Source organism: Devosia insulae DS-56 (assembly GCF_000970465.2).
GTDB classification, from domain to species: Bacteria; Pseudomonadota; Alphaproteobacteria; order Rhizobiales; family Devosiaceae; genus Devosia_A; species Devosia_A insulae.
Window position 1 is genome coordinate 54,267 of the sequence record NZ_LAJE02000363.1, and the last position, 55,230, is coordinate 109,496.

56 protein-coding genes, 2 pseudogenes and 1 riboswitch (1 of these 59 cut by a window edge) are annotated in these 55,230 nt (G+C 65.4%); of the genes and pseudogenes, 31 read left to right on the plus strand and 27 right to left on the minus strand.

All coding sequences use genetic code 11. The features are described from left to right. The 4 genes in view from VW23_RS24360 to dprA are tightly spaced (at most 3 nt apart) and all read left to right on the plus strand, a layout consistent with a single transcriptional unit that may run on beyond the window. Positions 1 to 176 carry the 3' portion of an aspartate carbamoyltransferase catalytic subunit gene (locus VW23_RS24360; protein WP_069912079.1) on the plus strand. It extends 808 nt beyond the left edge of the window, so 176 of the gene's 984 nt are visible here — the last part of the coding sequence; its start codon lies beyond the left edge, outside the window; the stop codon is at positions 174 to 176. After that, positions 173 to 1,486 carry a dihydroorotase gene (gene pyrC / locus VW23_RS24365; RefSeq protein ID WP_069912080.1) on the plus strand — a complete coding sequence of 438 codons (1,314 nt, stop codon included), beginning with the start codon at positions 173 to 175 and terminating at the stop codon, positions 1,484 to 1,486. The genes VW23_RS24360 and pyrC overlap by 4 nt, the downstream gene beginning before the upstream one ends. Further along, positions 1,483 to 2,112 (plus strand): glycerol-3-phosphate 1-O-acyltransferase PlsY, encoded by a 630-nt coding sequence (plsY, locus tag VW23_RS24370; RefSeq protein ID WP_069912081.1) that lies wholly within the window; start codon positions 1,483 to 1,485, stop codon positions 2,110 to 2,112. Before pyrC ends, plsY begins: the two co-directional genes overlap by 4 nt. Positions 2,113 to 2,115: 3 nt before the next feature. Continuing rightward, positions 2,116 to 3,234 (plus strand): DNA-processing protein DprA, encoded by a 1,119-nt coding sequence (gene dprA, locus VW23_RS24375; RefSeq protein WP_069912082.1) that lies wholly within the window; start codon positions 2,116 to 2,118, stop codon positions 3,232 to 3,234. Here dprA and VW23_RS24380 read toward each other — a convergent pair. Next, positions 3,202 to 4,548, minus strand: coding sequence for a hypothetical protein (locus VW23_RS24380; protein WP_069912083.1), 1,347 nt, complete (start codon positions 4,546 to 4,548; stop codon positions 3,202 to 3,204). The genes dprA and VW23_RS24380 overlap by 33 nt on opposite strands. Before the next feature lie 170 nt (positions 4,549 to 4,718). On the opposite strand from VW23_RS24380, the gene topA reads away from it, so the two are divergent. The 4 genes from topA (at position 4,719) to rpmG (ending at position 10,398) form a co-directional block, all read left to right on the plus strand. Continuing rightward, positions 4,719 to 7,382: a type I DNA topoisomerase gene (gene topA / locus VW23_RS24385; protein WP_069912084.1), complete on the plus strand. Its 2,664-nt coding sequence runs from the start codon at positions 4,719 to 4,721 to the stop codon at positions 7,380 to 7,382. An 11-nt stretch (positions 7,383 to 7,393) separates the two neighbouring features. After that, positions 7,394 to 9,685: a ribonuclease R gene (rnr, locus tag VW23_RS24390; protein ID WP_069912085.1), complete on the plus strand. Its 2,292-nt coding sequence runs from the start codon at positions 7,394 to 7,396 to the stop codon at positions 9,683 to 9,685. 2 nt (positions 9,686 to 9,687) lie between these two features. Then, complete coding sequence (locus VW23_RS24395) at positions 9,688 to 10,104, plus strand: DUF983 domain-containing protein (RefSeq protein ID WP_069912086.1); 417 nt, start codon at positions 9,688 to 9,690, stop codon at positions 10,102 to 10,104. A 126-nt stretch (positions 10,105 to 10,230) separates the two neighbouring features. Next, positions 10,231 to 10,398, plus strand: a complete 168-nt coding sequence (gene rpmG / locus VW23_RS24400) for a 50S ribosomal protein L33 (RefSeq protein WP_055048921.1) — start codon at positions 10,231 to 10,233, stop codon at positions 10,396 to 10,398. 396 nt (positions 10,399 to 10,794) lie between these two features. Here rpmG and VW23_RS24405 read toward each other — a convergent pair whose 3' ends face one another. Together VW23_RS24405 and VW23_RS24410 are read right to left on the minus strand one after the other, a co-directional pair. Then, positions 10,795 to 12,165 (minus strand): PleD family two-component system response regulator, encoded by a 1,371-nt coding sequence (locus VW23_RS24405; protein ID WP_069912087.1) that lies wholly within the window; start codon positions 12,163 to 12,165, stop codon positions 10,795 to 10,797. Between the two features lie 56 nt (positions 12,166 to 12,221). Next, positions 12,222 to 12,596 carry a response regulator gene (locus VW23_RS24410; RefSeq protein ID WP_055878215.1) on the minus strand — a complete coding sequence of 125 codons (375 nt, stop codon included), beginning with the start codon at positions 12,594 to 12,596 and terminating at the stop codon, positions 12,222 to 12,224. 97 nt (positions 12,597 to 12,693) lie between these two features. Between VW23_RS24410 and VW23_RS24415 the strand changes: the two genes are divergently transcribed. The 10 genes from VW23_RS24415 (at position 12,694) to VW23_RS24455 (ending at position 20,247) form a co-directional block, all read left to right on the plus strand. After that, complete coding sequence (locus tag VW23_RS24415; protein WP_084646438.1) at positions 12,694 to 12,966, plus strand: DUF3572 family protein; 273 nt, start codon at positions 12,694 to 12,696, stop codon at positions 12,964 to 12,966. Between the two features lie 4 nt (positions 12,967 to 12,970). Beyond that, positions 12,971 to 14,299, plus strand: a complete 1,329-nt coding sequence (locus VW23_RS24420) for a DNA polymerase IV (RefSeq protein WP_069912088.1) — start codon at positions 12,971 to 12,973, stop codon at positions 14,297 to 14,299. Next, positions 14,280 to 14,744: a RidA family protein gene (locus VW23_RS24425; RefSeq protein WP_069912089.1), complete on the plus strand. Its 465-nt coding sequence runs from the start codon at positions 14,280 to 14,282 to the stop codon at positions 14,742 to 14,744. Before VW23_RS24420 ends, VW23_RS24425 begins: the two co-directional genes overlap by 20 nt. Before the next feature lie 77 nt (positions 14,745 to 14,821). Continuing rightward, positions 14,822 to 15,583, plus strand: a complete 762-nt coding sequence (locus VW23_RS24430; protein WP_069912090.1) for a glycerophosphodiester phosphodiesterase family protein — start codon at positions 14,822 to 14,824, stop codon at positions 15,581 to 15,583. Beyond that, the gene (locus VW23_RS24435; protein WP_084646439.1) at positions 15,576 to 16,742 is read left to right on the plus strand and encodes a GNAT family N-acetyltransferase; all 1,167 of its coding nucleotides are present in this window, start codon (positions 15,576 to 15,578) and stop codon (positions 16,740 to 16,742) included. The genes VW23_RS24430 and VW23_RS24435 overlap by 8 nt, the downstream gene beginning before the upstream one ends. Positions 16,743 to 16,886: 144 nt before the next feature. Continuing rightward, positions 16,887 to 18,215, plus strand: a complete 1,329-nt coding sequence (locus VW23_RS24440; RefSeq protein WP_069912091.1) for a glycosyltransferase — start codon at positions 16,887 to 16,889, stop codon at positions 18,213 to 18,215. Beyond that, positions 18,212 to 18,631: an HIT family protein gene (locus tag VW23_RS24445; protein ID WP_069912092.1), complete on the plus strand. Its 420-nt coding sequence runs from the start codon at positions 18,212 to 18,214 to the stop codon at positions 18,629 to 18,631. Before VW23_RS24440 ends, VW23_RS24445 begins: the two co-directional genes overlap by 4 nt. 9 nt (positions 18,632 to 18,640) lie before the next feature. Further along, on the plus strand, positions 18,641 to 19,057 hold the full coding sequence (locus tag VW23_RS28725; protein ID WP_141728482.1) for a hypothetical protein: 417 nt from the start codon (positions 18,641 to 18,643) through the stop codon (positions 19,055 to 19,057). Continuing rightward, positions 18,978 to 19,619, plus strand: a complete 642-nt coding sequence (locus VW23_RS24450) for a YoaK family protein (RefSeq protein ID WP_069912093.1) — start codon at positions 18,978 to 18,980, stop codon at positions 19,617 to 19,619. Before VW23_RS28725 ends, VW23_RS24450 begins: the two co-directional genes overlap by 80 nt. An 82-nt stretch (positions 19,620 to 19,701) precedes the next feature. Next, positions 19,702 to 20,247, plus strand: a complete 546-nt coding sequence (locus tag VW23_RS24455) for a class I SAM-dependent methyltransferase (protein WP_069912094.1) — start codon at positions 19,702 to 19,704, stop codon at positions 20,245 to 20,247. A gap of 81 nt (positions 20,248 to 20,328) precedes the next feature. On the opposite strand, the gene VW23_RS24460 is transcribed toward VW23_RS24455, so the two are convergent. The 3 genes from VW23_RS24460 to clpS form a co-directional block, all read right to left on the minus strand. Next, complete coding sequence (locus VW23_RS24460) at positions 20,329 to 21,069, minus strand: SDR family oxidoreductase (RefSeq protein WP_069912095.1); 741 nt, start codon at positions 21,067 to 21,069, stop codon at positions 20,329 to 20,331. A 76-nt stretch (positions 21,070 to 21,145) separates the two neighbouring features. Continuing rightward, positions 21,146 to 23,518, minus strand: coding sequence for an ATP-dependent Clp protease ATP-binding subunit ClpA (clpA, locus tag VW23_RS24465; RefSeq protein WP_069912096.1), 2,373 nt, complete (start codon positions 23,516 to 23,518; stop codon positions 21,146 to 21,148). Between the two features lie 10 nt (positions 23,519 to 23,528). Continuing rightward, positions 23,529 to 23,882, minus strand: coding sequence for an ATP-dependent Clp protease adapter ClpS (clpS, locus tag VW23_RS24470; protein WP_055879781.1), 354 nt, complete (start codon positions 23,880 to 23,882; stop codon positions 23,529 to 23,531). Between the two features lie 339 nt (positions 23,883 to 24,221). Here clpS and VW23_RS24475 point away from each other — a divergent pair, with 339 nt between their 5' ends. Both VW23_RS24475 and VW23_RS28730 read left to right on the plus strand, forming a co-directional pair. Further along, the gene (locus VW23_RS24475; RefSeq protein ID WP_084646441.1) at positions 24,222 to 25,880 is read left to right on the plus strand and encodes an SPOR domain-containing protein; all 1,659 of its coding nucleotides are present in this window, start codon (positions 24,222 to 24,224) and stop codon (positions 25,878 to 25,880) included. Between the two features lie 59 nt (positions 25,881 to 25,939). Further along, positions 25,940 to 26,218 (plus strand): hypothetical protein, encoded by a 279-nt coding sequence (locus VW23_RS28730; RefSeq protein WP_141728483.1) that lies wholly within the window; start codon positions 25,940 to 25,942, stop codon positions 26,216 to 26,218. 21 nt (positions 26,219 to 26,239) lie between these two features. Here the strand turns inward: VW23_RS28730 and VW23_RS24485 are convergent, their stop codons facing one another. From VW23_RS24485 to mgtE, 5 genes are all read right to left on the minus strand, one after another. Then, a complete protein-coding gene (locus VW23_RS24485) occupies positions 26,240 to 27,142 on the minus strand; it encodes a division plane positioning ATPase MipZ (protein WP_069912098.1) in 903 nt (300 codons plus the stop codon). 144 nt (positions 27,143 to 27,286) lie between these two features. Further along, positions 27,287 to 27,634 carry a DUF4180 domain-containing protein gene (locus VW23_RS24490; protein ID WP_069912099.1) on the minus strand — a complete coding sequence of 116 codons (348 nt, stop codon included), beginning with the start codon at positions 27,632 to 27,634 and terminating at the stop codon, positions 27,287 to 27,289. Then, on the minus strand, positions 27,634 to 28,065 hold the full coding sequence (locus VW23_RS24495; RefSeq protein WP_244513724.1) for a DUF1489 family protein: 432 nt from the start codon (positions 28,063 to 28,065) through the stop codon (positions 27,634 to 27,636). Before VW23_RS24495 ends, VW23_RS24490 begins: the two co-directional genes overlap by 1 nt. Continuing rightward, complete coding sequence (locus VW23_RS24500) at positions 28,062 to 28,739, minus strand: glutathione S-transferase family protein (protein ID WP_069912101.1); 678 nt, start codon at positions 28,737 to 28,739, stop codon at positions 28,062 to 28,064. The genes VW23_RS24495 and VW23_RS24500 overlap by 4 nt, the downstream gene beginning before the upstream one ends. A 358-nt stretch (positions 28,740 to 29,097) precedes the next feature. Continuing rightward, positions 29,098 to 30,513 (minus strand): magnesium transporter, encoded by a 1,416-nt coding sequence (gene mgtE, locus VW23_RS24505; RefSeq protein WP_069912102.1) that lies wholly within the window; start codon positions 30,511 to 30,513, stop codon positions 29,098 to 29,100. 121 nt (positions 30,514 to 30,634) lie between these two features. On the opposite strand from mgtE, the gene VW23_RS24510 reads away from it, so the two are divergent. Then, positions 30,635 to 30,985, plus strand: coding sequence for an MmcQ/YjbR family DNA-binding protein (locus VW23_RS24510; protein ID WP_069912103.1), 351 nt, complete (start codon positions 30,635 to 30,637; stop codon positions 30,983 to 30,985). On the opposite strand, the gene VW23_RS24515 is transcribed toward VW23_RS24510, so the two are convergent. From VW23_RS24515 to VW23_RS28735, 5 genes are read right to left on the minus strand one after another with little or no spacing between them, the layout of a single operon-like run. Then, positions 30,982 to 31,884, minus strand: coding sequence for a bifunctional methylenetetrahydrofolate dehydrogenase/methenyltetrahydrofolate cyclohydrolase (locus tag VW23_RS24515; protein WP_069912104.1), 903 nt, complete (start codon positions 31,882 to 31,884; stop codon positions 30,982 to 30,984). The genes VW23_RS24510 and VW23_RS24515 overlap by 4 nt on opposite strands. A gap of 55 nt (positions 31,885 to 31,939) precedes the next feature. Beyond that, a complete protein-coding gene (locus tag VW23_RS24520; protein ID WP_201788091.1) occupies positions 31,940 to 32,683 on the minus strand; it encodes a LamB/YcsF family protein in 744 nt (247 codons plus the stop codon). Beyond that, positions 32,680 to 33,570, minus strand: coding sequence for a 5-oxoprolinase subunit C family protein (locus VW23_RS24525; RefSeq protein WP_069912105.1), 891 nt, complete (start codon positions 33,568 to 33,570; stop codon positions 32,680 to 32,682). Before VW23_RS24525 ends, VW23_RS24520 begins: the two co-directional genes overlap by 4 nt. Next, positions 33,567 to 34,214, minus strand: coding sequence for a 5-oxoprolinase subunit B family protein (locus VW23_RS24530; RefSeq protein ID WP_069912106.1), 648 nt, complete (start codon positions 34,212 to 34,214; stop codon positions 33,567 to 33,569). Before VW23_RS24530 ends, VW23_RS24525 begins: the two co-directional genes overlap by 4 nt. A 9-nt stretch (positions 34,215 to 34,223) precedes the next feature. Then, positions 34,224 to 34,628, minus strand: coding sequence for a hypothetical protein (locus VW23_RS28735; RefSeq protein ID WP_141728484.1), 405 nt, complete (start codon positions 34,626 to 34,628; stop codon positions 34,224 to 34,226). A 146-nt stretch (positions 34,629 to 34,774) separates the two neighbouring features. Here VW23_RS28735 and VW23_RS24535 point away from each other — a divergent pair, with 146 nt between their 5' ends. Then, positions 34,775 to 35,323, plus strand: a complete 549-nt coding sequence (locus tag VW23_RS24535) for a dihydrofolate reductase family protein (RefSeq protein WP_069912107.1) — start codon at positions 34,775 to 34,777, stop codon at positions 35,321 to 35,323. On the opposite strand, the gene VW23_RS24540 is transcribed toward VW23_RS24535, so the two are convergent. After that, on the minus strand, positions 35,324 to 35,539 hold the full coding sequence (locus VW23_RS24540) for a dodecin (RefSeq protein WP_069912108.1): 216 nt from the start codon (positions 35,537 to 35,539) through the stop codon (positions 35,324 to 35,326). Between the two features lie 184 nt (positions 35,540 to 35,723). On the opposite strand from VW23_RS24540, the gene VW23_RS24545 reads away from it, so the two are divergent. Further along, on the plus strand, positions 35,724 to 36,191 hold the full coding sequence (locus VW23_RS24545) for a DMT family transporter (RefSeq protein ID WP_069912109.1): 468 nt from the start codon (positions 35,724 to 35,726) through the stop codon (positions 36,189 to 36,191). Then, positions 36,188 to 36,640, plus strand: coding sequence for a DMT family transporter (locus tag VW23_RS24550; protein ID WP_069912110.1), 453 nt, complete (start codon positions 36,188 to 36,190; stop codon positions 36,638 to 36,640). The genes VW23_RS24545 and VW23_RS24550 overlap by 4 nt, the downstream gene beginning before the upstream one ends. Positions 36,641 to 36,764: 124 nt before the next feature. Here VW23_RS24550 and VW23_RS24555 read toward each other — a convergent pair. From VW23_RS24555 to VW23_RS29155, 9 genes and pseudogenes are all read right to left on the minus strand, one after another. Beyond that, positions 36,765 to 37,163: pseudogene (locus VW23_RS24555) on the minus strand (allophanate hydrolase-related protein); the annotation flags it as partial. Between the two features lie 20 nt (positions 37,164 to 37,183). Continuing rightward, positions 37,184 to 40,716 (minus strand): annotated as a pseudogene (gene uca / locus VW23_RS24560) (urea carboxylase). Beyond that, on the minus strand, positions 40,716 to 41,336 hold the full coding sequence (locus VW23_RS24565) for an urea amidolyase associated protein UAAP2 (RefSeq protein WP_069912112.1): 621 nt from the start codon (positions 41,334 to 41,336) through the stop codon (positions 40,716 to 40,718). Before VW23_RS24565 ends, uca begins: the two are co-directional and overlap by 1 nt. Position 41,337: 1 nt before the next feature. Next, positions 41,338 to 42,150 carry an urea amidolyase associated protein UAAP1 gene (locus VW23_RS24570; RefSeq protein ID WP_069912113.1) on the minus strand — a complete coding sequence of 271 codons (813 nt, stop codon included), beginning with the start codon at positions 42,148 to 42,150 and terminating at the stop codon, positions 41,338 to 41,340. Beyond that, complete coding sequence (locus tag VW23_RS24575) at positions 42,147 to 42,971, minus strand: ABC transporter ATP-binding protein (RefSeq protein ID WP_069912114.1); 825 nt, start codon at positions 42,969 to 42,971, stop codon at positions 42,147 to 42,149. The genes VW23_RS24570 and VW23_RS24575 overlap by 4 nt, the downstream gene beginning before the upstream one ends. Then, positions 42,968 to 43,786: an ABC transporter permease gene (locus tag VW23_RS24580; protein WP_069912115.1), complete on the minus strand. Its 819-nt coding sequence runs from the start codon at positions 43,784 to 43,786 to the stop codon at positions 42,968 to 42,970. The genes VW23_RS24575 and VW23_RS24580 overlap by 4 nt, the downstream gene beginning before the upstream one ends. A gap of 108 nt (positions 43,787 to 43,894) precedes the next feature. After that, a complete protein-coding gene (locus tag VW23_RS24585; RefSeq protein WP_069912116.1) occupies positions 43,895 to 44,962 on the minus strand; it encodes a putative urea ABC transporter substrate-binding protein in 1,068 nt (355 codons plus the stop codon). A gap of 75 nt (positions 44,963 to 45,037) precedes the next feature. Further along, positions 45,038 to 45,152: riboswitch (guanidine-I (ykkC/yxkD leader) on the minus strand. A gap of 142 nt (positions 45,153 to 45,294) precedes the next feature. Then, positions 45,295 to 46,218, minus strand: coding sequence for a DUF1989 domain-containing protein (locus VW23_RS24590; protein WP_069912117.1), 924 nt, complete (start codon positions 46,216 to 46,218; stop codon positions 45,295 to 45,297). Further along, positions 46,215 to 46,436, minus strand: a complete 222-nt coding sequence (locus VW23_RS29155) for a hypothetical protein (protein WP_176730480.1) — start codon at positions 46,434 to 46,436, stop codon at positions 46,215 to 46,217. The genes VW23_RS24590 and VW23_RS29155 overlap by 4 nt, the downstream gene beginning before the upstream one ends. A 126-nt stretch (positions 46,437 to 46,562) precedes the next feature. Here VW23_RS29155 and VW23_RS24595 point away from each other — a divergent pair, with 126 nt between their 5' ends. The 3 genes from VW23_RS24595 to VW23_RS24605 all read left to right on the plus strand — a co-directional run bounded on the left by VW23_RS24595 (position 46,563) and on the right by VW23_RS24605 (position 49,184). Next, positions 46,563 to 47,300 carry a GntR family transcriptional regulator gene (locus tag VW23_RS24595; RefSeq protein ID WP_069912118.1) on the plus strand — a complete coding sequence of 246 codons (738 nt, stop codon included), beginning with the start codon at positions 46,563 to 46,565 and terminating at the stop codon, positions 47,298 to 47,300. After that, positions 47,297 to 47,968, plus strand: coding sequence for a flavin reductase family protein (locus VW23_RS24600; RefSeq protein WP_069912119.1), 672 nt, complete (start codon positions 47,297 to 47,299; stop codon positions 47,966 to 47,968). The genes VW23_RS24595 and VW23_RS24600 overlap by 4 nt, the downstream gene beginning before the upstream one ends. 127 nt (positions 47,969 to 48,095) lie before the next feature. Beyond that, positions 48,096 to 49,184, plus strand: a complete 1,089-nt coding sequence (locus tag VW23_RS24605; RefSeq protein WP_425285229.1) for a BMP family ABC transporter substrate-binding protein — start codon at positions 48,096 to 48,098, stop codon at positions 49,182 to 49,184. Between the two features lie 221 nt (positions 49,185 to 49,405). On the opposite strand, the gene VW23_RS24610 is transcribed toward VW23_RS24605, so the two are convergent. After that, positions 49,406 to 49,789, minus strand: a complete 384-nt coding sequence (locus tag VW23_RS24610; RefSeq protein WP_069912121.1) for a hypothetical protein — start codon at positions 49,787 to 49,789, stop codon at positions 49,406 to 49,408. 220 nt (positions 49,790 to 50,009) lie between these two features. Between VW23_RS24610 and VW23_RS29160 the strand changes: the two genes are divergently transcribed. The 4 genes from VW23_RS29160 to VW23_RS24630 all read left to right on the plus strand — a co-directional run bounded on the left by VW23_RS29160 (position 50,010) and on the right by VW23_RS24630 (position 55,154). After that, on the plus strand, positions 50,010 to 50,717 hold the full coding sequence (locus VW23_RS29160) for a hypothetical protein (protein ID WP_069912122.1): 708 nt from the start codon (positions 50,010 to 50,012) through the stop codon (positions 50,715 to 50,717). 17 nt (positions 50,718 to 50,734) lie between these two features. Then, on the plus strand, positions 50,735 to 52,123 hold the full coding sequence (locus tag VW23_RS24620; protein WP_176730481.1) for an O-antigen ligase family protein: 1,389 nt from the start codon (positions 50,735 to 50,737) through the stop codon (positions 52,121 to 52,123). Next, complete coding sequence (locus tag VW23_RS24625; protein ID WP_084646445.1) at positions 52,116 to 52,928, plus strand: metallophosphoesterase family protein; 813 nt, start codon at positions 52,116 to 52,118, stop codon at positions 52,926 to 52,928. The genes VW23_RS24620 and VW23_RS24625 overlap by 8 nt, the downstream gene beginning before the upstream one ends. A 90-nt stretch (positions 52,929 to 53,018) precedes the next feature. Beyond that, the gene (locus tag VW23_RS24630; protein WP_069912124.1) at positions 53,019 to 55,154 is read left to right on the plus strand and encodes a GumC family protein; all 2,136 of its coding nucleotides are present in this window, start codon (positions 53,019 to 53,021) and stop codon (positions 55,152 to 55,154) included. Positions 55,155 to 55,230 lie beyond the last annotated feature (76 nt).

Genomic DNA, 55,230 nt, shown 5'->3' on the forward strand with positions numbered 1-55,230 from the left:
TTGCCAAGCCCGATGCCATCGTCATGCACCCAGGCCCGATGAACCGCGGCGTCGAGATCGACCCGGCGATTGCCGACGGCCCGCGTTCGGTGATCACCGAGCAGGTGGAGATGGGCGTCGCGGTGCGCATGGCCGTGCTCGATACCCTCCTGGCCGACCGGGAGGCTCAGCCATGAGCAAGCCATTCGTCATCGCCAATGCCCGCATCGTCGACCCCGCCAGCAACCATGACGCTCCCGGTGCCGTGCTGGTGGAAGATGGCGTGATCACCGGCATCACCAACGGTGCGCCGCAAGGTATTCCTGACGGCGCCGAGACCTATGATGCCCAAGGCCTCGTCGTCGCGCCGGGCCTCATCGATATGCGCGTGTTCACCGGCGAGCCCGGGCACGAATACCGCGAGACCCTAGCCAGCGCGGCAGCAGCCGCGGCGGCCGGCGGCGTCACCAGCTTCGTCTTGATGCCCGACACCACGCCGGTGATCGACGATGGGGCGCTGGTCGATTTCATCCTGCGTCGCGCCGGGGCGAAGGCATCGGTCAACATCCTGCCGGCCGCCGCCATCACCCGCGGTCTCAGGGGCGAGGAGATCACCGAGTTCGGCCTCCTGAAAGAAGCCGGTGCGGTGGCGCTGACCGATGGGCGCGAGTCGATCCAGTCGGCTGGGCTGCTGCGCGCCGCCTTCACCTATGCCCGCAATTTCGACCTGCCGGTCATCCACCACCTCGCCGAGCGCACGCTGGTCGGCGACGGCGTGATGAACGAAGGTGCACTGGCGACGATCTCCGGCCTCAAGGGCATTCCGGTCGAAGCCGAGACCATCCCGCTGGCTCGCGACCTGCAGCTCGCCGCCCTCACCGGCGTCCGCTATCACGCGGCGCAGGTCTCGACTGGCGCCGCGGTGGAGCAGCTGGCGCTGGCCAAGCGGCGGCTCTCCACGGTCTCCGCCGGTGTCTCGATCAACAACCTGTCGCTCAACGAGAACGACGTCGCGCCGTATCGCTCGTTCTTCAAGCTGTCGCCGCCGCTCCGCTCCGAGGACGATCGTCGGGCGGTCATCGACGGGCTGAACTCCGGCGCCATCGACACCATCCATTCGGGTCATGACCCGCAGGATACCGAGGTGAAGCGCCAACCGTTCGCCGAGGCCTCGGATGGCGCCATCGGGCTCGAGACCCTGCTCGCCGCGGCGCTCCGCCTGCTGCACTCGGGCGACGTGCCACTGTTCACCCTGCTGCGCGCCATGACCAGTCGACCGGCAGAACTGCTCGGCCTTGCGTCCGGCCGCATCGCGGTCGGCGCCCCGGCGGACCTGATCATCTTCGATCCAGAGTTCCCCTGGGTGGTCAAGGATATGGCGCTGCGCTCACGCTCACGCAACTCGGCCTTCGAGGGGGCGCGCATGCAGGGCGCCGTGATGCATACGTTCGTTGCAGGCCGTCCGGTCTTCAGCCATGCTGCGACTGCTGAGGGGGCCGACGCATGAACTTTCTGATCGCGACTGTACTGGGGTATCTCCTCGGCTCGATCCCGTTTGGCCTGTTGCTGACGCGTGCCGTCGGCATCGACATCCGCGCCGTCGGCTCGGGCAATATCGGCGCCACCAATGTGCTGCGCACCGGCAACCGCTGGCTCGCTGCCGCAACCCTGCTGCTCGATGCCGGCAAGGGCGCTGCCGCGGTGCTGCTGGCGCGCTACTTCCTTGTCCCAGGCGCCGAGCCGTTGCAGGCCGAGTTCATCGTCTACGGCGCCGGCATCGGCGCGTTCTTCGGCCACGTCTTCCCGGTCTGGCTCGGGTTCAAGGGCGGCAAGGGCGTCGCCACCTATATCGGCGTGCTGCTGGCCTGGAACTGGGTGGTCGGCCTCATCTTCTGTGCGGTGTGGCTGCTGATCGCCGTCGCCCGCCGCTTCTCGTCGCTGGCGGCGCTCACCGCCGCTGCGACGGCCCCGGTCTTCGCCTATGCCCTCGCCGGCACCGATATGCAGGGCTTCACCTTCGCCGCGGCCTGCGCTTTGCTCAGCTTCGTGCTCTATTTCAAGCACTGGCAGAATATCCGCCGGCTGTGGAATGGCACAGAGCCGAAGATCGGCTCGGAAAAGCCCAAGGCCTGAGCCATGGCGCGTGACGGCATCGCATTGACGCCGTCGCAACGCACCGCGTGGCTGCGGCTCATCCGCACCGACAATGTCGGGCCGCAGACCTTCCGCCAATTAGTCAGCCGCGAGGGCTCAGCTGAAGCGGCGGTGGACGCCCTGCCCGGTCTGCTCAAGCGCTCGAACACTGCTGCCCGCACCCCCTCAATCGCTGAAGCCGAGGACGAGATCGCCGGCACCGAGCGGCTCGGCGCCCGCTTCGTCGGTTCGGGCGAACCCGATTACCCACCGCTGCTCCGCTACATCTCGGGCGCCCCGCCGCTGGTCGCCATCGCCGGCGGCACCAATCTCGATTGGTGGCACGCCGTCGCCATCGTCGGGGCGCGCAACGCCTCCACGGCCGGCCAGAAGTTCGCACAGATGCTGGCAATCGATCTGGGCGAGGCGGGCTACACCGTGGTCTCCGGCCTGGCCCGCGGCATCGATACGGCGGCGCACAAGGCGGCGCTCCGCACCGGTACCGTGGCCGTGCTGGCCGGCGGGCTCAACCATATCTACCCCCACGAGAACATCGCGCTGGCGCACCACATCGTCGAGAACGGCGGCGCGCTGCTCACCGAGATGCCGCTCGGCTGGGAGCCGCGGGCCCGCGACTTCCCGCGCCGCAACCGGCTCGTCTCCGGCCTCAGCCTTGGTACCGTGGTGGTCGAAGCCGCCAAGCGCTCCGGCTCGCTGATCACCGCCCGGCTGGCGCTGGAGCAGAACCGCGAAGTGTTCGCCGTCCCGGGCTCGCCGCTCGATCCGCGTGCCGAGGGCGGCAATGCGCTGATTCAGCAGGGCGCCAAGCTGATCACCGGCGCCGCCGACATCATTGAGACGCTGCGTGAAGCCGATCCGTCGCGCAGCAGCCTGTTCGAGCCCGACTGGCTGCCGGAGAACGACGGGCTCGAGGCCGCGCCGCCATCGAACGACGAGCGGGCTCGGCTGATCGATGCCCTCAGCTTTACCCCGATCCCGGTCGACGATGTCATCCGGTCGACCGGCATCGCCATCGGCCGCGTGCAGACGCTGTTGCTCGAACTCGACCTCGAGGGCCGGGTCGAATGGTCAAGCGGGCAATTGGTGGCGCTCCGCCCCTGAGCGATCTGGCCACAGGCCCACGATGGCGAACCCGGCCCAGATCACCGCTATCGACAGTGTTGCCGGCAACCACCCCCCTTGGAAGAACGCCGGCAGCAGGTAGTCGAACAAGGGGTCTCCAAACTGGGGTGGCGACATCGGGTCGACGCTGGCCACCACGAACGAAATAAAGAGGCTCGCGAGCAGCAGCAGCAGCGCCACCACCTTGGCGGGCAAGCCAGGCGGCCATGCAAAGGCCAGCGCCAAAGAGGCCAGTGGCAGAGCCGCAACGAGGTGGCGCGGCCCCGTCGAGGAGCCACCGTCCCAGTAATAGTAGCCGGCATTGATCAAGAGGAAGCTCAGCACCACGCCGGCGATCACGACGGCGATGCCTCGTGTCGGCAGGTACCTGAACATCGCCCATAGCCCGATCGGCACCAGCAGCAGCACCGGCGCCAGCGGCAACAGGCCTCGGTAGCGGCCGAACAGCAGTTCTCCAAGCACCATTGGCTGCGGCAAGCCGATGCCGAAGAAGCCCTGCTGCATGCCGGCAAAGCCCTGGACCTGCGAGTATCCCAGCCGGAATGGCGAGGCGAAGGCCAGCTGGTTGTAGACCAGCAGCGGCATCAGCCCGATAAGCCCGCCGATCGCCAGCCCGGTGAAGGTCTTAATGCGTTGCTCGGAGCGCAGCAGAATGAACAGCCCCACCAGGGCTCCGGCCGGCGCGGCCGTTAGGTCGACGACGAGGAGGAAGCCGAGCAACAGCCCGGCCACCGGCGCCACCCACCCCGCCGGGCGGTTCAGCACCGCGAACGCCATCGCTCCGGTCAGCATCGCTCCCGAAAGCGCGTGCGCGAACAATGTCGCCGACCAACCGAAATATGGCGTCCCTACCGCCAGGGCAGAGGCCGCGAAGGTGGCAGCTCCATGGCTCGCCCCCAACCGCGCCGCCATCAGATAGACCAGCAGCACTGCCAATGCGGCCGGCAGCACTATGACGGTGATCGCCGCGATACGGATATAGGTCTCGAGCGCCGTGGGATCCGACGGATCGCTGGTCGCGCCGGTCGCCTCCAGCACCGCACGTGTCGCCATCACCGACGGCACCGCCAGCATGGAAACGCCGGGCGGCTTGTCGGCGTAGTAGTGGCCGTCGAAGGAGGACCTGTCGATCGTGTAGGCCGCCAGCTGGTCGATATCGACGCGTCCTTCGCTGAGAGAGAGGGCGAGCGCGATGCGGGTCACATGCTGTGGATTGAACGGGTCCTGCGGCGCCAGGCGCGCAAAGGCGATGAACGCCAGCAGGAAGATGATCGCGGCTTTGACGATGCGCATGCCGTCCCCCAAGACGACATCCGCTTAGCACAAGTCCGTTTATGCATTGCTCCCGCCAACTTTCTTCCCCCTTAGGGGGAACGCCGGAGGGCGCCGCCACGCTGGTTGACAGCCCTAAGACGCTTCACCATGTTGCGCCGCGTTCGACCGCCACTCCCGAAAGCTTGACCATGAAGCTCGTCATCGTTGAAAGTCCCAATAAGATCAAGACGATCAGCGGCTATCTCGGCAAGGACTACGAGGTCCTTGCAAGCTTCGGTCACGTCCGCGATCTGCCGGCCAAAGATGGTTCGGTGCTGCCGGACGAAGACTTCGCGATGAGCTGGGAGGTCGACGCGGCGTCCAAGAAACGCCTCAACGATATCGGCAACGCGCTGAAGAATGCCGACGAGCTGATCCTCGCCACCGACCCGGATCGCGAAGGCGAAGCGATCTCGTGGCACGTGCTCGATGTGCTCAGGCAGAAGAAGCTGGTCAAGGACAAGCCGGTCCGGCGCGTCGTCTTCAACGCCATCACCCGGGACGCAATCACCGAGGCGATGCGCAATCCGCGCGACATCGATGAGCCACTGGTCGATGCCTATCTGGCGCGCCGCGCCCTCGACTATCTCGTCGGCTTTACCCTATCCCCGGTGCTGTGGCGGAAGCTCCCGGGCTCGCGCTCGGCCGGCCGCGTGCAGTCGGTGGCGTTGCGTGTCGTCTGCGACCGCGAGTCAGAGATCGAGAGGTTTCGTCCGCAGGAATACTGGTCGGTCGGCGCGCGCCTCAACGAAAAGGGCCGCAGCTTCGAGGCGCGGCTCTATTCAGTAGACGGCAAGCGGACCGACAAGCTCGACGTGGGCACCGGCTCCGAAGCAGAGGCGCTGAAGGCGGCAATCGAAGCCGGTACATTTTCCGTTACCGCCGTCGACAAGAAGCCCACCAAGCGCAATCCGTATGCCCCATTCAGCACCTCGAGCCTGCAGCAGGACGCGTCCTCGCGTCTTGGCTTTGCCCCGGCGCGCACCATGCAGATCGCGCAGCGCCTCTATGAGGACGGCATCATCACCTATATGCGAACCGACGCCGTGCAGATGGCGCCGGAAGGCATCGAGCAGGCCCGCCGCGCCATCGTGAAGAACTTTGGCGCCGACTACCTGCCCGAGAAGGCCCGCATCTACTCGACCAAGGCCAAGAACGCGCAGGAAGCGCACGAGGCGATCCGCCCGACCGATATGTTCCGTCACCCCGATACGCTGCGGGGCGACCCGGACAAGCACCGCCTGTACGAGCTGATCTGGAAGCGCACGCTCGCCAGCCAGATGCGTTCGGCCGAGATCGAGCGCACCACGGCCGATATCTCGGTGTTTGCCACCAGCCGCGACATTGCGTTGCGCGCCGTCGGCTCGGTCGTCACTTTCCCCGGCTTCCTCGCGCTCTACGGCGTCGAAGCCAAGGAGGATCGCGATCCCAACGCCGAGGAAGACGAGGACAGCCGCGAGCTGCCGCCGCTCAATGTGGGAGACCGGCCGAAGCTGGAACAGGCGCTGATCGAGCAGCACTTCACGCAGCCGCCGCCGCGTTATTCAGAAGCCAGCCTGATCAAGAAGATGGAAGAGATCGGCATCGGTCGCCCGTCCACCTACGCCGCGACCATCTCGGTGCTGCAGGACCGGAACTACGTGCGGCTCGAAAAGCGCATGTTGATCCCTGAGGATCGCGGCCGCATCGTCACCGCTTTCCTCGAGAGCTTCTTCACCCGCTATGTCGAGTATGGCTTCACTGCCGCGCTCGAAGAGCAGCTCGACCTGATCTCGGACGGCAAGCTCGCCTGGAAGGACGTGCTGCGCGACTTCTGGAAGGATTTCCAGGGTCATGTCGAGGAGATCAAGGACCTGCGCGTCTCCGAGGTGCTCGATGCGCTCAACGAGATGCTGGCCGACCATATCTTCCCGGCCAAGGCCGACGGGTCCGATCCGCGCCGCTGCCCGAACTGCGGCGAAGGCCAGCTATCACTGAAGCTCGGCAAGTTCGGCGCTTTTATCGGCTGCTCGAATTATCCCGAATGCCGCTACACCATGCAGCTCTCCGATGCCGCAACCGGCGGCGCCAGCGAGGCCGGCGCCGGCGACGGCATCATCGGCACTGATCCCGAGAGCGGGCTCGAGGTGGCCTTGAAGTCGGGCCGTTTCGGTCCATATGTGCAACTGGGCGAGGGCGCCGAGCCGAAACGCTCGTCGCTCCCCAAGGGGTGGACGCCCGACAGCCTGACGCTCGAAAAGGCGCTGCAGTTGCTGTCGCTGCCCCGCCCGGTCGGCAACCACCCGGAGACGGGCAAGCCGATCAGCGCCGGTATCGGCCGCTATGGGCCGTTCATCCTGCATGATGGCACCTATGCCAACCTTCCCGAGGTTGAAGAGGTGTTCACCGTTGGGCTCAACCGCGCGGTCGACCTGCTCGCCCAGAAGGCAGCAGGCGGCGGACGGTTCGGTCGCGGCGGTGGCGGTACCCCGGCGGCGATCAAGACCTTCGAGCACGATGGCGGCACCATCTCGGTGCGCGCCGGCCGCTATGGCCCGTACGTGAATCAGGGCAAAGTGAACGCCACGCTGCCCAAAGAAGTTAAGCCCGAGGACGTGACGATCGAGCAGGCGCTCGAACTGATCGCAGCCAAGGGCGGTGCATCCGGCACCAGGAAATCCTCGTCGCGGTCGGCCGGCGCCAAGAAGGCGCCAGCGAAGAAAGCGGCGGCCAAGAAGACGACAACCAAACCCGCGGCCAAGGCCAAGTCGACTGCAAAGACGGCGACCAAGCCCAAACCCGCGGCGAAGACGAAGGCGGAGACACCCGCCTAAAGAAAGCGACAATGGCGAGAGCGCCAAAAACCAAGACCACACCCAAGGGCCCACGGCAGTTTGCCGTCGGCCAGCTCCCCTCACGCGAAGCCATCCTCGAAGCGATGGCGCAGCAGCCGACCCTTGATGGCAAGCGCGATCTGGCGCGCCATTTCGGCATCCACGGCGACATGCGCACCCCGTTCAAGGTGCTGCTCAAGCAGATGGAGGGCGAGGGCTTTATCGCCCGGACCCGCAAGCAGATCCGGCCGACCGCCGCCCTGCCCGCGGTCACCGTGCTCGACGTCCCTGCCGACGCCGACCCCGACAACCTGCACGCCTTCCCGGCGCAGTGGAACGACGAGGAAGGCGCGCGCCCGCGCGTCATGATCAAGCAGCCGCGGGATGCCCGCGTTGCTCCTGCCCCCGGCGATCGCATCCTGGCGCGGATCAGCGCCGGCGATGGCGAGCTGCCGGACTACACGGCGCGGGCGATGAAGATCCTCGACAAGCCGCGTCGCGGCCAGATCGGCATCGTCCGTATGGACGAGGATGGCGCGCGGCTGATCCCGGTCGATCGCAAGCAGAAGGAAATGCGCATCGACGGCGGCGATCTCGGCAGCGCCCGCGACGGCGACCTCGTCGAAGTCGAGATCAAGCTCACCGGCCGGCTGATGATTCCCAAGGCCAAGGTGACCAACGTCATCGGGAACCCCAAATCCGAGGGGGCGGTCTCGATGATCGCCATCCATAACCTCGAGATTCCTTACCGCTTCCCCGCCTCGGTGACGAAAGAAGCCGAAGACGCCAAGGAAACCACGATCAAGGGTCGCGAGGACTGGCGGCACATTCCGCTCGTCACCATCGACCCGGTCGATGCCAAGGACCACGACGACGCGGTCTATGCCGAGCCCGATACCGATCCGAAGAACGCCGGCGGCCACATCGTCTATGTCGCGATCGCCGACGTCGCAGCCTATGTCCGCCCCGGCACGGCGCTCGATCGCGAAGCCTATATCCGCGGCAATTCGGTCTACTTCCCCGACCGGGTGGTGCCGATGCTGCCCGAGCGCATCTCGAACGACCTCTGCTCGCTGCGCGAGGGCGAGAACCGCCCGTCGCTGGCCGTCCGCATGGTGTTCGACCAGAACGGCAAAAAGCGCAGCCACAGCTTCCACCGTGTGCTGTTCCGCTCGGCCGCCAAACTCAACTACCAGCAGGCGCAGGCGGCGATCGACGGCAAGCCGGACGACAAGACCGGGCCGATCCTCGACAGCATCCTCCGCCCGCTGTGGGCCGCCTACGGCGCCATGGCGAAGGCGCGGGACAATCGCGGACCACTCGACCTCGACCTGCCCGAGCGCAAGATCATCCTCGACAAGACCGGCATGGTCGTCGACGTGAAGGTGCCCGAGCGGCTCGATGCGCACCGGCTGATCGAAGAGATGATGATCGCCGCCAATGTCGCGGCCGCCGAAACGCTGGAAAAGCACAAAAGCGCCCTGCTCTACCGGGTGCACGATACGCCGAGCCAGGAGAAGCTGGTGGCGCTGCGCGACTTCCTGAGCTCGCTGCAGCTGCCGGCGCCGAAATCGGATGCAGTGCGGCCGGCGGATTTCAACCGCATCCTCGATAAGGCGCGGACCGACGGCAAGATCCAGCAGGTGTCGGAGATCATCCTCCGCACCCAGGCGCAGGCCGAGTATGCCGCCGAGAACTACGGACATTTCGGCCTCAACCTCGACCGCTATGCGCACTTCACGTCGCCGATCCGCCGCTATGCCGACCTGATCGTGCACCGGGCGCTGATCAGTGCGCTGGACTTGGGTAAGGATGGGCTCACCGACGGCGAGATCGCCAAGCTGCCGGGCATCGCCCAGCACATCTCGTCAACCGAGCGCCGCGCCATGCTGGCCGAACGCGAGACCATCGACCGGCTGCTGGCGCAGTTCCTTGCCGCGCATGTCAACGCCAAGTTCGAGGGCCGCATCTCGGGCGTCACCCGCTCGGGGCTGTTCGTGCGGCTGAGGGACACCGGCGCCGATGGCTTCATCCCCGCCTCGACGCTTGGCCAGGACTATTATCGCTTCGTCGAGGAGATGCAGGCGATGGTGGGCGACCGCACCGGCGAGACCTTCCGTATCGGCGACGATGTGAGCGTCCGGCTGCTCGAAGTCGCCCCGGTTGCCGGGGCGTTGCGCTTCGAACTGCTGAGCGAAGGCAGCCGCGGCGTTCCGTCATCTGGCGGGCGTCAACGCAAAGGACCATCTACCACTCGAGGCAAGGCGGGCGCCTATCGCAAGCTCGCCAAACGAAAGAGATAGCGATGGCGGTCGAGATCGGTTTTGTGCGTGAGCAGCGCTCGCTGTGGAAGGCAATCGGCAATGGCGTGCTGTGCCGCTGCCCGAATTGCGGCAAGGGCAAGCTGTTCCGCTCCTACCTCAAGATCAACGACACCTGTGCCGAGTGTGGCGAAAAGCTGAGCGCGGCGCGTGCCGACGACTTCCCGCCCTATATCGCCATCTTCATCGTCGGCCACATCCTGGTCGGCTGGATGCTGCATGCCGAAATGAGCGGGCCGGTCGACCCGATGCTTTATGTCTGGACGATGATTCCGGCGGCCATCGTCCTGCCACTGATCATGCTCCCCTCGATCAAGGGCGCGGTGATCGGCCTGCAGTGGGCCAACTACATGTACGGGTTCGATCCGACGCGCGGCGATACTTCGAAGAGCGACGTCTGAACCCGCGCCGCTTGACATCGGCCCGAAAATCCGTAGGTTCCGGCCAAATTTCCACAGGCCGGTTGGCCGGTTGAATTCACAGCCCCGCGGATAGCGCGCGGCAAGCCGTTTCAAGGAAACACGACCATGGCCAAAGCCGTATCCCTCAAGATCAAGCTCGTGTCGACCGCCGACACCGGCTTCTACTACGTCACCAAGAAGAACTCGCGTACCCAGACCGAGAAGCTCTCGTTCAAGAAGTACGACCCGGTTGTGCGCAAGCACGTCGAGTTCAAGGAAGCCAAGATCAAATAATCTGGCCTTTCCTGCCGCTTTCAAAGACCCGCGCTCCTGAGCGCGGGTTTTTCGTTATGGGCCTCACGAAGTTCGTGCGCGATAGTACGAAGAAGTTCGTGATGGACATCACGAACGGAAAACGCCCGCCCCGGTATAAGGGGCGGGCGTCTGAAGAAGCGGCTGGTCCGCGGCGGCATGTCGAAGAGGCCACTCTTGCCCGCTGCGAACCAGCCTCCCTACGGACCCAGGAGTTGCGGCGGACCTGAGGAGAACCGTAGGGGTGACTGCTGACACCGAAAGTGTCGGCGTTATTTCTATGGGTACAGCTTAACCCTTTCTGGCGTCGGAGCAAGTAGCCGCTCCACAACGTTACTAATCCTTAACCTTAATATTTCGGGCGGGCGCTGATCGCGACTAGGCGGCGTCGACGACGACGCGGTTCCGCCCCTCGCGCTTGGCGCGATAGAGGGCCACATCGGCGCGCTTCAGCAGCAGCTCCGGCGTGTCGGTTTCGTGCTCGTTAAGCGCCATGCCAACCGACACCGTGACCGGCAAAGGCCGCCCGTTGCCGGCCTCGAACCCCTTCTCCGCCACGGCGCCGCGTACCCGCTCGGCGACGCTGTGCGCCTGCCTTGAGTCGGTATCGGGCATCAGCACCACGAACTCCTCGCCGCCAAACCGGCAGGCGAGGTCGACACCGCGAATATTGCGGCGCAGGCGGTCCGCGAACTCGCGCAGCACTGCATCGCCCGTGTCGTGGCCGTGGGTGTCGTTGACTTCCTTGAAATAGTCCATGTCGATCAGCATCACCGCCATGTCGCGGCCCTGCTGTTGCGCCTTCTGCAACAGGATCGACAAATGCCGCTCGAAGTAGCGCCGGTTGTAGAGCCCGGTCAGTTCATCGGTCACTGCCAGCGCCAGAGTATTGTTGACGCTCTGGCGTAGTTCCACGGCATAACGCTGGCGGCGAATCTGGGTTCGCACCCGCGCCATCAGCTCGTTGCGCTCCACCGGGCGCATGATGAAGTCGTTGACGCCGAGATCGAGGCCACGGACCACGCGCGGCCGGTCGTCCTCTTCGGCGATCAGGATGATCGGCAGGGTGCGCGTCTGCTCGGCAGTCCGCATCTGCGAGCAGACCCGCAGCGGATCGAAATCGCCGAGCGCCATCGACACCAGCGCCAGCTCATAGTCGCCACCGCTGACCGCCAGCACGGCGTCGGCCGGGTTGGCGAGGATATCGATGCGATTGTGCGCCTCGAGGTAGCCGCGGATGCGCTCGGCGTGGCGCAGGTCGGGATCGACCAGGAGGATACGACCGTCATTGTGATCGATCGAATCCATCGCCCGCATGGCGTCCTCGATGGCGATCTCCTGGCCGGTGCGCGCCCGGGCCCTGAGCTCGTCGGTCAGCGCCTTGAGACGCACCAGGCTCTTCACCCGTGCCATCAGCTGAATGTCATCGACCGGCTTGGTCAGAAAATCATCGGCGCCGGCCTCGAGCCCGCGTACCCGGTCGGAGGGCTGGTCGAGCGCCGTCACCATCAACACCGGGATGTGACTGGTCCGCCGATCGGCCTTCAGCCGCCCGCAGACCTCGAAGCCGTCCATTTCGGGCATCATCACGTCGAGCAGGATAATGTCGATCTCGCCCGCGGCGCAGATCGCCAGCGCTTCCTTGCCGGAAGCTGCCGTAACGACGTCGAAATACTCGGCCGAAAGCCGCGCCTCGAGCAGGCGGACATTCGTTGGAATATCGTCGACGATCAGCACCCGCGCCGTCAAAGACCTCAGGCCCCGCGATTTGAGGAAATCTGCCCGAATGCCATATAGGGCAAAGCCTAGTTGGCAGGCCCAATGTAGCGGGCAATGGTTTCCAAAAAGTGAGGCACGGAGATGGGTTTAGAGATGTAACCCTCGCAGCCGCCCTGGAGGATTCGCTCCTCATCGCCCTTCATGGCGAAGGCGGTCACGGCGATGACGGGAATCGACATCAGCTCGTCGTCTTCCTTCAGCCACTTGGTGACCACGAGGCCCGAAACCTCCGGCAGCTGGATATCCATCAGAATCAGGTCGGGGCGATGCGCTCGCGCAAGATCCAGCGCCTCCAGGCCATTGCGGGTCTGGATGATCGAATATCCACGCGATTCAAGCAGATCGTTGAAGAGCTTCATGTTGAGCTCATTGTCTTCGACGATCATGACGGTCTTGGGCATACGGGACTCAAATCCACCCTGAACGGGGCTGGCGGGCCCTCGTGTTCTGCCCGAAGTTCGGGGTAACATCAATCCGATACCCATCGAGAGCCTGCCCTTGCCGAAAACCCTCGAACTCACTTCCCGCAGCCTGGGCGAGCTCTGCCTGCACCAGCTCGCCGAGAACCCGGCACAACTGGCCGAGTTCATGACCATGACCGGATACTCGCCCGACGCCCTGCGCAAGGCCGCCGGCGGCGACGGGCTCGACCGCGGGCTGATCGATTATTTCGCGGCCAACGAGGCGCTGCTGCTCGCGCTATGCGCCAATAACAGCTTCAGGCCGGACGACTTCATGCGCGTCTGGGCTCGGCTCAACCCGGCGGGATGAGGCTATGCTGGCGATTTGCCGCGACTGTTCGGCGACGGTGGAGGCCTTCGAGGCCCCTACCCGCTGCCGCACCTGCGGATCGCCCAGAATCAGGGCGCATGACGAGTTGGGCGCGCTCAGCATCGCCCATGTCGACTGTGACGCCTTCTATGCATCGATTGAGAAACGCGACGACCCGAGCCTGGTCGACAAGCCGCTGATCATCGGCGGCGGCGTGCGCGGCGTTGTCTCCACCTGCTGCTACATCGCGCGGCAATATGGCGTGCGCTCCGCCATGCCGATGTTCAAGGCGAAGGAACTCTGCCCGCACGCCGTGGTGATCCCGCCCAACATGGCGAAATACGTGGCGGTCAGCCGCGAGATCCGCACGCTGATGGATCAGCTGACGCCGCTGGTCGAGCCACTGTCGATCGACGAGGCGTTTCTCGATCTCACCGGTACCGAGGCGCTGCATAAGGCCAAGCCCGCCGTGGTGCTTGCCCGGTTCGCTAGACGCGTCGAACAGGAGATCGGCGTCACCATCTCGGTGGGCCTCAGCCACAACAAGTTCCTCGCCAAGGTCGCCTCCGACCTCGACAAGCCGCGCGGCTTTGCGGTGATCGGCAAAGCCGAAACCGTGGCGTTTCTCGCGCCGCAGCCGGTGACGTTGATCTATGGCGTCGGCAAGGTGTTCGCCGAGACGCTGCGCAAAGATGGTTTTGAGACCATCGGTCAGCTGCAGCAGACGCCGCCCGAGCAGTTGATGCGCCGCTACGGCGATTCCGGCGCCCGCCTCGCGCGGCTGGCGCGCGGCGAGGATGCCCGCGCCATCTCGACCGACGACCAGATGAAAACGGTCTCCGCCGAGACCACCTTCAACACCGACCTGAGGACGTTCGAGGACCTTTCGACCGAGCTGCTGGCGCTGTGCGAGCGCCTCTCCGAGCGGCTCAAGGCCAAGTCGATCCTCGGCGACACGGTTACGCTCAAGCTCAAGTCGGCAGGTTTTCGCTTGCGCACCCGGGCCCGGCAATTGATGATCCCGACACAGCTTGCCAACGTGCTCTACGAAACCGGCGTGCAGCTTCTCGCTCGCGAGATCGACGGGACGGCGTTCCGGCTGATCGGGATTGGCGTCAGCGGCATTTCGGAGGCCGACGGCATCGATCCGGTCGACCTGATCGAGCCGGGAATCGCTCGGCGCGCCGCGGCCGAACGGGCCATTGATCGTGTACGCGATCGCTTCGGCCGGGACGCGGTGATCCGCGGCAAGCTATACGACCGGGTGAAGGCTCGCGCCGCCCGTAACGCAGACAAAGACGAAGAGAACCAGGATGACCAGCCCCCTCGATAAGCTCCGCGAATATGGCTACGAGCTGCCGCAGCCGAAAGCGCCGGTCGCCACCTATGTGCCGATCACCCGGACGGGCAACATCGTCTACGTCTCCGGTCAGATCTCCTCGGGTGCCGATGGCGTGGTGACGGGCTTGCTCGGCGACACCATGAACGTCGTCCAGGGTGGCAATGCTGCCGAGCTCGCGGCGGTGAATTTCCTCAGCCAGATCGTTCACTCGGCCGGCGTCGACCTCAGCAAGGTCAAGCGGGTGCTGAAGCTCACGGTGTTCGTCGCCTCTACCGCCGAGTTCGCCGAGCATCACCTCGTCGCCAATGGCGCCTCGAACCTCATCGTCGGCGTCTTGGGCGACAAGGGCAAGCATGCGCGCTCCGCTGTCGGCATGGCCGCCCTGCCGCTTGGCGCCGCGGTCGAAGTCGAAGGCATCATCGAAGTCGAAGAGTAAGGGACGGGCGACGCGAAAGTGTCATGTGGGGCTGCTAGCGCCCGGGCGTCCTGAACCCCATATGACGGCTTAACAGCATGTGCGCCAAACCCAATTTCGATCGTCCCATTGCCCACCGTGGTCTGCATGACCGCGGTCGCGGCATCATCGAAAACACCGCGAGCGCCTTCGCGGCGGCGATCGAGGGCGGCTACGCCATCGAGTGCGACGTCCAGCTCAGCCGCGACGGCATCCCGATGATTTTCCATGACGACGACCTCGACCGGCTGACCGGCGTTGCCGGTCCGGTCGGCGCTCGGAGCATGGCGGAGCTCTCGACCTACACGCTGCTCGACAGTGCCGCCGGCGATACGCCGCAGCGGTTCGACCAGTTCCTGGCCCAGATCAACGGCCGGGTGCTGCTGCAGATCGAACTTAAGCAGCAACCCAACCAGGCCGCCACCGAGGTGCTGGCGCAGACGGTGATGGACGGACTCAAAGGCTATCGTGGGCCGGTGACGCTCGAGTCGTTCGACCCTAAGCTCATTATCGAGGTGAAAAAGCGCGGCGCTACCATGCCGGTCGGCATCGTTACCTATGCCTATGACGAGCCGGAATGGGACCAGCACCTCAGCGACGCCACCAAGTTCATGCTGCGGCACCTGCTGCACTGGCCGGTCAGTCGCTTCGATTTCATTTCCTGCCGCGACAAATCGCTCGAGCTGCCGGCGGTGAAGCTGTTCCGTTCGTTCGGCATGCCGGTCACCGCCTGGACCATCAAATCTCCAGCCGCGGCGCTCGCCGTGCTCGGCAGGGCCGACCAGATCGTGTTCGAGGGGTTCGATCCGCCAAGTGCCTGAGGAAACGCTCAGCGCCGACGTACTTAGCTCCATCGCGGAGATCCCCGCGGCGGTGTGGAACGCCTTGGCGCCTCAGCATGACGGGCTGGTCGACAACCCGTTCCTCGATCACCGCTTCCTGCTCGCGCTCGAACAATCCGGCTCCGCCTCCAACCGCACCGGCTGGCAGCCGCAGCATCTGCTGCTGAGCGACAGCACCGGCACCCTGGTCGGCGCCATGCCGCTCTACCTCAAGTCGCATTCGCAGGGCGAATATGTCTTCGATCATGGCTGGGCCGATGCGTTCCAGCGCGCCGGCGGCGAGTATTATCCAAAACTGCAATGCGCCGTGCCGTTCACCCCGGTCACCGGCCCGCGCTTCCTCGCCAAAGACGATGCCAGCCGCACGGCGCTGATCCGCACGGCGGAGACGCTCGCCACCCGCAACAATATCTCTTCCGTGCACGCCACCTTCGTCAGCGAGGCCGAGGCCGACCTCGCCCGCGGCTCGGGCTGGCTGGTCCGCCACGACACCCAGTACCACTGGCACAATGATGGCTTCTCGAGTTTTGAGGATTTCCTTGGCACCCTGTCGTCGCGTCACCGCAAGGTTACCCGTCGCGAGCGCCGTGATGCGCTGGAAGCCGACGGCCTGACCGTCAAATGGCTGACCGGCGCCGACCTCACCGAGGCGGTCTGGGATCAGTTCTTCGAGTTCTACCAGGATACCGGCAGCCGCAAGTGGGGCCGCCCATACCTGAACCGCCGCTTCTTCTCGCTGCTCTCAGAGGCGATGGCCGATCGGGTGCTGCTGATGTTCGCCTATGATGGCGACGAGCCGATTGCCGGCACGTTCTCGATGATCGGCCACGACCGACTCTACGGCCGCTACTGGGGCGCCACCCGCAATGTGCCGTTCCTGCATTTCGAGCTCTGCTACTATCAGGCCATCGACTACGCCATCGCCCACAAACTGCCGGTGGTTGAAGCCGGGGCGCAGGGCGAGCACAAGCTGGCGCGCGGCTATGCGCCTGCCACGACCCGCTCGGTCCACTGGATTGGCCACCCCGGTCTTCGCGACGCCGTCGCCCGCTTTGTGGCGCAGGAGCGTGCCTCGGTGGCGCGCGAACAGGAACAGCTGGAACGCTACACCCCATTCAGACATGGGGACCCGCATTAGCTGGGAGTTGCACCGGGCCCGGCACTGTGGTTCGAAGGCACCACACTGGACGGGCTCGGGTCTGGCGCGGTATTTTCCTGCCTCAGCCAGACCATACTGTCGATAGATATGACGGCCGCCTCCTCTCGAGGCCCTGGAGACCGAATGAGCAAGCGCATCGCCGTAGCCGCGATTGGGACGATGGGGGATGTGCAGCCCTTCGTCGCGCTTGCACTGGCGCTGAAAAAGCGTGGTCACTCGGTGGTGCTGTGCGCCACCAACGATTTCGAGGGTTTTGTTACCGGCCACGGCGTCGAGTTCGCGACGCTGGGCAGCGATATCCAGGCGTTCATGCGGCAGAGCCAGTTCGACAACGTCATGTCGAAGAACTCGCTGCTCTACGCGCCAAAACTGCTGCGCGACGGCCAGAAGATCATGAAGACGGCCTGCCGGCACCTCTGGGCCACCGCCCAGGACGTCGACGCCATCATCTTCCACCAGACTACCAATTTCGCCGTCGATGTCGCCGAGGCGCTGGATATTCCGGCGATCATGACCGCCTTCCAGCCGATCAACCCGACCGGCGAGTTCCCGTATTTCGGCTATGACGGCCCGCCGCCCGAGCCGCTGTTCAACCGCATCAGCCTCGATCCGCTGTTCAACCGGCTGAGCTACGTGGTGCAGGCAGCGCACCAGAGCTACTACGATTTTCCGCGTGACCGGATGCGCGCCAAGCTGCTCGGGCTCCGCAGCCGCAAGCGCTCGGGCTTTTCGAAGAACGCCCGCGGTGAGCCGATCCCGGCACTGCACGCCTACTCGCCGGTGATCTCGCCGCGCCCCGGCGACTGGCCGGAGACCACCACCGTCACCGGCTTCTGGCGGCTCGACGACATTACCGGCTGGGAGCCGGACGCGGCGTTCCGCAAGTTCCTCGATGCCGGCGAAGCGCCGATCTATCTCGGCTTCGGTTCGATGCCGTGGGGCGCGGCGCGCAACACCGAGATCATCACCAAGGCGCTGCGGGAGTGGGGCGGCCGCGCGGTGGTCGGCAAGGGCTGGGGCGGCATCAAGGCCGAGGACTTGCCCGATACCGTCTACACCATCGACAAGGCGCCCCACACCAAGCTGTTCCCGCTGATGAAGGCACTGGTGCACCATGGCGGCGCCGGCACCACCTATGCCGGCCTCTATGCCGGTCGCCCGACCTTCGTCGTGCCACACTTCTTCGACCAACCCTATTGGGGTCGCCGCGTCTACGAGCTGGGCTGCGGCCCTGCCCCGGTCCGCCTCCGAAAACTCACCCCCGGAATCCTCGCCTCGGCGCTCGAGGAACTGGCCACCGATGCCACGTTCCAGATCGCCGCGACTGAACTGCGCGACCGGCTGGTGCTCGAGGACGGCACCGGGCTCGCCGCCGACATCGTCGAAGAAACGATCGAGAGCTATCCGGGCAACCTCTACGACACCGACGATGTGATGGAGACCGCCTCGTGACCGCCTACGACCCGAGCAACATCTTCAATAAGATCATCAAGGGCGAGATCCCGTCCCACAAGGTCTACGAAGATGCGGACGTCCTGGTCATGATGGACATCTTCCCGCAGTCCAAGGGCCATGTGCTGATCATCCCCAAGGCCGCGTCGCGTAACCTGCTCGATGCCGATCCGGCCGTGCTCGCCCGCACCATCCCGCAGGTGCAGCGGGTGGCGAGGGCAGCGCAGAAGGCGCTGAACCCCGACGGCATCCGCGTCGTGCAGTTCAACGAAGCGCCGGCCGGGCAGTCGGTGTTCCACCTGCATTTCCACGTCATCCCGGTCTACGAGGGGGTCGAGCTCGGCCGCCACGGCCAGGGCAAGGCCGATGACGCCGAGCTCGCCGCGCAGGCCAAGGCCATCGCAGCAGCACTCTAGGGACCTCGAATGTCCGGCTATGCCAGCGTGGATGCCGATATCGACGCCTGGATAGACAGACATCAGTTGGTCCTCTTTTCCTCGTCGGGCGGTGAGGAGTGTCGTTCTGCCTTCCTTTCCAGCGACGGTGGCGACACGTTCCAGATCTGGGTCGACCTGCCGACGGACGAAAACGTCACCGTGGGCCTCGCCTGGATCAATGGACCTATCGAGCGCCCGACTGCCCCCGAGCCGAAATGGATCGTCCCCACGGCCGAGATCAGCTTCGCGCTTGAGCGAGCGATGGCCGAAGCGCTCGCGCTGATGGCCCCTCAGGGCGCTATTTTCCTTCACGGCCGCAGCAGCAATGACGCCCGCGCCGCAGCTCAGCCTCGGCCTGCTGCTCACCGCCGCCGCCGGGATGATCGACGTCGTCGGCTTCATTGAACTGGGCGGTTTCTACACCTCGTTCATGAGCGGCAACACCACGCAGCTCGGCGCCGGTCTCGCCGAGCTCGGCCCGGCGCTGGCGCTGCCTGCCGGGCTGATCGTGATGTTCGTCGTCGGCAGCTTTTTCGGCAGCCTGATCGGCGGCACTACCGACCGTCGGCGCGCCATGGGCGTGCTGGCGCTGGTGCTGGCCGGCCTCGGCGTCACGCTGGGGCTCAGCGGGCTGGGGTTCTCGGCAGCGCAGGCAATGCTGGCGCTGGCGACCGCCGCAGGCTCGCAGAACGCCATCATGTCACCGCGCGGCGCCGTCCGGCTGGGCGCGACCTTCGTTACCGGCACCCTGTTCGCTGTCGGCCAGGATCTTGCCCGCACGGTGCGCGGCGAAGCGCCGCCGCTGCGTTGGGTGCAGCACCTGCTGGTCTGGCTCGCCCTGTTGGTCGGCGCCCTCATCGGCGGCCTCGTCTATGGCGCCTGGCATCTATGGGCGCTCGCCCTGCCCGCGACGATCTATGTGGCGTTCTTCGTCGGGCTGGCGGTGAGGCGCCAGGCAATGCATTGATAACGATTGTGTGCCGTTAGTTGCGGGGCCGATCTGCGGCTGAGGAGAGTTCCTCCGCGCTGGCGTGAACTGGGGGGGTTCGATGGGTGACCAAGGCACTGAAGGCCTTCTTTCTCCGCTATTGCGGCGGGCGCGGGTCCAGGCTGCCAAGCCCTTCCTGGTGGGTAGCGTGCTCGACTTCGGGTGCGGCGGCGGCAATCTGGCCGCGTTCGTGTCAACTGACCTCTATGTCGGATTTGATCGCGATCGCGTTGCACTGGGGAGCGCCGCGGGCACTTACCCTGCGCACACATTCACCTCTAGCTTGCCGACCGGCGCGTTCGACACAGTCGTGGCCCTCGCTGTGATCGAGCACATGCAGGACCCGGGTGCCGCCGTGGCGCAATGGCGAGACCTGCTGACGCCCGGCGGCCGCATCGTGCTGACGACGCCGCGCCGGGCGCTCAGACATGTTCACGAGATCGGCGCTGCCGTCGGGCTGTTCAGCAAAGAGGCGGCAGATGAGCACGAAGTCATGTTCGAGCGGGACGGGCTGACGCAGTTGGCGCAGGAAGCCGGAATGATCGTTGCTCGTTACGAACGGTTCCTGTTCGGCGTGAACCAGCTCGTGGTCATGGCACGAGCCTAGCCGTTCGAGCCCCTTCGCAGCGTAGTAAGCAGACGATGACATGCCAGCGACGCGCAGCGCCCCGTGGGAGAAGACCGCCAGCTAACTGAGGAACTCGGTCCGGGCCCGCTCGATCACCAGCGACCGGATGGCGACGTTGCGCGGCTGGCCGAGGACGAACAGGATCGACTCGACCACATCCTTGTCGCTCAGCGCGTCTTCGACGCCGCGCGGATGGTCCCAGTTCTCCTCGAGCGGTGACGTGTCCTCGATGTGGCCGGGATAGACCGAGGTGACGCGTACGCTGCTGCCGGCCATCTCCTCGGTCAGCGCCTGGACAAAACCGTTCTGGGCGTGCTTGGCGGCGACGAACGGCACCGATGAGCCGCGCATCCGCGCATAGGGCAGCCCGCTCATCGACACCACGGTATGGATATCGGCCTCGGGCCGCTTCAGCAGCAGCGGCAGCAGGCGCCTGGTCAGTGCCATGGTGCCGGTTACCGTCGAGTCGACGATTGCGGCGATCTGCGCATCGGTCATCGCCTGGTAGGCGCCACCCACCCATTGCGAGCCGGAGTTGACGAGGATGTCGAGCTCGGGGTGCACGGTGGCGATCTTGCTCGCGGCGCCGGTCAGCGACAGCGGGTCGGCGAGATCGCAGACGAAGGCGTCCGGCCGCTTGCCGGTCCGCTGCTCGATCGCATCGGCCACGGCGCCGATGCCGGCGGCATTGCGGCCGAGCAGCAGCGGGATCATGCCGCGGTCGGCCGCGACGATGGCCAGCGCTGCCCCAAGGCCGCGCGCCGCGCCGGTTATCGCGATGGTCTTGCCCTCAAGTCCCATTCATTCCTCCCCCGTTACTGACCCAAGAAAAAGGCCGGGATCGCTCCCGGCCTTGCATAAGTCCCTGCATGGGATCTCAGCTTTTTTCTTCTGCCGGCTTGTCGGCGGCGGCCTTGGCCTTCTTGGCCTTGGGCGCGGCGATGGCCTTGGGCCGGGCCGGCCGCGGCGGAACCGCGATCAGCTCGAGCTTCGACTCCGTGCCGACGCCGACCACTGCGACAGTGACCGAACCACCGTTCTGCAGCTCGCCGAACAGCACCTGGTCGGCCAGCGGCTTCTTGACATGCTCCTGGATCACGCGGCCCAGCGGGCGGGCGCCCATGCGCTCATCATAGCCGCGGATCGCCAGCCACTCGGCGGCTTCCGGGGTCAGTTCGATGGTCACGCCGCGCTCGGCCAGCTGGCCTTCGAGCTGCAGCACGAACTTCTCGACCACCCGACGGACGACTGCCGGCGGCAGCGGGCCGAACGAGATGATGGCGTCGAGGCGGTTGCGGAACTCCGGCGTGAACATCCGGTTCACCGCTTCCTCGTCATCGCCCTGCTCGCGCTTACGACCAAAGCCGATCGGCGATTTCTGCAGCTCCATGGCGCCGACATTCGAGGTCATGATCAGGATCACGTTGCGGAAGTCGACCGACTTGCCGTTGTGATCGGTCAGCTTGCCGTGGTCCATCACCTGCAGCAGGATGTTGAACAGGTCCGGGTGGGCCTTCTCGATTTCGTCGAGCAGCACCACGCTATGCGGATGCTGGTCCACGCCATCGGTCAGCAGGCCACCCTGGTCGAAGCCGACATAGCCCGGAGGGGCGCCGATCAGCCGCGACACGGTGTGCCGTTCCATGTACTCGGACATGTCGAAGCGCAGCAGTTCCACGCCCAGCGTATCCGCCAGTTGCTTGGCCACCTCGGTCTTGCCGACACCAGTCGGGCCGGTGAACAGGTAGGAGCCGATCGGCTTTTCCGGTTCGCGCAGGCCGGCCCGCGCCAGCTTGATCGCCGACGAGAGCGCGGTGAGCGCCTGATCCTGGCCGAACACCACGGTCTTGAGATTGCTCTCGAGGTTGGCGAGGAGTTCAGAATCCGACTTCGACACCGACTTGGGCGGGATACGAGCCATCGTGGCGATGGTCTGCTCGATATCGGCGACGTCGATGGTCTGCTTGCGGTTCTCCGGGGTCAGCAGCATCTGGCTGGCGCCGGTCTCGTCGATCACATCGATCGCCTTGTCGGGGAGCTTCCTGTCATTGATGTAGCGCGCACTCAGCTCGACGGCGGCCTTCAGCGCCTCGTCGGTGTATTTCAGCTTGTGGTAGTCCTCGAAATACGGACGCAGGCCCTTCACGATCTCGATCGCATCCGGGATGGTCGGCTCGGCGACGTCGATCTTCTGGAAGCGACGGACCAGCGCCCGGTCCTTCTCGAAGAACTGCCGGTATTCCTTGTAGGTGGTCGAGCCGATGCAGCGGATATTGCCCGAAGCCAGAGCCGGCTTCAGCAGGTTCGAGGCATCGAGCGCACCGCCCGAAGTGGCGCCGGCGCCAATCACGGTATGGATCTCGTCGATGAACAGAATGGCGTCCGGGTGCTTCTCCAGCTCCTTCATCACGGCCTTCAGCCGCTCTTCGAAGTCGCCGCGATAGCGGGTGCCGGCCAGGAGGGAACCCATGTCGAGCGCATAGATCACCGCCTCGCGCAGCACCTCGGGCACATCGCCCTCGATGATCTTGCGGGCGAGGCCCTCGGCAATGGCGGTCTTGCCCACGCCGGCGTCACCAACATAGAGCGGGTTGTTCTTAGAGCGGCGGCAGAGGATCTGGATGGTGCGGCGCAGCTCGCTGTCGCGGCCGATCAGCGGATCGATCTTGCCGGCCCGGGCCTTCTCGTTGAGGTTGACGCAGAAATCGGCCAGCGCCGAGCTTTGGCCATTGCCGGCGCGCTCGCCTTCTTCGCCCTGCCCGTTCCCGGCCGGGGACTCGGCACCGCGCACGCGACGCTCCTCGCTCGGCCCCGATTTGGTGATGCCGTGCGAGATGAAGTTGACTGCGTCGAGCCGCGTCATGTCCTGCTGCTCGAGGAAGTACGCGGCATGGCTTTCGCGCTCGGCGAAGATGGCGACGAGCACGTTGGCGCCCGTAACCTCTTCCTTACCGGACGACTGCACATGGATCACGGCGCGCTGGATGACGCGCTGGAACGCCGCGGTCGGGCGCGCGTCCTGCCCGTTGGGCACGACGAGGCTGTCGAGCTCCTCGTTGATGAAATCCTCGAGGTCCGACTTCAGCGCTTCGATGTCGACATCGCAGCCGGTCAGCACCGCGATGGTGTCGCGGTCGTCGGTCAGCGCCAGCAGCAGGTGCTCGAGCGTGGCGAACTCATGCGCCCGCTCGCGTGCCAGGTTCATCGCCTGATGGAGGGCCTTCTCAAGTCCGCGGGAGAAAGAGGGCATATGTCGGTTCCTATTGCTTTTCCATCACGCACTGAAGTGGGTGCTGGTTCTTGCGGGCCGCGTCCATCACCCTGGTGACCTTGGTCTCGGCCACCTCGAAGGGGTACACACCACATTCGCCGACGCCCTGGTTGTGGACGTGGAGCATGATGCGCATGGCCTCTTCGCGGGTCTTGTTGAACACATCCTGCAGCACCAGGACGACGAACTCCATCGGGGTGTAATCGTCGTTGAGCAGCAGCACCCGATAAAGACTGGGCCGTTTGCTCTTGGTCTTCGGCTTCGTGATGGTCGCCGTATCGTTCTTGCTTCCCCCATCGCCCTTACCGCTCTTGCGGTCATCGTCGGCCCCGCGCGGCGGCATCACAGATGCACCAGTGGTCGGGAGCGTCAGTTCGATGGCTGCACGCATGGCTCGGGTCTGGGGGAGATCGGTTCGAAGCAGCATGGTGAGGCCATTATGTAGGCAAAACTCTCTGCCTGTTAAGTGCCGAACTACCTAAACTTTGGAGCAGGTCGCCGTGTTCGCCGGCCCTTAACCAAGTGCCCGAAATCCATCGCATTTTACGGAATGGTAAGACGGGCTGCCTAAGGTGGTGGGTAACAGGGAAGGTGACTGGTCTCGTTTGGGGAGGATCAGCCGCAGCTTCTCGAGGCGTTGAGTACGGGCGGCGTTTGCGCCCGAGAGTAGTTGGAGTACCGGGTGCTTTCCGAGAAGCATTTTTCCCATTCGCGCGCGCTGTTCCGGCGTATTGCCACGGCAATCGCGCTGACCCTGGCACTGCTGGTGCCGATGATCTCGGCTGCCGAAGCGGCGACCGTGTCGCGCAAGTTCGCGGGCATCGTGGTCGACGCCAAATCCGGCAAGATCCTCTACGAGAGTTCGGCCAACGCGGCGCGCTATCCCGCCTCCGTCACCAAGGTGATGACCCTCTACGTCCTGTTCCAGGAATTGGAGGCCGGTAACATTACGTTGAAGACCAAGTTCACGGTGTCGAAATACGCCGCGCAGGCGGTACCGACCAAGCTTGGGCTCAAAGCCGGCTCGACCATCACCGTCGAGAACGCCATCAAGGCGATCGTCACGATCTCCGCCAACGACATTGCCCGCGTCATCGCCGAGAACATCTCCGGCTCCGAGAGCGCCTTCGCCAAGCGCATGACGGCCACGGCCAAGGCGCTGGGCATGTCGAACACCACCTACCGCAACGCCTCGGGCCTGCCTGACAAGGGTCAGGTCACCACCGTTGCCGACCAGGCCATCCTCGGCATCGCCGTCTACCAGCACTTCCCGAACTACTACGAGTATTTCCAGACCCGGAGCTTCTCGTACGGCAAGCGCACCTACGGCAACCACAACCGGCTGCTCGGCAATAACGGCGTCGACGGCATCAAGACCGGCTACACCAATGCGTCGGGCTTCAACCTTCTGACCGCGGCGCGCGCCGACGGTCACCATATCGTCGTCGCCGGCTTCGGCTTCGACTCGAGCGGCGCCCGCGACGCCAAGGTGCGCGAGCTGGTCAAGAAATACCTGCCCAAGAGCCGCAGCGGCGGCTACCTCGATGTCGCCATGATCCCGCAGCCGGGCCGCAAGGGCGCGACCGTGATGGTCGCCTCCACCGATCCGGTGCCGGTGATGCCGGCCCCCTACCCGTCGTTCCGGATCGGTGGCGCCACCGTCAGCGTCACTGCCAAGCTGCAGCCGACCGAAGCGACGCAGCAGCCCGACGACATCGTGGTCGCCTCGATAGGCGAAGCAGCGCCGCTGCCGGAGGCCCGTCCTGCCGATCTCGGCTTCGATGAAGCCGTGCAGGCCGCCAATACGCTCGCCAGCCGGCCGACCATTGCCAGCATTGCGCCGCAGCAGGAGCGCCCGCTCGACGTGATCGGTGCCTGGCTCAGCGACACCTTCTCGCTCGGCGCGGCTCCTGCCCCGCTCGGCCAGACCGCGCCGTCGGCGCCGCTGCTGCCGCCGGTCGGCATCGGCGAAGAAGGCCAGCCGATCGACCTGATGACCTCGGGCGGCATCGGCGACACGGCCCCCGATATCATTGAAGACCAGCCTGCTCCGGCGCCGCTCGCCGTCGAGGTGGCCGAGGTCCCGCAGGAAGTCAGCGGCGGCTGGATCGTCCAGATCGGCGCGGCGCCGACCGAGGGCGGTGCCAACTCCCTGATCAGCGACGCTTCGTCCAAGGTCGGTAACCTTGGCGTGGCCCGCTCCTATGTCGAGCGGTTCGAGAAGAACGGGCAAGTGTTCTTCCGCGCCCGCTTCGGTGGTTTCAGCGACCGCGATGCCGCGGCCGGTGTGTGCAACGAGCTGAAGAAAGCCAAGATGAGCTGCCTCGCGATGCAGTCCTAAGACGCGAAAAGCAGCCGCCTCAGGGAAGCGAATTTGTGGCCTGTGTTGGAGTAGCCCAAATGAGCGATACGTCTAGCCTTTCCGAACTCGCCCGATTTGTAGGGCAGTCGGCCCTCGCGTCCGAAGATGCCGTTGTCCGCAGGCAGGCGGTCAATGCCATGGTGACGCGGTTCAACCCCGGCCTGAAGCGCCGCGGCGTCGGCGATCTGCTCGGCGTGGTGATGGCGCTCAGCGCCCGCACCCGTCGCATGCTGATGCCGCATGTCGAGATCGAACTCGATGTGTTCGACCCGGCGGGCAGCCGGGCCGTCAAAGTTACATTGCCCCGCCGAAATTAAGGTCCGCCGCGGGCCTTGTGCCTACTCGCCGGCCATATGCTCGAAACTGGCCGGCGCGCCCGCGCTGGCCGCCAATGCCTTCTCGCCCTCGATGCGCGCCTTGGCGCGCTCGCTCACCGGCAGCTTCAGTGCCTCGACCAGCGCTCGGTATTCCTGCCGGGCGCTCAGATGCGACATCGACGGCAACCCGCCCAGCATTTCCGCATCCAGCGGATCGAACACCGTCATGCCAGTTGGAAACAGCGAGCGGAAGATCACGCGCTCGGCGATGCCCTCCGCCACGCGGCAGCCCAGCCGCACCGCAATCTTTTCGATGGCGCTCTGCACGATCTTGGTCGAGCGCGACGGCAGCATCGAGATGCGGTTGCGCACGATCACCCAGTCGATGGTGCGCCCATCGATCGACAGCCGCTCGGTGCGGGCTCGCTGCACCAGCCGCGCATAGTGGCTCATCTCTCTGGGGTCGCCGGTGACCGGGTCCACATGCGCCATCACGTCGAGGTCGATGATCGAGTCGTTGAGCGGAGTGATCAGCGTATCGGCCAGCGAATGCGCCAGCCGGGTCAGGTGGGTGTCGAAGCCCGGCGTGTCGACGATCAGGAAGTCGGCTTCGCCCTCGACCTCGATGATCGCCTGCCGGAACAGGTCGAACTCGACTCGCTGGTTCTCCTTGACCGAATCCGACTTCGACAGCGGCAGATGGAAATGCGTGGCGTGCGGCAGCTTCAGGTCGTGCGCCTGGGCCCAGTTGCGGCGGTTGCGCACATAATGGGTCAGCGTCTGCTGGCGGCTGTCGACGTCGATCGAAGCGACGCGAAAGCCCTGATACATCAGGAAAACGGCAAGATGGAACGCCGTGGTCGACTTGCCGGAGCCGCCCTTCTCATTGCCGACGACAATGACGTGCGTGCCTGTCCTGCCCATCAGTCTCCCCTGCCGCTCCAGTAGCCCGAAGCGACGCGATTTCGGGATTCGGTCGTTATTTGCCCGAGCGAACTATTGATGAGACACCCACCCCGTTCAAGGGGGTGTTTCAGCATCAGGCGATGACAGGCACACAACGTCACCCTAAAGCCGCGCTTCCAGCGCCGCCTGATCGGCGAGGAACATCACCTGGCCGCGCCGGTTGCTCTCGTAGATGAAGTCGCGCAGCGACGGGCTCTCCGCCGTGAAGCGCGAGATGTCGCCCAGGATGGCAACGCGAAAGCCGTATTGCTGGAATTTCTGCAGCACCGCGCCGGCGAGCCCGGTGCTCAGCCAGAAGAAATCGTCCACCAGGTGGTCCACCGGAATGGCGATCAGGTCGATGCCCAGCCCGTAGGTCGAGCCGATCACGTCGTTGCTGTCCGCTTCGGCGGCAATCACCGGCCCCTCGTAAAAGCCGACATTGACGCCCTTGATCGCTGTGCTCTGCATCAGATCAGTCCTAGTTTCGCCAGTTCTTCGGCGAGTTCGAGCGAGCCTTCCTCCTCGAAACCGCCTTTGCCGATATCGGCCGGGGCATCCTTGGGATCAAGGTAGCGCCAGCCCTGGAACGGTGACTTTGGCCGCGGGATGGTGCGCACCATGTCCGGCGCCATGATGATGTCGCAGCACTTCAGCCCCTGCTCGTCGACGGCTTCGGCGAGCCTGAGGATCGGCTGGCGGCAGCGTACGACGCCCGAAATCACCCAGTAGATCGAGCCTTGCCCCTCCATCTCGTCCTTGCGCTTGGGCATGGTGCGAGTGCGGTGGACGTGGACGTCCTCGCCGTAGTCGGCGCCCCACCAGTGAGCGCGCTCGTTGCGATAGGATTCGAGCTCTTCCAGCGTCGCAACGCCGACGCAGAGCTTGATCATGTGCATCATGCGCTGCCGGCCGCGTCCCGCTTGGCGAGGATGATGTCGATCTCGTCGTGCTCGACCACCCACGGCTCTTTCACGGCTTCGGCGAACCACTCCTGGAAGGCCGGCAGCGCGTAGATCGCCTCGACATATTCCTGCGCCAGATCGCTTACCGGCAGCTCGTAGGTGCGGATGCGTGTCGCCACCGGCGCAAACATGGCGTCGGCGGCGTTGAACGCGCCGAACAGGTAGGGGCCTCCGGAACGCGACAGCAGGTCGCCCCAGATCCGCTCGATGCGCTTGAGGTCATCGGCCACCACGTCGAAATCGACCTTGCCCGGATGCGAAGCCCTGAGGTTCATCGGCGCTGCGTCGCGCAGGGCGTTGAAGCCACCATGCATTTCGGCGGCCGCCGAGCGCGCATAGGCCCGCTCCATCCGATTGGATGGCCAGATGCCCTTGGCCGGATACTTGTCGTGGAGGTACTCGATGATCGCCGTGGTCTCGGGCAGCACGACGTCGCCATCGACCAGCACCGGCACTTTGCCGCTCGGCGATTTCTTGCGCAGGTTCTGCTGCCAGCCCTCGCCATTGAGCAGCACCAGGTCCTCATCGAACGGGATGTTGAAGTGGCGGAGCACCAGCCAGGCGCGCAGCGACCAGCTCGAGTAATTGCGATTGGCGAAGATCAGTTTCATCGGTCGGCCTCAAAAGCGGAAGGGCGCCGAGTGGCCCGGCGCCCTTCCAAAATTCTGTACTATCGAAGGACCTTCAGGTCCAGTTGCACCCCGTCCTAGGCGCCGGCAACGATAGTGAACACGAGTGACATGGCCAGCAAACAGACGAGTGTCCAGGACACTGTCGGTAAGGCGGAACGCCACCATTCGGTCTTTGATTGGCCTCGCATCAAAGCTCCTCTTTGCCGTTCTCGGGCTGCCGCAACCACACTTGGTGACGAAATTGCGACAGTAATGATTCGTTAACTCGGCGAGGGCGTGGTTGGGAAGTGGCGGGAAAGCCACGGTGGATAGGTCGAGTATCCCTGTGGAAAGCGGTTCAGAACAGTCCGAACCAGAGCCCGGCGATGCCCAAAAAGGCGAAGAATCCAATGACATCGGTCACCGTGGTGACGAACACCGAGGAGGCGATGGCTGGGTCGACCTTCAGCCTGTTGAGGGCCAGCGGGATCAAAATTCCAGCGCTGCCGGCGGCGATCATGTTGATGATCATGGCCAAACCGATGACCATCCCCAGACCCGGGTTGGCATAGCGGAGCCAGGTGACGGCGCCGATCAGCACCGCGAAGATACAGCCGTTGAGGAAGCCGCCGGTGACCTCGCGGAGGATCAGCCGGCGAACGCGGCCCCGATCGAGGTCGCGAGTCGCCAGCGCCCGCACCGTCACCGTCATGGTCTGCGTGCCGGCATTGCCGCCCATCGAGGCGACGATCGGCATCAGTGCCGCCAACGCCACCATCTGCTCGATGGTGGCGTTGAACAGGCTGATGACGAACGAGGCGAGCATGGCGGTGAAGAGGTTCACCACCAGCCAGGGGGCGCGGCTTCGCACCGTCGACAGCACGTTGTCCGACAGTTCTTCGTCGCCGACGCCGCCGAGCAGCTTGATGTCCTCGGTGGCCTCCTCATGGATGACGTCGACGATGTCGTCGACGGTCAGCACGCCGACCAGCCGCTTGTTCTCGTCGATGACGCCGACTTCCACGAGGTCATAGCGCTCGAAGTCGCGCGCCGCTTCCTCCTGGTCCTCGGTAGCTTCCACGGTGAGGACGTCGTGGTTCATCAGGTTCTCGATCCGCACCTGCCGCTTGGCGCGGAGGAACTTGTCGAGCGGGATGGTGCCCAGCACGCGGTAGCTGGGGTCGACGACGTAGAGCTGGTAGAATTCGTCCGGCAGGTCCTTTTCCACCCTGAGGTAGTCGATGGTCTGACCGACGGTCCAGAATGGCGGGATGGCGATGAAATCGGTCTGCATCCGCCGACCGGCGGAATCCTCGGGGAAATCGAGGCTGCGCTTGAGGCTCAGCCGTTCGAAGGCCGGCAGCTGCGCGAGGATTTCCTCGCGGTCACCCGCATCCATGTCCTCGAGGATGTAGACGGCGTCGTCGTTGTCGAGCGTCGCGACGCCACGCGCCACATCTTCGGTCGGCAGCTCCTCGATCAGGTCGGTACGAACGTTGTCGTCGACTTCGGTCAGCGCCAGGTAGTCGAACTTGTCACCCAGCATCTGGACCAGGGCGACGCGCTCGTCCTGCTCCAGCGCCTCGAGCACGTCGCCGGCGTCAGCGGCGTGCAGCGGCTCCATCATCTCGGCGACGTCGTGCTCTTCGCCCGCCGAGAGGTGGGCGCGCAGCCGCTCGATCCACTCCTGATTCAGGTGATCGTCCGGACCGCGAAGCGCGTTCGGATCGGGCCGGGTTTCCCCGATTTCCGCGATGTCGGATTCATTGGTCATGGAGACCCCGGGAGGCAGGCGCTTCGGGTTCAAAACGTGGTGTAGCCAATCGGTCGTGGATGCGCCAGACTTGCGAAGCTCGTCGAGCGCTGTTTTTTGCTTCGCTGAGAAGGAGATGGCGATGGGCCGCGAGATGGATCGGATGCTGCGCCTCTGCGCGGCACTGCAGCTCCCCGAAGTGAGCGAGTCCACCAGCTATGGCGCGCCATCGCTCAAGGTGAAGGGCAAGAATTTCGCCTCGGTGCGCGGCCCGGCGGAGATGGTGCTGCACTGTCCGCTGGAACACAAAGAGCTGCTGATGGAGATGGCGCCCGAGATCTACTGGCAGACCGACCACTTCAAAGGCTGGCCGGGCCTGTTGGTCCGGCTCGATGTGATCGGCGACGAGGAGCTGTCGCTGCGGCTCGAGGACGCCTGGCGGTTCCGGGCGCCCAAGCGGCTAGCGGATGCCTACACCGCCAGCAAGCCTTAGGGCGTCAAATCCTTTGGCGGCTCGATGCCGTTGATCAGCGATGCCGTGGTCACCGTGTTGGCAAGCAGGCAGACGATGGTCATTGGCCCTACCCCGCCTGGCACCGGCGTAATGGCGCCCGCCACCTCGGCGGCCGCTGGGTAGTCGACGTCCCCGAGCAGACGCGTCCTGCCTTCGCCGCGTTCGGGCGCCGGGATCCGGTTGATGCCCACATCGATCACCGTGGCGCCCGGCTTGATCCAGTCGCCCTTGATCATCTGCGGGCGGCCGACCGCGGCAACCACGATGTCTGCCTGCCGAACCACATCGGCAAGGTTCTTGGTTCTGGAATGCGCCACCGTCACGGTGCAGTTGTCGCGCAACAGCAGCTGGGCCATCGGTTTGCCCACGAGATTTGAACGCCCGACGATCACGGCGTTCAGCCCTTCGAGCGAACCGAGCGTATCACGCAGCAGCATCAGGCAGCCGAGTGGCGTACAGCTCACCGGCCCTGGCAGCCCGATCTGCAGCTTGCCGACGCTCGCCGGCGTGAAGCAGTCGACATCCTTGTCGGGCGAGATGGTGGCAATCACCTTGTTGGGGTCGATCTGCCTGGGCAGCGGCAGCTGCACCAGGATGCCATGAATGGCCGGGTCGGCGTTGAGGTTCTGCACCAGCGCAAGCACTTCGGCTTCCGAGGCATCCTCGGGCAATTCGTACTTTTCAGAGTGCATGCCGACCTCGACGGTCTGCCTGGCCTTCTGGCTGACATAGATCTCGCTGCCTGGATCATGCCCGACGATCACCACCGCAAGGCCGGGTGTCACGCCGTGCTCGCGCTTCAGGCGCTCGACATGGCCGGCAATCCGGGTGCGAAGCCCCTCGGCGTAAGTCTTTCCGTCGATGATCTTGGCGGTCATGGCAGCTCCTTGGGTGGAGCCGCCGATATGGAACAACTCGCACTTCGGCGCAACCTCAGTAAGGCGCGCGGATAGTGATCCCTTCGGCCTCGAGCGCAGCCCGCACGGCCCGAGCGATCGCCACCGCCTCATCGGTATCGCCGTGGATACAGAGCGAAGTCGCCTCGGTACGGATCACCGAGCCATCAATTGCTACCAGTTCCCCCGCCCGCGCCAGCCGGACGGCGCGTTCGGCAATCGCTCCGACATCGTGCAGCACCGCGCCGGGCTGCGAGCGCGGCACCAGCAGGCCGTTGGGCTGGTAAGCGCGGTCGGCATAGGCCTCGCGCACCACCGGGTAGCCCAGTGCCTCGGCCACCTCGACCTGGGCGCTGTCATCGATCGCCAGCACCGAGAGACCCGGCACCAGCCCCGTCACTGCAGCAAAGCACAAAGCCGCCACGGCCGGTTCCTCAGCCGCCATATTGGCCAGCGCACCGTGCAGCTTGAGGTAGCGCACCGGCACACCCTCCTCCTCGGCGTACTCGACCAAGGCGCGCACCTGTCCCCGTACCTGCTCGTCCAGCTCTTCGGGTGGCAGGAACAAGCGGCGGCGACCAAAATGCTCGCGATCGGCAAAGCCCGGGTGCGCGCCAACCGCAACACCGCGTGCCTTGGCTGCCCGCAGGCTGAGCCGCATCGTCGTCTCGTCGCCGGCGTGGCCGCCACAGGCGATCGAGGCCGACGAGATGATGTCGAACAGCGCGGCATCGCCCGGCATGCCCTCACCGAGATCGGCATTGAGATCGAGTTCGTTCACGGCTTCAGTCCTTCTGCATGCGCCACGGTCACCGGCGCGAACCGCACCTGGGTGCCGGGCCGCAGTTGGGAAAATCGGTCGAGATCGGCCGTCACCACCGTGGCGATCCGCGGGTAGCCGCCGGTCGGTTGGTGATCCCGCATCAGCACGATGGGCGTGCCATCGCCGAGGATCTGGATATCGCCCGGCACCACGGCATCCGACACCAGCGACAGGATTTTTGCTTCGGCGAACACCTGTCCGGGATCGGCAAGCCGGACGCCCATGCGGTCGAGCTGCGGCGATACCGCGAAAGCATCGGTAACAAAGCGCTGACGGATCGCATTGCTGAAGCGGTCGGCATGAATGCCCCGGATCACCCGGATCGGGCCATCCGCCACCGTCGCCGGCGTCGGATGCTGGCCCCGCCCGCGTGGCAGCGTCGCGCCGAGCGGCAGCACATCGCCAGCCCGCAAGGCCCGCCCATCCAGACCGCCGATCCCGGCAATCGAGCTGGTTGCGCGACTGCCCATCACCAGGGGCACATCGATTTCGCGGTCGAACCGCAGGTAGCCATAGTTCCCGGCCGGACCCGGTCGGATATCCACGATAGAACCAGCGCTCAGCAGCGCCCGCGATGGCCATGATTTCGCTTCGCCATCGATGCTGAGTTCGAACGAACCACCATCGACAGCAATGGAAACCGAGCCCTCGGCAACAAAGCCGAGGCCTGCCGTGGTGAACTCGATCCCGGTCGCCCCCGCGGCGCCGAGCCAGACGCCGGCCCGCTCGAACGCCGTGCGATCCATAGGGCCGGAAGCGCTGATGCCGTGCCGCAGCAGCCCCGGTCGCCCGGCATCCTGCAACGTCGCCAGCGGGCCGGCGCGGGTGATGCGGATAGCGCTCACGACGCCACGAACGCTACGCTGTCGCCGGCGCGCACCGTGGTCGGGGGCTCGGCGGCCGGGTCGAAGTTGCGGAACTCGGTATGGCCGATCACGTGCCAGCCGGTCGGGATGGCGGTCGAGGTGATTGCCGTCTGCCCGGCAGCGAACAGCACCGTGCCGGCCGGCACCTGCCGCCGCACCACGCCCCGTCGCGGCACCACCAGCGCCTCGGGGTGCATGCCGCAATAGATGAAGCCCGGCGCAAAGCCGGTGGCCAGTACGCGCAGTGGCGCGGCGTTGTGGGCGGCAATAAAGTCGGCCACCAAGAGCCGCACCAGCCCTGCCACCTCGGAGAGATCCTCGCCGTCGAAATGCACGGTAACGCGGTGCTCGGCGTCCCCGGCAGCCGGCTGCCCGGGTGCCGAGACCAGCAGGCGCACCTCACCGGCCAGTGCATCGAAGCCGATGGCCCCCGGCTCATAGCGCAGCAGCACCGAAACGAGGTTCGGCACGATCTCCACCACGCCGCGCACGCCCGCGGCTTCGACCCGGGCAGCAAAGCCGATCGCTGCGCGATTGGCGTCGTCGGAAAGGCTCTCGGCGAAGCGGATCAGCAGCCCACGGTCGCCCAGGGGCAGCAGGGTTGGCGTAAGGGTGTCGGTCATCGGGCGGCGTCAGGCACCGCCGCCGGGACAGCAGGCCATCAGCAGCTCCCACCGGCGTGGCTTTGGTGGGATCGAGCGCGGCGCATCGACCAACGAAGCGACCTGGTAGGGACTAAGCGGCGGGAGGTCGACAAAGCTGCTTGGTCCCGAACATGGGAAGCAAGGTGGTGGCGGCGGTGGGGCGGCATCCCCGCTGCCCCCGGCGCCCAGCGGCGTGAGATCGAGCGGCACCCGGCTGGGGCCGCAGTACTGGGCATGGGCGACAGAATCGAGCAGCAGCGAGAAGCAGCCGAGGAAGTGTCCGAGCCCGTCCTCCGCTGCCGACGGCACGGAAACCGCTCGCGCCGGGCTCGCAGATATCAGCAACGCCAGAGCGCAAGCCGCGCCGAGACGCCAGTACTGGTTCAGTTTCATCGGCGCTCTCCCGCCCACCGGGCACCTGACGGCCCCCACCAATAGCTAGCAAGGCGCGCCACTCATGGCTATCCGTATGCGAACAGAGTCTCCGGCTTTCGCGGGCGTCTCACGGCAATCGCGCAAGACGAAAAGGTCCAGTTCCCATGTCTATTCCCGGCGCCAGCGTTATCGTCGAAGGCCACGCCATCGTCTCGGTCGACGGCATGATCGCCGCTGCCGATGGCAGCATGCCGCCGGCGCTCCGCAACGAAGCCGACTGGCGCATCTTCCAGGCGGCGCTCGACGCCGCGGCGCTGGTCGTTCTTGGCCGGCTGGGTCACGAGCGGCATCCCAACCCCGGCCGCAAGCGCCTGGTGCTGACCCGCTCGGTCGCAACGCTCGAACGCGACCCGGCCGATCTCCTGACGCAGTTCTGGAACCCAGACGGCATGGAGATCGGCGATGTCCTGAAACAGCTCGAGATCGCCTCGGGCACCATCGCCATCACCGGCGGCACTGGAACGTTCGATGTGTTCCTGCCGCTGCTCGACCGCTTCGTGCTTTCGGAGGTTCGTGATCTCACATTGCCCGACGGCATCCCCTGCTTCAGCAAGGGCCACCCACGCCTGGTGCTGCCGGGCGCCGGTCTCGAGGCCCGCGACATGGAACTGATCGATCGTGGCGTGGTCCAGACCCAGTGGGTCCGGCCCTGATCAGCTCGGATCCTCGATCCGGAAGCCGACCTTCATGACCACCTGATACTGCGCGACCTTGCCCTCGAAGATCGAGCCGCGCACCTCCTCAACCTCGAACCACTCGAGGTTGCGCGTGGTGCGATGCGCCCGGGCGATGGCGCTTTCGATGGCGTCGGTAATCGAGGCCGTCGACGAGCCGACCAGATCGATTTTCTTGTAGGTGTGGTTTGGCATGTCAGTCCCCTTCATCTGTCGAACGGGCAATGAGCCTGGGCTGCCGGGTGAGCCGGCAGGCCAGCTACGCCGCGCCGTTCCGGCGGCGCTGTCAAGAGAATGCGGTGCCAATTGGCCGGCAGCATCTTGACGATACCGCCCCGCAACCGTCACCTGCTGCGCCCACCTCCCAGCGTAGTTCCAGATGTCACCTCGCCGGATCGATCTCGCCGCCAACCTTGCCGCGCTAGCGGCAGGAGCCCTGCTCTCGCTTATGGTCCACCTCAACGGCGAACTGGCTCGCCAGGGCGGCGCACTGTTCTCGTCGTGGATGGCGCACGGCACCGGGACGGTCGCAGCCCTCCTGGTGATCCCGCTGTGGTGGAAGGCGATCCAGCGCAGTGAGGGGCCGCGCCAAGCCATTCCGTTCTGGGCCTATCTCGGCGGCTTTGCCGGCGCGGTGACGGTAATTATGACCTCGACGGCGGTGAACTCGGCGCTGGCGCTGAGCGGCACTCTGGCACTGGGCCTCGCGGGGCAGATCGTCTTCAGCCTCGCCGCAGATCGCTGGGGGCTGTTCGGCATCGCCAAACGGCGCCTGCGGCTGGGCGACGGAATCGCCCTCGCGCTGATTGTCGCCGGCAGCGCCCTCGTGATCTGGGGCAGCCTATGATCGAAGCAGTGGTGCTTGCGTTTGTCGCCGGCGGCCTGGTCGGCGTCAGCCGCCAGTTGAACGGCCGCCTCGCGGTATCGACTTCGGCGCTGTTCGCCTCGTTCTGCAACCACCTCGTCGGCTTTGGCCTCCTGACCGTGCTCGGGCTGGCGATCGGCGGGCTGCTCCGCGACGGTGCGTTCTCGGGGCCGTGGCATATCTATTTCGGCGGGCCGGTCGACGTGGTGTTCGTGGCGCTGAGCAGCTGGATCATCGCCCAGATCGGCGCCACCCGTTCGACCATGCTGATCATCGCCGGTCAGGTGCTCGGCGGTGTGGCGCTGGATTGGGTGCTGACCGGCAAGCCGGTGTCAGTGGCCGCGCTCTGCGGCATCATCCTGATCGTCGCCGGGGTGATCGTCGCGCAGCGGCAGCGGACGACCGCCCCGACCGCGGCGGATGGTGACTGAGCTGGTGGGGAGGCGGAAGCCTAGTTCGGCGGAGGATCTTTCCTTGGCCGAACAATGCCTTTGCGGGCGGCGAGGCCGTCGCCCAGGCGATGCAGCAGCAACCGCACGGCGCGAATGACAGCGTTCATCCTGCACGCTCCGCCAGAAATGCCCGCCAGCCGCCAAAGCGCGTGATCTCTTCCGCCTCGGCCACGGCATGGGCCTCGCAGAGGAACCCCGAAACGGCGGTACCGTCCTCGAGCGAGACCTTGCCGATGCCGAGCGGCGCAGGGATGGCGGCAACGAAACGGCCGAAGGCATCGGATGGCAGCGACCAGACTTCGACCTCGAGACCGGGACCGACAAAACCGGGTTCGCGCACCATGCCCGGCTTGGGCGGCGTCGTGTTGGGGAGGGCGAAGAGCCGGTAATCCGGGGAGGTGCGGCAGCGTTTGACGAACTGGCCGCCCGAGGAGGTCAGTTGCGGGTTGAGCGGCAGGCCGGTGAGATGGGCCCCGACGACCACGATGGGAAGCGCGCCGTCAGCTTGGTTCTCGGCCATGTTCAGATCTCCTCTAGTACGATGATGACGTCGCCGGTTTTGACGTTGCGCCCCGGCCCGGCCCGAACGTCGCGGACGGCGCCGGCGGCGTGGGCGGTGACGGTGATTTCCATCTTCATGGATTCGATGATGGCGACCGGCTGACCCGCTTCGACATGGGCGCCGTCCTCGACCAGGATCTTCCAGATATTGCCGGGCACCGAACTCGCCACGCCGAAGTGGCCGGTCGGGATCTCGCTGGTGTCGGCAGCACTTGCGCCATCGTCGGCGACGAAGCTGTCGAGACCCTCTTCCTTCCAGCGCTGACGCTCGGTTTCAAAGGCCGACTGCTGGGTGCGCTTGAAGGCGCTGATGCTGTCGGCGTTGCGGGCGAGCTCGGCCGCGTAATCCGCGTAGGAGAGCTTTGTCTCCTCGATCCGCACTGGGTAGCCGCCATGCGGGAAGGCGGCGCGCGCTTCGGTCAGCTCATCATGGCTGACCGGAAAGAAGCGGATCTGATCAAAGAAATCGAGCAGCCATGGCGACCTGGCGAAAGCAGCCGTCCGACGCCAGGTGTTCCAGACCTGGATGGTGCGGCCGAACAGCTGATAGCCGCCCGGACCTTCCATGCCGTAGATACACATATAGGCGCCGCCGATGCCTACAGCGTTCTCCGGGGTCCAGGTGCGGGCCGGGTTGTACTTGGTGGTGACGAGGCGATGGCGAGGGTCCATCGGGGTCGCGACCGGCGCACCGAGATACACATCGCCCAGACCGAGGACGAGGTAGCTGGCATCAAAGATGGTGGCCTTTACCGCCTCGATGTCCGGCAAACCGTTGATGCGGCGAATGAACTCGATGTTGTCAGGACACCACGGGGCATTCGGCCGGACCAGCTCCTGGTACTTCCGCATCGCCAGTTGCGCCTCGGGATCGTTCCAGCTCAGCGGCAGATGGACGATGCGGGAGGGGACCGTGACCTGTTCCGGGACCGGAAGGGATTGCTCCATCTCCCGCAGCAATCCGAGGAGATGGCCGCGGCTGATGCGGGTCGAGTCGTAATGGATCTGGAGGGAGCGGATGCCGGGGGTGAGGTCGATGATACCGTTCCTCGCTCCGAGCCTCGCCTCCCGACGCACGGATTCCATCAGCAGGTGAACGCGGAGGCGCAAGGCGAGGTCGAGCGCCATCGGGCCGTACTCGACCAGCAGGTTGTCATCACCCTGCCGCCGGTAGACCACCGGCACGGGGCCGGCATCGGAATGGCCGACGATGGCTGAGCCGGCCTCTCCCGGCCGGTGGATCGCCGGGCCGGCGATCGTGTCATCGGGGCGGGCGACCGGGACAAAGCGGATGCTGTCGCCTGGCTTGAACTGGCCAAGTTTCCAAAGCTCGTCGCGCGCCATGACGGCGGGGCAGACGAAGCCGCCAAGGCTCGGCCCGTCCGGACCGAGGATGATCGGCATGTCGCCGGTGAAGTCGATGGCGCCGACGGCATAGGCGTTGTCATGCAGGTTGGACGGATGGAGGCCAGCCTCGCCACCATCGGTACGGGCCCATCTCGGCGCCGGTCCGACCAGCCGGACGCCGGTGCGCGCCGAGTTGAAGTGCACCTCATAGGCCGTCGAGAACAGGGTCTCGATATCCTGCTCAAGGAAGAAGTCCGGCGCACCGTGCGGGCCGTAGAGCACGCCGACTTCCCAGTTGCGGGTCAGCGGCGCGGGATCGGTGGCGGGGCTAGCAATTTGCCCGGCACGGCCGAGATGCAGGACCTCGCCGGCGCGCAAGGTGCCGGTGGCATGGCCACCGAACTTGCCAAGCGCGAAGGTGGCCCGGGACCCAAGCACTTCGGGCGCCGCAAGGCCGCCGGAGAAGGCGAGGTATGACCGTTGGCCCGGCCCCTCGATCGCGCCGATGCTCAGGATCTGGCCTGCGCCGATCTCGATGCGCTGGTTGTGCAGCAGCGGGGCGCCGTCGAGCTTCATGGGCATGTATGCACCCGCGAGCGCGAGCGTTGCCGGCGCATGAAACCGCAGGGTTGGTCCGGAAACCGTGAGTTCGAGCGCCGCCGTCTCATCGGCATTGCCCACGAGGCGATTGGCGTGGCGAAAGCTGCGCTCGTCCATCGGTCCCGATGGCGGCACGCCGACGTGCCACAGCCCGAGCCGGCTCGGCAGTTCCTGCAGCGAGGACTGCGCGCCGGGCGTGATGACTTCCACTACGTCCGGGGTGAAAGCGAAGCGCCGCAACGCCGTGGTCGCCACCAAACCGGAGGCGAGCAGGTCGGACGAGGCGATGGCGCGGAGGTAGTCGAGGTTGGTTTCGACGCCCGAAATGCTGGTCTCATCCAGCGCGGTGCGCAGCTTCGCGATCGCGGCCGGCCGATCATCGGCAGCGACGATGATCTTGGCCAGCATCGGATCGTAGAAACTGGTGACCTCGGTGCCGGTCTCGACCCAGGTATCGACGCGGGCGTCGCCGAACTTCACCTCAGTGAGCAATCCGGCGCTGGGCTGGAAGTTGGCATGCGGGATTTCGGCGTAGAGCCGGACCTCCATCGCCGCGCCCTTCGGCGTCAGCGGCGCAACCGGGATGACGGTTTCGCCGGCGGCCTGGCGGATCATCCACTCGACCAGATCAATGCCGAAAACCGCTTCGGTGACCGGGTGTTCGACCTGCAGGCGGGTGTTGACCTCGAGGAAATAGAACTCCTCGCGATCGGGGTCGTAGATGAACTCGACCGTGCCGGCGGATCGATAGCCGACGGCACGGCCGAGATTCACGGCGGCCTCGTGTAGCCGATAGCGTGTGGTAGCGGAAAGCCCGGGTGCCGGCGTTTCCTCCACCACCTTCTGGTTGCGCCGCTGCAGCGAGCAGTCGCGCTCGCCCAGTGCAATCACCCTGCCCTTGCCGTCGCCGAAGAGCTGAACCTCAACATGGCGGGCGTCGGAGACGAAGCGCTCCAGATAGACCCGCGCATCGCCGAAGCTGGCCCGGGCGGTGCGTTGTACGCCATCGAAGGCGGCACTCAGCGCCGCTGCGTCAGCACAGAGCGACATGCCGATGCCGCCGCCGCCGGCGGTCGACTTGAGCATCACCGGGTAGCCGACCGTCTCGGCTGCCTCGAGCGCCTGCTCGGCAGTGGCGAGCAGGTCGGTGCCTGGGAGCAGTGGCACACCGTTGGTTTTGGCCAACTCGCGAGCCGTGTGCTTGAGCCAAAAGCCTCGATGTTCTCGGGCGTCGGCCCGATAAAGGTGATGCCCTCGGCTTCGAGCCGGCGGGCAAAAGCCGTGTTCTCCGACAGGAAGCCGTAGCCGGGGTGGACCGCCTGCGCCCCAGTTGCCTTGCAGGCGGCGAGGACGGCTTCGACGTCGAGATAGCTCTCGGCGGCCGGCGCGGGGCCGAGGCGGATGGCTTCGTCAGCGAGTTGCACTGCCTTGGTGAAGCGGTCAGCGTCGGAGTAGACCGCGACCGAGCCGATGCCCATGCGCTTGAGCGTGCGGATGATGCGCACCGCGATTTCGCCGCGGTTGGCGATAAGGACCTTGGTGAACATCACTCGGCGTCCCAGACCAGGACCTGAATGGGCGTCGGGTTGAAGCCGTTACAGGGGTTGTTGATCTGCGGGCAGTTGGAGATGACGCAGAGCACGTCCATTTCGGCGACCAGTTCGACATAGTCGCCGGGCTTGCTCAGCCCATCGACGATGGTCATCTCGCCCGAGGGCGAGATCGGCACGTTCATGAAGAAGTTGATGTTGGGGACGATGTCCCGCTTGCTCATGCCGTGTTTGCTCACTTCCAGCAGGAAGTTGTCACGGCAGGCGTGCAAATAGCGGGTTTCATGGCCGAAGCGGACGGTGTTGCTTTCGCACGAGCAGGCGCCGGCCATGGTGTCATGACGACCGCAGGTGTCGGCAACCACCGTGAGCATGGTGTTGCCCTCGCTGGAGACGATCTTCGTGCCGACCCCGACATAGGCCGAGCCCTGGGTCCGCAGCGTGTCCTGGGCGCTGTAACGTTCGGCAAAGTCGTCGGCGCGGTAGAAGATCGTGTCGACGGCCTGCTGCCCCTCGCTGTCGACGATGCGGATGGTCTGGCCTTTCCTGACGATGCCGGACCACGGCGCTTCGGCGGGGATGAAATGGGACTGGATGGCGGTGGCTGGCTGACGCATTTCAGGCCCCCGCACGGGCGTTGTTCTCGAAACCGCGAACGGCTTCGGCGGTGGCGGTGCGGCAGAGGTCATCGCCCGCCACTTCGGCAACATAGCGGGTGATTTCGACGGGGTTCGGCGCGTAGACCGGCCCGGGATCGAGTGGGTGTGGACAGTTGGACAGCGCAACAAGCAGGTCCATCTCAGCGCGCAGGTCGACATAGTGGTTGCCGTCGAGCAGGTCGGACTGCCAGGCGAAGTGGCCATCGTCATCGGAAACACGGACCGGCGCGAACAGGGTGAGCGCCATCGGCAGATCGCGTCGCGACAGGCCAAGCTTGCCGGCAGCCAGGACGAAATTATCCCGTGTGTTGCGGGTGACGGCGCCGGGATACTTTGCGGCATTGGCGGCGGCAGTGGAGCCGCCAAGCAGCACGTCATGCGCGCCGCCCGAGGAGTCCTCGGTGATCGACAGCATCACCCGGCCCATGTCGGAGAACAGCACCCTGCCCCGCTGGGCGCGGGTATCCCACTGCACCTTGACGGTATCCGGCAGGTTGAGCCGCTCGCTGGTGTCACGGGCGCTCCAGCAGACGAGGGCAACCGAGGCGAAACCGTGCGTCTGTGCGATGCGCAGGGCCTCCCCCTGGCGCAGCAGGGTCGACCAGTACCAGCCAGCGGCCAGGGTTTCGGTGGCGATGACATCGCCCGCGATCGGCGCGGCCGGCACTACGCTGGCTTCCGGCAGTGCCTTGGCGGCAAAGCTGAGGCCCTTTCTCTGGTGTTCTTCGTAGCGGGCGCGGTCGGCAGCGATCTGCTCCGGGGTTCGGCTCATGCCGGATCTCCTTGAGGTGATGGCGCCGGGTCGTCCCGGCTGGCGCCCACCTCGTGGATCGGGCCGTCCCGATCGGGGCTGTCTGGGTCGAGAACACCGGCACGACGCGGCGGCCAGATGTCGATGTCGCGGCTGAGCGAGGCGCCGTAGCGCTCGCGCTCGTCGGGCCGGTTGCGCGGTCGCTCAAAGGCGATGACGCGGGTGCCCAGGGTGAAGGCCTCGCGCATGTCGTGGGTGACCATCACGACGGTGAGATTGGTTTCGTTCCAGAGCCGCTTCATCAGAACGTGGATCTCGGCACGGATGCCCGGATCGAGCGCGCCGAACGGCTCGTCGAGCAGCAGCACCCGCGGCTGCATGATGAGGGCTTGCGCCAGAGCCAGGCGCTGCTGCATGCCGCCGGAAAGCTGGGCCGGATACTTGTCCTCGCTGCCGGCGAGGCCGACTTCGGCGATCAGTCCACGCGCCTCTTCGATGGCGTCGCGACGGGCCGCGCCGACCAGCCGGGCGCGAAAGCGGGACGCCTCAAACTCCTTGCCGAGCAGCACGTTGCCGAGCACCGTCAGATGCGGAAACACCGAGTAACGCTGGAACACGACACCGCGGTCGGGGCCGGGTTCGGGCGCCAACGGCTTGCCGTCGAGGACTATGGTGCCTTGTGTTGCCCGCTCTTCGCCGAGCAGCAGCTTCAGGAACGTGGTCTTGCCACAGCCGGAGGGGCCGACCAGGGCGACGAAGGCCCGGTCCTCGATGGTCAGCGACACGCGCTCGAGGACGATCTGGTCGCCGTATTCCTTCCACACATTGTTGACGACGATCATGACGCCTTATCCAGTTCGGACCACGGAAAGACCCGGATGCGGACGAGATCGATCAGGACGTTGGTGAGCACGGCGAGCAGCGTGATCCAGATGACGTAGGGAAAGATCACGTCCATCGACAGGTAGCGACGGACGAGAAAAATGCGGTAGCCGAGCCCGGAATCTGCCGAAATCGCCTCGGCCGCGATGAGGAACAGCCAGGCCGGACCGAGTTGCAGGCGAAGGCAGGTGAGAAGGCGCGGCAGGATCTGCGGCAGGACGACACGCAAGGCGATCTGCCAGGAATTGCCACCCAGCGTTTCGGCCTTCACCGTCTGCTCGCGCGGCAGTTCCATGACCTTGAGCGCCAGGTCGCGGATCATGATCGGGGCAACGCCGATGACGATGAGGGTGATCTTGGATGTTTCACCCAAGCCCATGACGATGAACAGGATGGGCAGCAGGGCGAGCGGCGGCACCATCGAGACGGCGGCAAAGAACGGGGCCAGCAGCGCCCGGGCATAAGGGAACATGCCAACGACCATGCCGAAGACGAGGGCAATAAGCGTCGAGATGCCGAGGGCGGAGCAGAGGCGGCCAAGGCTCGCCAGAGTATCGGACCAGAGCAGATACTCGCCGGTGCGCGGGTCGGGCACGAAGGCCAGGCGATTGACGGCATCGGCGATACTGCTCAGCGCCGGCAGCAGCTTGTCCGACGGGTTCTCGGCCAGGCGGGCGGTGGATCCGAGCGCATAGGCCAGCAGCAGCGCAAGGAACGGCAGCAGGGCCAGGATCAGCTGGTTGGTTCGCGATGGCTTGAGGTTGATGAGACGCATGGGGTGCCCGGTGGTGGTGGAGACAGACCCCTCATCCGCCGCTCGGGTGCCTTCTCCCCGGCGAGGGAGAAGGCGATGGAGCCGAAGCTGCGGTGAGACGTGTCGTGGCTACAGCGCGCCCTCTGCCGCGGCCTTCATGTAGACGTCCGAGAACCGCAGCTTGATGTTGTTGGCGTCGCCGAGCACCGCGCCACCCGGCAGCTCGATGCCGATGACGTCGGCGGAGGCGGCGCCCGAACCGAGCAGGCCCTTGTCGAAGAGGAAGGTGCGGACCTTGTCCATCGTCACCTTGAGGTCGGGCGAGGTGGTGAAGGTCACGGCTTCCGCCGCGGTCGGGAACAGTTTGGTCGCGGCGAGCTGGGACTCGAAACCGGCCTGATCGGTGCCCGAGGCGGCGCCCATCGCGGCGCGGGCCGCCGCCCCTTCGGGGGTTTGGGCGGTCATCACGGCCATGGTGTCGTACCAGATGCCGGCCAGCGCCTTGCCGAAATCGGGGTTGTCGGTGAGCACCTGGGTGTTGGCGACCATCATGTCGATGATCTCGCCGGGGACCTGCGCGCTGTCGAACACCTTGTGGGCGCCGGGCAGAGCAGCGATCTCGGAGACCATCGGGTTCCAGGTCACCATGGCGCTGACATCGGCGGTCTGGAAGGCGCCGACCATATCGGGGTCCGAGGTGTTGACGACGTTGACGTCGCGCTCGGTCATGCCGACGCTCTCGAGCGCGCGCGCCAGCAGATAATGCGACACCGAGAACTCGACGAGGTTGACCGGAAGCCCCTTGATGTCGGCAAGGGCAGTCTTGTCCTTGAGGATCACCGCGTCGTTGCCGGCCGAGAAATCGCCGATGATCACCGCAGTGGTGTCGACGCCGCCGGCGGACGGGATGGAGAGGCCATCCATGTTGGTGAGGGTCACCGCGTCATAGGCGCCGGCGGTGTATTGGTTCATCGACTCGACGTAGTCGTTGAATTGCGTGACCTCGATGGTGATGCCGTATTTGTCGGCCCATTTCTTGACGATGCCGGTGTCGGCGGCATAGCCCCAGGGCATCCAGCCGACATAGATCGACCAGGCCACCTTGAAGTCGGTCTTCTGCTGCGCCTCGACGGTGGTCGCGCCGGCGGCGATGAGCGCCGTGAGCGCGAGGGCTGAAACCAGTTTGGTGATCTTCATGCGCAATCCCCTGTTTCGACTTGGGGATCGGCGATGGCGCGTAAAGACCCGCGCTGCCAATCCCTTGGCTACGAGGTCTCCCGGGCTTTTGTCCCGCCGTGTCCCGGAGGGATGTCTCCCGCTCCGGTGGATGCTCTCGGACCTGACGCGCCGGATACGTACCGGCGCCGGAACCCTAGCTCCTAACTCTGGATACAATGGAGCAAGGGCCGTGCCAGACTTGAATGCTGTTGCCTTTCAGACTCTTAGATGATGCGCCCACTGTCGGCCAGGCGGTGCCATGTCGAATGCGGGAGCAACCTGCACACAAAGTAGGCGCTGCGCAGCGCTTCTTACCGGGTGATGGCGGGCGCGCCCGCGCTGGCTCCCAGGTACCGTTCTTCCCACCAGGTAAAGAGCATGTCGCGCAGCGCTGCGCCGTCATCATTGCCGTAGAGCGGCTGGCGCGCCGCGTCGAACAGCAGGGCCTCTTCCTCCGTCAGCGTGACGACAAGCTCTTCGATGCGGATCGGCACATTGGTGAAGGCTGGGGCGTAGCTGGGATCGCGGTAGAGTTCCCGGTCGGCCTTGATGACGGGCTGGCGGAAATCCTGCGGCGTGCGCTGGCTGCGCAGGACGGGCGTCGGCGGGACACTGGCGAGGTCCGACTCGGTTGCCTCGAACACGGTGAGCCGGATCGGCTTCAGCGAGAAATTCGAGGTGCGCATGATGTCGGCGCCACAGACATTGGGCACGGCGAGCACATCGGTCAACGCCAGCAGGTCGACATGGTCCCCTGCCCGGCTCGACTGCCGGGTGATGGCCGCCCGACCGTCGGCACCGACTTCGGTGTTCATGAAGAAGTTGAAGCTGTCATGCACATCGTCCGGGGTCAGACCATACTCGCGCTGCGCCTCGGACTGGATGTCATGGCAGTTGGTGTGATCGTGAAAGCCGTAGGCGCTTTCGTAGAGATAGGCCGAGCAGCGCGGGAACAGCACGTCGTTACGCTTGACGGTATCCTTGAGGATATAGAGCAGCGCCCGCTCGCGCGGCGGCTGGCTCCACAGGAACGCGCCTTCGGTGGGGTTGAAGCCGTGCACCGTACGGGTGCGTCCGCAATGCATGAACTCCTTGTAGTCGTGCAGGTTGAAGGCGTTGAAATCGACGCATTGCCCGCCCTCCACCTGCTCGATGCGGAGGATCTGACCGGCGAGCAGCTCGAACGCCTTGCCGGTGCCTGGCTGCAGCATCAGGGTCTGGAGCACGGTTCTCATTTGGCGCGCCGTCCCGCGTGCTCGCGGATGGCCAGCTTCACTAATGCCGCGCGGTCGGGTGCAGCGCCCTTGGCGATGGTGCGGTCGATCAGTTCGAGCTGCTGCTGGTTGAGCTTGAGAATAATGGTCCTGGCCGGCATGCGCCCCTCCCGTTTCGAATACCAAAACTGTATACATGATTGGCGCAACGACGATCCGGTTTCGTGCAGATCAGCCATGCGATTCTCGCATGTTGGCCGCAAGTGGCTGCAAACTGCTGCAGTTTTGCCGGTTGACCGCAAATTCTGGCATACTTGCAACGCTCAATCTCGTATGCATGAATGGATCGGCAATACGAGGTTTGAATGACCAGGCCATCCCCCCGCACCGATATCGCTCACGAGGCGCTGAAACAGGCGATCCTCGAGCGGGCGCTGCAACCGGGCACCAAACTGCCCGAGGATGAGATAGGCGCACATTTCGGCATGAGCCGGACGCTGGTGCGGGCAGTGCTGGCGAAACTGCAATCAGAAGGGCTGGTCGATGCACGGCCCAAGCGCACGGCCATCGTCGCCCAACCGACCCTGGCGGAGGCCCGTGACGTCTTCGAGGTGCGGCGGGGGCTGGAAGCCCAGGCCGTCGACCTCGTCATCAAGCGCTGGAAACCAAGCTTTGGCGCCGAGCTCGAAGGGCTGGTGCGCGAGGAGGATGCGGCCCGCGAGCGGCATGAAGAGCACGTTGCCGGGCGCCTGGGTGGTGAGTTTCACATCCGGCTGGCGAAACTGAGCGGCAATGTGCTGCTCGAGCGCTACATGTCCGAACTGGTGACCCGCTGTTCGCTGATCCTTGCCGTTTACGGCTCGCCGCACAGCCACGATCACAGTGGCCCCAACGAGCATATCGAGATCATCGCCGCGCTGCGCGCCGGCGACGCCGCCAAGGCCATCGGCCTGATGGACGCGCACATGTCCGTCGTGGAGCGCCGGGCCATGCACGATACCGACCCCGCCAGTGTGGCGCTGGGCGATGTGCTGGCCCGCTATGCCGGTGCCATCGCGGGGCGCGACGGCGCGATCCCGCTCAAGCAGAAGCGCGCCAAATGAGCGGCCACGTCCACTTCGACTTTGCCGAGCTGAGTGCGCGCGAGCGCTACAAGCTGTTGATCGGCACGGTGATTCCCCGCCCCATCGCGTTCATCACCACGCTGAGCCGCAGCGGCCAGCGCAATGCCGGGCCGTTCAGCTTTTTCAACGTGCTCACCCACGATCCGGCGATCGTCGCCATCGGCATCGAAAACTACGATGACATGCGCCTCAAGGACACGGCGCGGAATATTCGCGAGACCGAGGAGTTCACCGTTCACATCGTCGACGACGCGCTCGCCGCACAGATGGAGATCTGCGCCATCAAGTTCGGCCCCGATGTCGACGAACTGGCCGAGGCCGGCCTCGAAACGGTACCGGGCAAGGCGGTGCGCAGCCCGCGCATCGTCTCGGCGCCCGCGGCGCTCGAGTGCCGGCGCCATACCACGATCGAAGTCGGCAGGGCGCGAGAGATCGTGCTGGGGCAAGTGCTGGGCATCCATATCCGGGCCGACATTGTCGATCCGGCGCGACTGCACGTCGACCAGCTCAAGATGGATGCCATCGGTCGCCTCGGCGGCCATAGCTACGCCCGCACCCGCGATCAGTTCGACATCAAAACGCTCGGGGTGGGTGAGTACGAACAGCTCAAGGCCAACCGCCTTGTGACTGAAACCGGCGCCGCCTGACCGCGCTCCGGAACTAACCGACTAAGCCATCGCTGCGCCACCGCGCGGCCGAGACGATGGGCGCATGCCGCGCTCACCGGACGATGAAACCTGGACTCATGGGGGTGCAACCTTGTCCAATTTCTCAATGAACCGCCGACACTTCCTCGGCAGCGCCGCTGCCGGATCGCTGCTGCTGGCAAGCGGCATGAAGGCCGAGGCTGCAACGCCGCTGACCATCGGGATGATCTATGTCGGTCCGGTCACCGACTTCGGCTGGAACCAGGCCCATGCCGTCGGTGCCGCCGCGCTGAAAGCCCTGCCTGATGTCACCGTGGTCGAGGAGGAGAATGTCCCCGAGACCGACGCGGTCGCCCAGTCGATGGAATCGATGATCAACCTCGACGGTGCGAAACTGCTGTTCCCGACTTCGTTCGGCTATTTCGACCCGTTCATGAAGGAAGCGGCGAAGAAGCACGCGGACGTCGAGTTCCGCCACCCGACCTCGCTGTGGAACAAGGACACCGATCCGATCAATCTGGGTGGCTACTTCTGCTATCTCGACCAGGGCCACTATGTGAATGGCGTGGCCGCCGGTCTCTCCACCAAATCCAACAAGATCGGCTTCATCGCCGCCAAGCCGATCGCGCTGGTGCTGCGCAACGTCAACGCCTTCACGCTGGGCGTGAAAAAGGTGAACCCCAATGCCGAGGTGCGCCTGATCATCACCGGCGAGTGGAGCCTGCCGGTGCGCGAGGCCGAGGCCACCAACGCGCTGGTCGACGCTGGCTGCGACGTCATCGCCTGCCACGTCGACAGCCCCAAGGTGATCGTCGAGACGGCGGAGGGGCGTGGGGTCAAGAGCTGCGGCCATAATGCCGACCAGGCGTCGCTGGCGCCCAAGGGCTTCATCACCGGCGCTGAGCTCAAGTGGGGCACGGTCTATACCGAATATGCCAAACTGATCGCCGCCGGTGAGAAATTGCCCAACGTCAACGAGGGTGGCTACGACAAGGATATGGTGGCTTCAACGGCGTTTGGCGCCGGGGCGACCGAAGCCGCGATCGCCGCCGCCACCAAGGCGATCGAAGAAACCAGATCGGGAGCCCCGATCTTCGTCGGCCCGCTCAAGGACAATACCGGCAAGCTCGTCATCGACGGCACGCTCGGCCTCTATGACGGCGCCCTGTGGGGCACCGACTACCTGATCGAGGGCGTGGTCGGCTCGATCACCTGAGAAAGCCGATGAGCGGGCCGCGTCGAGAGACGCGGTCCGTCGCCCCCGCGCTGCACCCTACTGGATCATCGTCGGAGCAATCGTCGCGCAGCAGCAGCGTACCACCGGCTGATGTGTCGCACCGTCTGGCCTGTAAAGCGAACCGCAAAAAATCAGGGTCGGCGACCGAGGTCTGCCAACCCGTGCGATGCGCGCGATAACCCGCTCGTCCGCGGGGGGGATCAGGCTGGGCTGGCCGAGACGTCGCCCCCGCCGAGGTCGATGCCGGCTTCGACATTCGCCGCGGCGACCTGAATCCGAGAGGCCAGGGTAGGATCGGTGATTTCGTTGGCAATGATGTTGATGGCGTCCGCGACGCGGGCCCGAACATTGGCCGGCAGGCTGGAGGCAATCGAGCCCAGCTCAACCACGAGTTGCGCCAGGAGCGCGTCCTTCTGATCGGCCGGCAGCCCTGCCGCCCTGATATCGGCGATGTAGGCCTCGACCGCGGCGATGCACGCCTGGTCGCTGCCGCCAGTATGGCAGCTGGCTTTGATGTCGGCGATCGATACGCTGGTAACGACGCTTTGGGCGCCCACAGGGGCTATCGCGCCGAAGGTCACCATGCTAGCGACGGCAAGCGTTCCAAGTATGTTTCGCATGACAAATATCTCCGCAGGATGGCGCAAGGTACTGCATGGTACCGGTCGCGGTCAATCTTGCTGACACTGGGCGACTCTCGTGGCGAGAGGCCGGAGCAGGCAGAATTAGCAAGCTTAACCACGTCTCGTTGCTTGAGTCACCTGAGGTTTCCTGTGGTAACGCCGATGTCTTGAGGGCACGGCGATGAGTGGTCGACGAGCTACCGGCGCCCTTGGCCTGCTGCTGCTTTCGATCACCTCACTGCTCCTGGCCTTCGGCTCGGCCTACGCGCTCCTCGCCGAATCGGGGCCCTATCTGTTCGCCGGCAGCGGGCTGGCACAGCGCATCGAGGTGCTCGCCGACGGTGAGTTCCATCCAGGGCTGTCGCGCCCGGCGCACGATCTCATCCTCGACGATTGCGTGGCCGTCGCGAGCTCGCTCTATGGCCTCACCATGCCCACCGAACGGCGCAACGCGGCGCTCAAGACCTGCAGCAGCGCCGCCACGGGCTTTGCCGCGGCGTCGCCAACCTATGCCTACGCCTATTATGTCGTGGCACTGCTGGCCGCCGAACACAGCGACTCGGGCGCCTTCAACGCCGCCCTCGGCACCTCGCGAGAGTTGGCGCCCACCGAGCAATGGCTGGCCGAGCTCCGCGTGAAGCTGTCCGAGGATCACCTGGCGCAGTTGCAGCCCGCCGCCATTGCCGGCCACGAGACCGACCTGGCGCTGCTGGTCATCAGCCAGCGCGGCATCCGGGTGATTGCTCGCCGCTACGCCGCGCTGGCAGGATTCCGCGAGCGCATCACGGCGATCGTCGAAACCCTGCCACCCGAGCAGCAGAGGCGCTTCGTCGCGGCCTTGCGCAACGAGATCGCCGCCCGCCGAGCGGCGCCCCCTGCCACCCCGTGAGACCTGGAGCCCCAGACGTGACTGCCCTGCCCGATCAAGCCATGGAGCGCACGCGCCGGCATGCCGTGCCAACCCGCCGCGGCAATGCCAATGACCGCCTGGGCGGGGTGCTGCTGCTGCTGGTTGGCCTGTCGCCGCTGCCGCTCGGCAGCAATCGGCCGGCATTCTGGGCCGCCTGGGGTGTCGTGCTCGGCGTGATCGGGCTGGTGTACTTCCTCTCGCTGCGTGCCCGGGGCAGCGCTTTGCGCATCAGCCCCTGGCGGCTTCCGGAAGTGACGATCCTGTTCATCGTGCTGCTGTTGTTCGTCGTGGTGCAGGTGCTGCCACTGGGCGGGCTCGGCTACAGCCCGATCCAGGTTTTGCCCCGCGGACTTCAGCTCAGCGCATCCAGCATCAGCCTCGATCCGGCGACCACCAGTCTGACGCTGCTGCAGTTCGCCTGCTACGGGCTGCTGGCCCTGTTGTTCCGGCAGGTGGGCTATCGCAACTCGCGCGCCGACCGGGTGCTGAACGCCATCTTCGTGATCATCGTCGCCTATGGCCTGCTTGGCATCGTGCTGCAGGGGCAGTTGGGCGCCCTGCTCGGCATCCCGGGCTCGGGGAGCATCGCCACCGGCCCCTTCGTCAATCGCAACAGCTACGCCACCTATCTCACCTTTGGCCTCGCCATCGGCGTGGCGCTGGCCATCGGCCAGCTCGAACAGGGCGAGAGCCGGCGCAAGCGCCATCGCCGTGTCGCAACCCTGGCGTTGATCGGCGCAGGGCTGTTCGTTATCGGCGCGGCGCTCGTCGCCACTCAATCGCGCATGGGCTTTGTCGCCGGGCTGGTCGGCGCCCTCTCGGTGACGCTGCTGGCGCTGGCCGGCCGTCGCCTCGGCACCGGCATCTGGCTGGGCATCCTCGCCGTATTGCTGCTCGGGACCATCGGCATGCTGGCCCTGAATGGGGGCGGCCTGCTGGAGCGCGTCGGTTCGCTCGAAACCGCCGGCGACGTCCGCGTCGATCTCTACCGGCAGGTTTGGCAGATGATCGTCTCGAGCCCGCTTGTCGGCTATGGTGGCGGCACTTTCGAGGGCACCTTCCCGCTGTTCCACCAGCTCCCGGTCAGCCCCGACGTGGTGTGGAACAAGGCGCATTCCACCTACTTTGCGCTCTGGGCGGAGTTTGGATTGATCTTCGGCACCCTGCCGCTGATCATCGTCGTGGCGGCGGCCATCCGGCTGCTCGCCGCACGCCCCAGCGGCCCACGCCTCGCGGCGATCGGGGTGATTGTGGTGGCAGCGGTTCACTCGAGCGTCGATTTCAGCCTCGAGATCGAGGCGGTGGCGTTCGTCTTCGTGGCCATCGTGTTTCTTGCCATCGGCGCAGGCATCGGCGCGGCGGAGCAGCGGCGAGACCATGCGTAACTACCTGCAGCGCCTGCTCGCACGGCTGCCACTGTCGCGCCCCCCGCAGGCGACAGCGGAATTCGAGGCCCTCAGCGCGGCGGAGGAGCCAGGCACCATCTACGCCATTGGCGACATCCATGGCTGTCTCGATCTGCTGCGCCAGCTGGAGGCGCTGCTGTTCGAGGACGCGGCCGGACGAGAGGGTCCCAAATGGCTGGTCATGCTGGGCGACTATATCGACCGCGGTCCGCAATCGGCCGGCGTGCTCGATCACCTCCTCACGCCATTGCCGCCGGACTTCCAGCGGATCTCGATTGCCGGCAACCACGAGGTTGCCATGCTGAAGTTCCTCGAGCAGCCATCGCGCAACTCGTCCTGGCTGGGTTTTGGCGGCATCGAGACGCTGCAATCGTACGGGATTTCTGAAACGGCGGTGGCCAGCGCCTCCCGCTCGGCCCTGCGCGACCTGATCCACAGCCACATTCCTGCCGAACACGGCGACTTTTTGAGGCAGCTGCCGCTGCTTTTTTCGACGCCCAACTATCTTTTCGTGCATGCCGGCCTGCGGTTGGGCACCCCTTTAGAACAACAGCATCCCGATGACTTGCTGTGGATTCGTAACGAGCCTGCAACGGGTTACGCTGAGTTTCAAAAGCTGGTGCTGCACGGCCACACGCCCACCCCCGACGTAGTCTTCGGCGATCACCGCATTTCGGTCGATACTGGGGCGTATCTTACCGGGCGACTGTCAGCAGTTCGCCTGAGCCGAGAGAATCAGCCACAGTCCTTTTCGGTGCAGGCGCGCATTCCAGGTGCACGTTAAGCGCATACCGGCGGCCTCAATAGTTCACTATCCGCCATAGTCCACCGGCCGGGCCCACAGGGGGTGGCAGCAATTGGTGCTTGAGTATTTATGACTGACCAAGGTTTCGATCTCCGCAGCATCCTGGGGTTGCTGCGCCGGCAAGCGCGATTGATTGCGATTACCGTGCTGGCGGTGCTGGTGGTTGCTACGGCCGCCGTGTTTACCATGAAGCCCATCTACACCGCGAGCACGCTGGTACTGGTCGACCCCTCGCGGAAAGACCTGCTCGACCCCAATGCCCAGATGGGCGGCGGCTCGGGTGAAAGCGCCAGGGTCGACAGCGAGGTGGAGCTGGCGAAGTCCGAAGCGACGCTGCTGCAGACCATCGAGGACGAGAACCTCATCGACGATCCCGAGTTCGGCGTACGGCTGGGGTTCCGCGACACGGTGCTGAGCTTCTTCCGCATCACCGAGGCGACGTTGCCCACCGGCGACGAGGCGCTGCAGAGCGTCATGGCGAAGCTGCGCGAAAGTATCACCGTGCAGCGCCGCGGCCTCACCTTCATGCTGGCCATCCAGGCCCGTTCGCCCAACCCGGCGACGGCGGCGCGGATCGCCAACGCGGTTGCCGCCGCCTACATCAAGGTGCAGCTCGCCGCCAAGATCGGCTCCACCCTCGCCTCGCGCGACATCATCCAGGGCCGCATCGCCGGCGCCAGCGCTGCCGTGTCGCAATCGGAAGGCGCCTTCGACAAGTTCATCGAGGACAATATCGACAGCATCACGGCGGAGACCGGTCGCACCGATCTCACCGCCTTGCGTGCGCAACTGAAGGAAGTCGGGGGCAACCGGGCCCGCGACGCGGCGGTGGCCGAACTGGTGCAGCGCAGCCTCGAGCAGCGCGACTGGGCGGCGGTCTCGGCCAATCTCGGCTCGCAGGCGATCGCGGCCCTCGCCGAGCAGCGCCAGCAGCTGGTCAACAGCCTCGCCGACACCGTCGACGCCTCGCAGCAATCGATCGACCTCAGGGCCGAGGTCGCCAAGCTCGACACCGAACTCGAGAACTCGACGACCGCCGAGCTCACCACCATGCGCCAGCGCGTCGCCACCTATCAGTCGCAGGCTTCCGACATCCGCAACCAGCTGCGCACCAGCATCCTCTCGACCGACCTGCCGCCCGACGTGCTGACCAATATCTACGAGCTGCAGCAGAACGCCGAGATTGCCCGCACCCAGTACCAGACGCTGCTGTCGCGCCTGCGCGAGCTCGAGGCCCAGGCTTATCTGCAGGTGGCCGACAGTCGCGTGGTGTCGCAGACCCTGCCCCCATCCGAGCCCTCGTTTCCCAACCCGCGCCAGATCCTGACGCTGGCCGGTCTCGCCGCCCTCGGCCTCGGCATCGGCCTTGCCTTCCTCAGGGAGAACTTCGTCGGCGGCTTCACCAGCGAAGCGCAGCTGCACTCCTTCCTCCGCGGTCCGGTGATTTCGGCAGTGCCCCGGCAGAAGGAGGCCCGAGCCGGCGCCGGCGATGGCGGGATCGGCGAATACATGGTGTCGAGCCCGCTCTCGATCTTTGCGGAATCGGTGCGTCGCATCCGCGTCGGCATAGATCAGTCGCTGCAACGCAGCGAGGCGCACCGGCCAGCGGGTGGCATCGTCATAATGGTATCGTCGGCTTCGCCGAGTGAAGGCAAATCCACGCTGGCCCTCTCAATAACTCGGGCCTATGCGCTGGCTGGCCACAAGACCCTGCTGATCGATTGCGACCTCAGAAAACCCAGTATTCACCGTCAACTCGGGCTAGAACCGTCGACCGGCCTGCTCGAATATCTCAATCATGCGGTCAAGGAAGATGCGCTGCCGTCGATCATGACTGTCGATGATGAAAGCGGCGCCCAAGTTGTGCTCGGCGCCCGTCGAAGTGACATTGCCACAGATTCGCTGCTTTCCAGTACCACGTTCGCCCGACTGATTAGTGCGGCGCGTTCCACGTTCGATATTATTGTTCTTGATACTCCGCCCGTCGGACCAGTGGTTGACGGACTGTATCTTGTGAAGCACGCCGATTCTATTGTGTTTGTAGTGCGTTGGGCCAGCACTTCGCAGCACGATGTTCGTCATGCGGTGACGCTGCTCCAGGGCGCCAAGAAGCCGGAGACCGAAATTCTGGCCGTGCTCAACCAGCAGGAGATTTCCAAGTCCGCCTATTCCGGCAAGTACGCCGGATACTACACCGCCACATGAGTTCGACGGCCACTCTCTCATGCGGTCGATTTTCCAGTCTGCTTACCGCCAACCATAGCAAAGACAAATTTGACCG

Excerpts from the sequence above, each read along its gene's own strand:
- pyrC (WP_069912080.1), top strand. The coding sequence starts at position 173 with ATGAGCAAGCCATTCGTCATCGCCAATGCCCGCATCGTCGACCCCGCC.
- plsY (WP_069912081.1), top strand. The coding sequence starts at position 1,483 with ATGAACTTTCTGATCGCGACTGTACTGGGGTATCTCCTCGGCTCGATC.
- dprA (WP_069912082.1), top strand. The coding sequence starts at position 2,116 with ATGGCGCGTGACGGCATCGCATTGACGCCGTCGCAACGCACCGCGTGG.
- VW23_RS24380 (WP_069912083.1), bottom strand. The coding sequence starts at position 4,548 with ATGCGCATCGTCAAAGCCGCGATCATCTTCCTGCTGGCGTTCATCGCC.
- topA (WP_069912084.1), top strand. The coding sequence starts at position 4,719 with ATGAAGCTCGTCATCGTTGAAAGTCCCAATAAGATCAAGACGATCAGC.
- rnr (WP_069912085.1), top strand. The coding sequence starts at position 7,394 with ATGGCGAGAGCGCCAAAAACCAAGACCACACCCAAGGGCCCACGGCAG.
- VW23_RS24395 (WP_069912086.1), top strand. The coding sequence starts at position 9,688 with ATGGCGGTCGAGATCGGTTTTGTGCGTGAGCAGCGCTCGCTGTGGAAG.
- rpmG (WP_055048921.1), top strand. The coding sequence starts at position 10,231 with ATGGCCAAAGCCGTATCCCTCAAGATCAAGCTCGTGTCGACCGCCGAC.
- VW23_RS24410 (WP_055878215.1), bottom strand. The coding sequence starts at position 12,596 with ATGCCCAAGACCGTCATGATCGTCGAAGACAATGAGCTCAACATGAAG.
- VW23_RS24420 (WP_069912088.1), top strand. The coding sequence starts at position 12,971 with ATGCTGGCGATTTGCCGCGACTGTTCGGCGACGGTGGAGGCCTTCGAG.
- VW23_RS24425 (WP_069912089.1), top strand. The coding sequence starts at position 14,280 with ATGACCAGCCCCCTCGATAAGCTCCGCGAATATGGCTACGAGCTGCCG.
- VW23_RS24430 (WP_069912090.1), top strand. The coding sequence starts at position 14,822 with ATGTGCGCCAAACCCAATTTCGATCGTCCCATTGCCCACCGTGGTCTG.
- VW23_RS24440 (WP_069912091.1), top strand. The coding sequence starts at position 16,887 with ATGAGCAAGCGCATCGCCGTAGCCGCGATTGGGACGATGGGGGATGTG.
- VW23_RS28725 (WP_141728482.1), top strand. The coding sequence starts at position 18,641 with ATGTCCGGCTATGCCAGCGTGGATGCCGATATCGACGCCTGGATAGAC.
- VW23_RS24450 (WP_069912093.1), top strand. The coding sequence starts at position 18,978 with ATGACGCCCGCGCCGCAGCTCAGCCTCGGCCTGCTGCTCACCGCCGCC.
- VW23_RS24455 (WP_069912094.1), top strand. The coding sequence starts at position 19,702 with ATGGGTGACCAAGGCACTGAAGGCCTTCTTTCTCCGCTATTGCGGCGG.
- VW23_RS24460 (WP_069912095.1), bottom strand. The coding sequence starts at position 21,069 with ATGGGACTTGAGGGCAAGACCATCGCGATAACCGGCGCGGCGCGCGGC.
- clpA (WP_069912096.1), bottom strand. The coding sequence starts at position 23,518 with ATGCCCTCTTTCTCCCGCGGACTTGAGAAGGCCCTCCATCAGGCGATG.
- clpS (WP_055879781.1), bottom strand. The coding sequence starts at position 23,882 with ATGCCGCCGCGCGGGGCCGACGATGACCGCAAGAGCGGTAAGGGCGAT.
- VW23_RS28730 (WP_141728483.1), top strand. The coding sequence starts at position 25,940 with ATGAGCGATACGTCTAGCCTTTCCGAACTCGCCCGATTTGTAGGGCAG.
- VW23_RS24485 (WP_069912098.1), bottom strand. The coding sequence starts at position 27,142 with ATGGGCAGGACAGGCACGCACGTCATTGTCGTCGGCAATGAGAAGGGC.
- VW23_RS24490 (WP_069912099.1), bottom strand. The coding sequence starts at position 27,634 with ATGCAGAGCACAGCGATCAAGGGCGTCAATGTCGGCTTTTACGAGGGG.
- VW23_RS24495 (WP_244513724.1), bottom strand. The coding sequence starts at position 28,065 with ATGATGCACATGATCAAGCTCTGCGTCGGCGTTGCGACGCTGGAAGAG.
- VW23_RS24500 (WP_069912101.1), bottom strand. The coding sequence starts at position 28,739 with ATGAAACTGATCTTCGCCAATCGCAATTACTCGAGCTGGTCGCTGCGC.
- mgtE (WP_069912102.1), bottom strand. The coding sequence starts at position 30,513 with ATGACCAATGAATCCGACATCGCGGAAATCGGGGAAACCCGGCCCGAT.
- VW23_RS24510 (WP_069912103.1), top strand. The coding sequence starts at position 30,635 with ATGGGCCGCGAGATGGATCGGATGCTGCGCCTCTGCGCGGCACTGCAG.
- VW23_RS24515 (WP_069912104.1), bottom strand. The coding sequence starts at position 31,884 with ATGACCGCCAAGATCATCGACGGAAAGACTTACGCCGAGGGGCTTCGC.
- VW23_RS24530 (WP_069912106.1), bottom strand. The coding sequence starts at position 34,214 with ATGACCGACACCCTTACGCCAACCCTGCTGCCCCTGGGCGACCGTGGG.
- VW23_RS28735 (WP_141728484.1), bottom strand. The coding sequence starts at position 34,628 with ATGAAACTGAACCAGTACTGGCGTCTCGGCGCGGCTTGCGCTCTGGCG.
- VW23_RS24535 (WP_069912107.1), top strand. The coding sequence starts at position 34,775 with ATGTCTATTCCCGGCGCCAGCGTTATCGTCGAAGGCCACGCCATCGTC.
- VW23_RS24540 (WP_069912108.1), bottom strand. The coding sequence starts at position 35,539 with ATGCCAAACCACACCTACAAGAAAATCGATCTGGTCGGCTCGTCGACG.
- VW23_RS24545 (WP_069912109.1), top strand. The coding sequence starts at position 35,724 with ATGTCACCTCGCCGGATCGATCTCGCCGCCAACCTTGCCGCGCTAGCG.
- VW23_RS24550 (WP_069912110.1), top strand. The coding sequence starts at position 36,188 with ATGATCGAAGCAGTGGTGCTTGCGTTTGTCGCCGGCGGCCTGGTCGGC.
- VW23_RS24565 (WP_069912112.1), bottom strand. The coding sequence starts at position 41,336 with ATGCGTCAGCCAGCCACCGCCATCCAGTCCCATTTCATCCCCGCCGAA.
- VW23_RS24570 (WP_069912113.1), bottom strand. The coding sequence starts at position 42,150 with ATGAGCCGAACCCCGGAGCAGATCGCTGCCGACCGCGCCCGCTACGAA.
- VW23_RS24575 (WP_069912114.1), bottom strand. The coding sequence starts at position 42,971 with ATGATCGTCGTCAACAATGTGTGGAAGGAATACGGCGACCAGATCGTC.
- VW23_RS24580 (WP_069912115.1), bottom strand. The coding sequence starts at position 43,786 with ATGCGTCTCATCAACCTCAAGCCATCGCGAACCAACCAGCTGATCCTG.
- VW23_RS24585 (WP_069912116.1), bottom strand. The coding sequence starts at position 44,962 with ATGAAGATCACCAAACTGGTTTCAGCCCTCGCGCTCACGGCGCTCATC.
- VW23_RS24590 (WP_069912117.1), bottom strand. The coding sequence starts at position 46,218 with ATGAGAACCGTGCTCCAGACCCTGATGCTGCAGCCAGGCACCGGCAAG.
- VW23_RS29155 (WP_176730480.1), bottom strand. The coding sequence starts at position 46,436 with ATGGCTGATCTGCACGAAACCGGATCGTCGTTGCGCCAATCATGTATA.
- VW23_RS24595 (WP_069912118.1), top strand. The coding sequence starts at position 46,563 with ATGACCAGGCCATCCCCCCGCACCGATATCGCTCACGAGGCGCTGAAA.
- VW23_RS24600 (WP_069912119.1), top strand. The coding sequence starts at position 47,297 with ATGAGCGGCCACGTCCACTTCGACTTTGCCGAGCTGAGTGCGCGCGAG.
- VW23_RS24605 (WP_425285229.1), top strand. The coding sequence starts at position 48,096 with ATGAACCGCCGACACTTCCTCGGCAGCGCCGCTGCCGGATCGCTGCTG.
- VW23_RS24610 (WP_069912121.1), bottom strand. The coding sequence starts at position 49,789 with ATGGTGACCTTCGGCGCGATAGCCCCTGTGGGCGCCCAAAGCGTCGTT.
- VW23_RS29160 (WP_069912122.1), top strand. The coding sequence starts at position 50,010 with ATGAGTGGTCGACGAGCTACCGGCGCCCTTGGCCTGCTGCTGCTTTCG.
- VW23_RS24625 (WP_084646445.1), top strand. The coding sequence starts at position 52,116 with ATGCGTAACTACCTGCAGCGCCTGCTCGCACGGCTGCCACTGTCGCGC.
- VW23_RS24630 (WP_069912124.1), top strand. The coding sequence starts at position 53,019 with ATGACTGACCAAGGTTTCGATCTCCGCAGCATCCTGGGGTTGCTGCGC.